Below are 56,868 nucleotides of genomic sequence, written 5' to 3' on the forward strand. Positions count from 1 at the left end.
GATCACATCGTGGCCCTGATTGGCCGCTTCGATACCGCCCTCGATGCCGCGCCACGACATCACCGTGGCCTCTTCGGGCAGACCGCCCTCCAGGATTTCGTCCCAGCCGATCAGACGCCGGTGTTTGGCCACCAGATATTTTTCCAGCCGTTTGATCAGGTAACTCTGCATCCCGGCTTCGTCCTTGACGCCCAATTCGCGGATCCGCTCCTGCACGCGGGCCGACGCTTTCCACTGGTCTTTCACCGCCTCGTCGCCGCCGACGTGAACATAAGCGCCTGGGAACAGCGCGACCACTTCGCCCAAGACATTCTCAAGGAAAACGAAAGTGCTTTCCTCTGCGTTGAAGAGATTGGTGTTGACGCCCCATTCGTTGGAAACTACCAGCGGCGTGTCCAGCACGCCCAGCTGCGGATAAGCGGTGATCGCCGCGGTGGCGTGGCCGGGCACGTCGATTTCCGGCACCACGGTAATCTGCAGCGCCGCCGCATAGCGCACCACGTCACGAATCTGTTCCTGCGTGTAGTAACCGCAATAGGGTTTCGGCTTACCCGCGGCATCAAGACCGCCATCTCCTGCGGGAATACGGCAACCGCCGACCTCGGTTAACTTCGGGTATTGCTTGATCTCGATACGCCAGCCCTGATCGTCGGTCAGGTGCCAGTGGAAGGTATTGAGTTTGTGCAACGCCATCGCATCGAGCATCTGCTTGATTTCAGCGACGCTTTGGAAATGGCGCGCAGAGTCGAGCATCAGCCCGCGCCAAGCGAAACGCGGCGTGTCGTCGATGCGCAGCGCCGGTACAGGCAGCGACCGGGCATCGCCGGGCCGCAGCAGTTGCCATAGCGTCACCGCGCCATAGAACAACCCGCGCGGATCGCGCGCGGATACGATCGCGCGCTGCGGATCGATGTCCAGCGTATAGCTTTCTGATGCCGTGCCGATCGCCTTCGGATCGATGCGGAAGTGGATCGCGCCTTTATTGGCGCCTGTTGCGTCGCGTACTTTCAGCTTCAAGCCATGGCTGTTGGCGACGAAGCCGGCGAACTGCTGCGCAGCGGCGCGCGCCTGCGGATCCAGCGGCATGACCTGCGTGGCCGAATCCACCACAAAGCTGCCGTCGTTAATCTGCATTGATGCGGGCGCGGGAATCAACATTGGATCCGATGGCATGCCGGTCGCGGCCATCGCGCCGAACGGGCCTATGGCCAACAGCAGTATTGTTCCCAACGCAACAGGTCGCAGGCAATCGGAAATCGTCATCATTTCATCCTCGCAATAGTGTCGATCCTAACCGACAGTCGTGGGAGCGGCGTGCCGCCGCGAGCTCTGGCTCCTGGCTTCTGGCCGCAAGAAGCAAAAGCTCGCGGCGGGACGCCGCTCCCACGGGTGTTTCGACATTCGGATCAATCGTTGGCGGTCGTCATCCCGAAAAAAAATCGGGCCCGGACAAGTCCAGGCCCGTGAGGGAAACACAGCAATCGGTATTGCGTCGCTTAGAACTTGAAACGCATGTTCAGGTAGTACTGACGGCCGTTTTCGTAGATCGAACGCGGACGGTCGCGGTTCTCGGCGTAGTACTTGGTCTTGGGGTTGTTGAGGTTCATCAGGTCCAGGGTGAAGGACAGATTCTCGTTGATCTTGTAACCCAGCGAAGCCGAGACGTTGTCGATTTCGTCCTGATAGAACGCCGAAGCACGATCCAGACCGCTGTAGAACTCCGAGCGGTAGGTGTAGTTAACGCGCGCGTTGAACGTGTCGTTCTCGAAGTAGGCGCCCACGTTGTAGGTGTTCTTCGAGGTGCCCAGCATGGCCGTACCATCGTCGGTGTCGCCATCGGCGTAGGTGTAGTTGGCGAACGCGCCGAAGTTTTCACCAATAGGAGCTTCCCAGGCCAGCTCGAGGCCCTTCACCTTGGCGCCGGAACTGACCGGCACGGTTAGGTCATAGTCGATGAACGCGCCATTGGGGTTGTTGGAATCGATGGTGAAATAGGACTGGCGGTCGGTACCGAGGGCCACGTAGTTGTCGATGTTCATGTAGAACACGCCGACCGAGAACAGCGAACGCTCGGCGTAGTACCACTCGAAAGTGGCGTCCGCGTTGGTAGAGAGGATCGGTTCCAGGTTCGGGTTGCCGCCCGAACCCGTACCCACGCCGCCGACAGCCGCAGGCGGGCTGAGCGAAACCGCACCCGCCAGCGCCGAGAAGTCCGGACGCGTCAGCGTCCGCGAAGCGGCCAGACGCAGCACCATGTCGTCGTTGAGGTTGTACTTGAAGTTCGCGCTCGGCAGCCAGTCGTTGTAGGTGTTCTGGGTGCGCACGGTCTTGAATGCGCCGAACAGCGAAGTGGTGATCGCGTCGGGATCGGTAGGGTCTGCGTTGACGTAGTTCTTGACGTCTTCTTCGGTACGCACGTAACGCAGACCGACATTGCCGCTCCACTTTTCGCCGGAGAAGTTCAGCTGTGCGTAGGCGGCGGTGCTGCGCTCTTCCAGGCCATAGGCGCCCGGGAAGTAGAAGCGCGCTTCCTTGTCACGATTGGTAAACGCATTGAGCGCGGCCAGTTGCTCCGGTGTGTGGTACCAGATATCGCGCGGGAAATTGCCGCCCAGGCCGTCGCCGAAGTCACCCGGGTAGTTCTGGAAGCCGCTCGGCCAGTTGGCCGCATCGAAGGGAGAAGACGAACCGACCGGGCAGGAGGTATCCACCACGCCGTTGACGAGGCAGGCCGGGCCTTGCGCGGTGACCTGGTCGAGGTTGCGCTCGTGCTTGGCGCTACGGACACCGAAATCCAGCGAGCTCAGCGTGCTGTTGCTGTCGAAAAGGAGCTCGCCATCGATCTTGGCCCAGTCTTCCTTGTCGACTACGTCGATATCCTGGAATCCGAAGATCCAGTCCAGGCGATAGTCGACATTGGCTACGCCCGGCGCGCCGGTAACCGCGTTGCCCAGATGCCAGTCGGCCGCGCCTACGCCATGCATCGCCCAGCCGGCACCACTGTTGAGGCCGACGTCCCATTCCGCCACGTCCTGCACGGGGCTTTCGCCGTGGCCTTCGGAAGTGCCGGCCTGGCCGGAGAAAGTCAGGTTATCGCTGACCGTCCACTTGCCGTCGACGCTGAAGAACTCGGTGCTGGATTTGGCGCCGGGGCGAGAAATCTCATCGTAGATGCCGAATGCATTGCTCGGAGCGGCGCCCGGCGTCGGCGCGAACTCGGCGGCGACAAGCGTGTTGTTGCGAACGACGTAGCCGGCCAACGGTACCTGACCGTTATTGCCGGCGGTACCGTTGATGATGCGCGAACCCCACAGCATGTAGTTGCGGTTGTAGTTGTCGGCCTTCATGTCCGAGCGGAAGTAGTTCGCCTCGATTTCCACCGAATCGCTGGGCTTGAACTGCATGGTGACCATGCCGCCGGTGCGCTTGCGCTCCTGTTCGAACAAGGCCGAGCCGATCAGGGTCGGGAAGTAAACACCCACGAGGTCCGGATGCGCTGTGCCCGCCGCGGTGCCTGCGCCGATGGTGTCGTAACCCAGCAGCTCCTGGCCGTCGCGGCGCAGGTGACGTTCTTCGCTGAAAGCTTGGACGGACAGGCCGAAGCTGCCATCGGCATTCTTCCAGTTGCCAAGCACGGAAATCTGCGGGTCCGTGTTGCCGGGAAGTTCAGCATATACCGCGCCCACCGAACCGAAAATGCTGAAGCCTTCCTCGAAGTTGAGCGGGTTGCGAGTGATGATGTCGATGCTGCCGACAGCGCCGCCTTCAACTATCTTGGCTTCCGAAGATTTACGTACCACGACCTTGTCCACGAGCTCGGCGGGCAGCAGCGAGTAGCTGACGCTGCGGCCGACGGTGCCGGTCTGGTTGAGCACGAACCAATCGCCGGTGCCGATATTGTGGCCATCGATCAGGGTCTGGGTGAGGCTGGGACTGGTGCCGCGCATCGAGACGCGGTCGTTTTCGTCGAACGCGCCTTCGTTGGCGCTGGCGGCGCTGATGTTGACGCCGGGTACGCGGGCCAGGGAGTCGGCGACGTTCTTGTCGGGCATCTTGCCGATGTCTTCGGAAGTGATGACTTCGACGCGGGAGTTCTCCTCGCGCTTAGCGTCCAGCGACTTCTCGATGCTGCCACGGATACCCACGACGACGACCGTGTCGAGGTCCGTCGCTTCCTGGGTGGACGTGGTGCTCGTCGTTTCCTGCGCGTGCAACTGCGCAGCGAAGCTGAGGCTCGCCACGATCGCAGCCGAAAGGATTGATTTCTTACAGTTCATGATGCTTCCCCATCGCTGGTTGAGTTGTGGCAACGAAGACCGCTGCCGTGCCTATGCCTGTTGTTGCTGATCGTTTGCTGTTGGACCGCGCCTGCCCCAAGCAGGTGGCCCGTGGTCGCTCCGACGACTTTTCTCCTACCCACCCTCACATTGGCCGAGATACCAGTTCGCGGCGCCGATGACGCCGAGTTGTCCGTGCTCGACCAACCGCACGGGTATACGTTCCAGCGCCGCACGCATCGGTCCCTTGTTGAGGAACCGTTCGACGAAGCTGCTGTTCAAAAGGAATTCGCGGATCTGCGGCAGGATGCCGCCGGCCAGGTAGACGCCGCCCTGCACGCCGTAAAGCAATGCCATGTCGCCGACCGCGCTGCCCAGCAAGCCGCAGAAAATCTCCAGACTCTCGCGGGCCAAGGCGTCGCTGCCGGCGATCGCGGCGGCGGTGATCTCGCCAGGAGTCTTGTATTCGTTGCGCGAACCGCGCAGCGCGCACAAGGCGGTATGCAGGTTCATCAGGCCGGGACCGGAAAGGGCGTATTCGACCGGCACGTGGGTGCGATGTTTCAGCATCTCGGCCAGCAGCGCCATCTCGATGGTGTTGCCGGCAGTCAGCGCGGCCTGGCCGGCTTCGGTCGCGAGCACCACGGCACGCTTGCCGGTGGGAATCCACACCGCTGCGCCCAAGCCGGTGCCGGGGCCCAATACCAGTGTGGGTCCGACGACCGGGGCGATTTCCGGGCCGGTGAGGCGCAGCACTTCGCTGGCATCTACATAAGCGGCGGCATGAGCCACGGCCTCGAAGTCGTTGACCAGGCGGAATTCGCGGAAGCCCAGGCGTTCGCGTATTTCCTGCGGCGACAGGCGCCAGGGCAGATTGGCGGTGATGACCGTGCCGTCTTCCAACGGATAGCCAGCGCTGGCGATCACTCCGCGGCTGACGGTCTCGCCTTCGAGGGTACCGAGGAAATCCTCGATGATTTCGGCCAGTCCCGGATATTGGGCGCAGACGTATTTGCGGTACTGAAGCACGACGACCGGGTGGGCGGGATCGTCGCTGCCCTGCACCAGCCCGATACGTACGTGGGTCCCGCCCACGTCGGCGGCGATGAACCGCTCATGCAGCGTGTCCAGGGGGCTTACCGGCATTGGATTGGCGTTTGCGACCACACATCTCCCCATGTCTTCGCGAGCCGCGGCGCAATAATCCGCAGGGCCATTGCGCCGGAGTGTGGGAGTGCTCTGACAACGTTGTCAACAGTCGGTCATGAAGAACTGGCAAGGCGACCCAGAATGGTTACATCGGTATCGATGTCAGTAACAATTCTGACCAATTCGGCGCATTTTCGAATATTAATGTTCATATTCATGCACATATGGCTGTCCTCCATACGGCCTTCTTGCTGCAGCGCAAGAAACGTCGGACCAGGATTTAGCGCTCTCTCTGGCTGCGACGTGCCTTCAAAGTGGCCCCGGAGAGAAAAGTATGACAACGTTATTCCCAGCTAGAGCCGCAGATCTACTCCGGCGTCGCTTATCCACCGGCGTCGTTGCGGCCACCGTCCCCAGGGAGTCCATCGTCATGACCGCAGTACCCGCCAACGCCGCTGCCGCCGCCAACCGGCACGTCGGCTCCATCGCCATCATCGGCGTGCTGTTCTTCATCATCGGATTCTTTACCTGGATCAATGGACCGCTGATTTTGTTCGCGAAGGTCGCCTTCGATGTGAGCGATGCTTATGCGTTCCTCATCCCGAGCGCGTTCTACATTTCATACTTCTGCCTAGCTTTGCCCGCGTCGGTGATCCTGAAGGCAACAGGCATGAAGAAAGGAATCGCGTTGAGTCTGCTGGTAATGGCAATTGGCGCGGCCATCTTCGGTCAGTTCACAACCGGTCGCTCCTACGCCGGAGCAGTCAGCGGAATCTTCATTCTTGGCGGTGGCTTGGCGCTGTTGCAGACCGCCATCAACCCTTACATCAGCATCCTTGGCCCGATCGAAGGCGCGGCACGTCGGATAGCGATCATGGGGATATGCAACAAGGTAGCAGGCGCGCTAGCGACATACGGACTAGCGCGAGCAGTGCTGCACGGCATGGAAAATATTTCCGTGCAAATTGAAAGCGCGTTGCCGGCGGAAAAAACGGAACTCCTGAACGAATTCGCCGGCCGCATCCACGGGCCCTATATGGCAATGGCTGGCGTGTTGGCTGTGCTGGCGATCGCGATCCTGTATTCCTCACTTCCCGAGCTGAAGGCCGAAGACGTCAACTCGTCCCCGGAATCGGTCGACGAGCAGCGCAACAGCATTTTTTCGTTCCCGCACGTTTGGCTTGGGGCGCTATGCATATTCGTTTACGTGGGTGCTGAAGTCATGGCCGGGGATGCGATCGGCATTTACGGCAAAAACCTCGGTCTCTCGCTCGACTATGCCAAGTATTTTACGATTGGCACCCTCGTTTGCATGCTGATCGGCTACATCGTCGGCTTGCTGCTGATCCCGAAGTACGTTTCCCAGGAACGTTACCTTTCGGTTTCGGCAATATTGGGAATTGCCTTCTCGTTCGCCGCCATGTTCACAGACGGCTACCTTTCCGTGGCTTTCGTGGCGGCGCTCGGCTTTGCGAATGCCATCATGTGGCCAGCCATATTTCCCTTGGCCATCAAGGGGCTGGGGAAATTCACCGAGAAAGGATCGGCGCTGCTGATCATGGGCATCGCGGGCGGTGCGGTGGTTCCTCAGCTCTTTGCGCATTTCAAGGAGCAGTTCAACTTCCAGGTAGTCTTCGCCGTGCTGATGGTGGCGTGTTATGCCTACGTTCTGTTCTTTGCCCGGCGTGGGCACCGTATCGGCATGAAATAGTGCGACTCTTACCGCCCAGCGTTGGCTTCGCCAAGCGAGTCTCCCTATGAACCAACCGAACACCCGGCGACCCACCATCAAGGATGTCGCCGAGCGCGCCAAGGTCTCGTTGAAGACCGTCTCGCGCGTCATCAACAACGAGCCTTCGGTGATGCAGGGCACGCGCGCGCGCGTGCTGCATGCCATCGCCGAACTGGATTACGAACCCGACCAGTCCGCGCGCAACCTGCGCAGCGGCACGCCGTTCGTAGTCGGCCTGATCTACGACAATCCCAATCCGTACCACATCATCGGCATGCAGAACGGCGTGCTGGCCGCGTGCCGCGAAACCGGCTTCGGCCTGCAGATCCATCCCTGCGATTCCACCTCGCCGCTGCTGGCCGAGGAGCTGTCCGAACTGGTGCAGCGTTCGCGCCTGGCCGGCCTGGTGCTGACTGCGCCCATGTCCGAAAGCATGGAGCTGGTGCATGCGCTGGCCGCGCGCGGGGTGAAGCTGGTGCGCATCATCGCCGCGACCGAAGACCCCAACGACGGCTATCCCTGCGTCTACGTGGACGACCATGACGCGGCTTACGAGATCACCGAACACCTAATCCAGCTCGGCCACCAGCGCATCGGCTTCCTGTGGGGCGGGCTAGCGCACCGTTCCAGCATCGAACGCTACAACGGTTACGAAAAGGCGCTGAAGGATTACGGCATCACCCTGGACAAGCACCTGATCGTGCCCGGCGACTACACCTTCGACGACGGTTTCCGCGGTGCGCGACGCCTGCTCGCCTTGCGCGAACCGCCGACCGCGATCTTCGGTTCCAACGACGAAATCGCCGCCGGCGTGCTGGCCGCCGCCAAATCGGCGGGCATGAACGTGCCCTACGACTTGTCCATTGCCGGTTTCGAGGACAGTCCCTTTTCCAAACAGTCCTGGCCCGCGCTGACCACCGCCAAACAAGCCACCGAAGACATCGCCCGGCAGGCCGCGCGCCTGCTGATCGCAGGGCTACGCCACGACGCCTACGACGACAACCCCACGCCGTTGCACAACCAGGGCTTCGTGCCGCAACTGGTGGTGCGCGGCTCCACCGCGCCGGTACGCCCGCGCAACGATTGAAGCCAAACCATTCGCATGAGCACCGCATCCATCAACGACATCCGTTTGCCCGACCCCCACGACACCCTGATGTACGCCGAAGCCGCACAGACCGCCGAGGTGGTCGCCACGCAGTTCGCGCGCAACGCGTCGGTCATCGCCACGCTGGCCGAAGATCTGCGCCGCAACCCGCCGCCGTTTGTGGCGACCTGCGCGCGCGGCAGTTCCGATCATGCGGCCACCTATGCGAAATACCTGTTCGAAACGCAGCTGGGCATCGTCACCGCGTCGGTCTCACCCTCGGTCGGCTCGGTCTATGAAGCGAAACAGAAACTGGAAGGCGCGCTGTATCTGGTCATCTCGCAATCGGGCAAAAGCCCGGACCTGTTGCGCAACGCCGAAGCCGCGCGCGAAGCCGGCGCACGCGTGATCGCATTGGTGAATGTGGAGGATTCCCCGCTGGCGCAACTCGCGCATACGGTCGTGCCGCTGCATGCGGGACCCGAACGCAGCGTCGCCGCGACCAAAAGCTATCTGTCGTCGCTATCGGCCATCCTGCAACTGGCCGCGAACTGGAAAAACCAGGCGCCGCTGCTCGACGCGCTGGACACATTGCCCGACGATCTGCGCGCCGCCTGGCAGGCAGACTGGTCGCCGCTGACCGAAGGTCTGGTCGATGCGCATAACTTGTTCGTGCTCGGCCGTGGGCTCGGCCTGGCGGCGGCGCAGGAGGCCGCGCTCAAGTTCAAGGAAACCTGCGGACTGCACGCCGAAGCCTACAGTTCGGCGGAAGTGAAGCACGGGCCGATGGCGCTGGTGGGACCAGGCTTCCCCGTGCTCTGTTTCGCGCAACCGGATGAAACCGAGGCTGGAATGCTGACCTTGGCCAAGGAATTCCGCGCACGCGGCGCCGAGGTCTGGGTATCGTCGGCGCACGGCGAGCTGCCGCTGGTGAAGGCAACGCATCCGGCCTGCGCGCCGCTGCTGACTATCCAGAGCTTCTATCGCGCCATCAATGCATTGGCGTTGCGTCGCGGGCACAATCCCGATGTGCCGCCGCATCTGAACAAGGTCACCGAGACGGTATGAACGGCATTCCGACCAACAGCAGTCTGGCCCTGGTCAATGGCCGTGTCCTCACCGATCGCGGGATCGAGGAGGGCGTCGCGGTGTTGATGGAAGCGGGAAGCATCGCCGCGGTCATTCCCGAGCACGAGGCATTGCAGCGCGCGGACGATGCGCACGACCTGCAGGGCGCGATCCTGCTGCCGGGCTTCATCGATTGCCAGGTCAACGGCGGCGGCGGCGTGCTGTTCAACAATTCCCCGGATCCGGAATCGCTGCGGCGTATCGGCGCGGCGCACCGAAAGTTCGGCACTACCGGTTTCCTGCCTACCCTGATCAGCGACGATGCCGACAGGATGCGCGAGGCGATCGCCGCCACGCGCGCGGCGATCGCGCAGGGCGTGCCTGGTGTGCTGGGCATCCATCTGGAAGGCCCTTACCTGGCGCCTGCGCGCAAGGGCACCCACGACGCCAGCAAGTTCCGCGTGCCGGATGCGCAGGAGATCGAATTCGCCGCCGCCCTGGACAACGGCATAACCCTGATCACGCTCGCGCCCGAGCGAGTGGGCGCGGAAACAGTGCGGACGTTCGTGAATCGCGGGGCCATCGTCTGCGCCGGCCATACCGCCGCCAATTACGACGAAACCCGCGCCGGCATCGACGCGGGAATCAGCGGTTTCACCCATCTGTTCAATGCGATGTCGCCGCTGACCGGCCGCGAACCCGGCGCGGTCGGCGCGGCGATGGAAGACGCGCACTGTTGGTGCGGCGTCATCGTCGACGGACATCACGTGCATCCGGCGAGCCTGCGTGTGGCGCTGGCGGCCAAGCCGCGCGGCAAGATCTTTCTGGTCACCGATGCAATGCCGCCCGTGGGTGCGGACGATCCCAGCTACGAACTGTACGGCGAGACGATCACCGCGCGCGACGGCGTGGTGCGCAATGCGGCCGGCACGTTGGCCGGTTCGGCGCTGGACATGGCTACCGCGGTGCGCAACAGCATCTCCCTGCTCGGGGTATCGCTGGAAGAGGCCGCGCGCATGGCTTCGACCTATCCTGCCGAATTCCTTGGCATCGGCGATCGTTACGGACATATCGCGCCGGGCTATCGCGCCGATCTGGTGGCGCTGGACGATTCGTTGCAGGTGGTCGCCACCTGGATCAACGGCAGGCGATGAAGGCGAACACGCCGCAGCGCTTCGATTCCGTCGATGCGCTGCGCGGAATCACGGTCGCGGCGATGCTGTTGGTCAATAACCCGGGCGATTGGGGTCACGTGTACGCGCCGCTGCTGCATTCGGAATGGAACGGCTGCACGCCGACCGACCTGGTGTTTCCGTTCTTCCTCTTCATCGTCGGCGTGTCGATCGCGCTGGGCATCGTGCCTCGCGTGGAAGCAGGCGCCGACATGGCATCGCTGCGCCGTGTGGTGATGCTGCGCGCGGCGAAGATCATCTGTTTGGGTTTGCTGCTGCACCTATTGGCGTTCTGGCTGCTGGACAAACCCTGGTTTCGGCCATGGGGCGTGCTGCAGCGCATCGGCCTATGTTTCGCGGCAGCCGGGATGCTGGTGACCCTGACCCGTGCGAAGGCCCAATGGACGATCGTCGCCGTTCTGCTGGTGGGCTATTGGGCGTTGCTCGCGGCGGGTGGTTCGTTCGCGCCCTGGGACAATCTGGCCAGTCGCGTCGATGCCGCCCTGCTGGGGCCGATGGCCTATCAGTTCGATCCGGCTAGCGGACATGGCCACGATCCGGAAGGCTTATTGAGCACACTGCCTGCCATCGCCACCACGCTGTTGGGAGTGCGTGCGGGCCAATGGCTGCGCGATGGGGATACGAAGGGACTGCTGCTGGCCGCAGCGATCGCGCTGCTGGCGGGGTTCGTGTGGTCGCAGTGGTTTCCATTCAACAAAAACCTTTGGACCTCTTCATATGTGCTGTGGACGGCGGGCTGGGCCATGCTGGCGCTGGTCCTCTGCCATGCGCTGATCGATGAAAGGAAATGGCCTGCGCTAGGCCGCCGTTTCGGAGTGAACGCTATCGCCGCCTACGTCGGGTCGGCGGCGATGGTCTATGCGTTCGCAGGGGTTGGAAGGTGGGAGCCGATCTATCGCGTCGGCTTCAGTGGTTGGATGACGCCGCGCTTCGGGCCGTACCTGCCGTCGCTGGCTTTCGCTCTCGCATTCGTAGCCCTGTGGTGGGGCGTGGTTCGCTGGATGGACCGCCGCCAGTGGTATCTCAAGCTCTAAGGTCTCTCCAATCTCTTCTGCTTCAGATCACAGCTTTCTCCACTGCATTGGAGTAGAAAGGCAGGGCATCCCTCGGTGTGAGTCCCGTCATGAATCCGTCTTCGTGCCTGCTTGCCTGTTGCCTGTTGCTGTTGACCGCGTGCGATTTGCCCGGAGCTACCGAGGAAAGCAAACGCTCGGCGCAGAAGGCGCCCGAACGTCCTGCAAGCCGGCTCGTGGCCTCGCGGCGTGTCGTGCCGGCGAATCGGCCGGTCGGCGTGCAAGCCAGCGCCGTCGCGCAGGCCGCTGGGCAACCCCCTTCGATGGGAGGCGTGCTGCCAGCCCGGCAGATCCCCAACCCGGCCTTTAAAAGCACCGAAGTCGCGCGCTTCGACCAACCCTGGGCGATGACCTTCCTGCCCGATGGGCGTCTGTTGGTCACCGAGAAACCGGGCAAATTGCGCTTGATCGATGTCGCCACCAAACAGATCGGCGAGATCATCGGAGTGCCCGCCGTTGCCTATGGTGGCCAAGGCGGTCTTGGCGATGTGGTGCTGCATCCGCAATTCGCCAGCAATCGCCTGGTCTATCTGAGCTATGCCGAATCGGGGACCGGCGGACGCGGTGCCGCAGTGGCGCGCGCGACCTTGAATCTGGATGCCAGCGGCAACAACGGCAGCCTGTCCAACCTGCAGGTGTTGTGGCGGCAGATCAAGGTTAGCGGCGAGAATCACTACAGTCATCGCATCGCTTTCGATCGCGACGGCAAGCTGTGGATCAGTTCGGGCGAACGCCAGAAGGGTGCGCCAGCACAGGATCTGCAATCCAATCTGGGCAAGATCCTACGCCTCAATGCGGATGGTTCGACGCCTGCGGACAATCCTTTCGTCAACGAGGGCGGCGTTGCCACGCAGGTGTGGTCATTGGGCCATCGCAATGTGCTGGGCATCGTTTTCAATACGCAGGGCCAGTTGTGGACGCACGAAATGGGTCCTATGGGCGGCGACGAACTCAACCTGATCGAACGCGGTTCCAACTATGGATGGCCTATCGTTTCCAATGGCAGCAACTACGACGGCAGCGACATTCCCGACCATTCCACGCGGCCGGAATTCAATGCGCCCGAGGCCTGGTGGACACCGGTGATCGCACCGGCGGGTTTTATCATCTACACCGGCGACCTGTTCCCCTATTTCCGCGGCAACGGTTTCATCGGCGGCTTGGCTTCGACGGCACTAATCCGCATCCAGTTCGATGGCGACACGGGCAAGGAAGTGTCGCGCTACCCGATGGGCCAGCGTATCCGCGAAGTGGAGCAGGGTCCGGACGGCGCGATCTGGCTGCTTGAAGATGGTTCGAACGTGCGCTTGTTGAAGCTGACGCCGACTTGATCGCCTAGCGCGTCGGCACACACTGCGATCAGAGGTCGATTACGGCTTCCACGCTCACGTAACGGTAGGCATAGCGGTCGGTGCCGGTTTCGTTGAGCACCGGAGTGTCCTTGTATCCCGCACTGGCGCGCAGCCACGCTTTCTTCCAATGCGGAGTGTCCACGCCGACTTCCAGCATGCGCGCATTGCTCCAGCCCTCGCTGTCGCTGCGCTGGCGGCCGAAGCCTGCTGCCGCACGCCATTGGTAGCCATGGTAGCGGCGCCGAAGCGCGACTACGCCCAGGACTTCCCCGTACCATTCCGGGGAGTAATAGTCCCCTTCGCGGGCTTCGCTGTTGCGGAAGTAGCGGCTGCGCAACTGCACGCTGATGCCCTGTTCGGGCAAGGCCGCGAAGATCAGATTGCCGCGCAGGTGCGTACGCAGATTGTTTCCGGAACCGAAATCCTGCAGGCCGACCAGGCCGGTGGCCGTCCAACGCTCGCCCATCGGCAGATCCACCGCCGCGCCGGCGAAAGTCTGCACCAGGCCGCGTTCGGCACCCTCGCGGGTCTCCAGAACTTCGCGCTCCAGGAAGAACTCTTTGCGACGGGCGTCTTCGCTATGCAGCGAAGCGCTGCCCAGCAGCGCGTCGCCGTTGGTGCCGACGTCCACTTTCCATCGCCACAGCTCGCTGCCGCCCGCGGCGCGGACATACAGGCGTTCTTCGCTCTGCGACCAGCCGTCGCCGGCGAAGCGCGCGCGTTCCACCTTCATCCCCAACCAGCGATCGTCGCTGTAGCGACGCAAGTCCCACCCCAGCCCGTATTTCTGCGTCTCGTTGCCGTCGGCGTCGGAGGACAGCCACAGCTCCGGTCGCAGCGCTTGTTTCGGCGACGGTTCTTCGCCGGCGATCGCCATGCCCGACAGCGCCATCAACAGCGCGAAAGCCAATGGGCCGCGCTTCATTTCGTGCCCCAGGTCTTGCGCAGGCGCAACAGTTCGGCGGCATAGCCCAGCACGCATACCGGTTGCAGCAGCATGGTGTAGCCGATCGAATAGAACAGGAAACCGCCGACGTTGCGCCGCACCTGCAGATCCTGTCGTTTGAACATGCGGGTCTGCACGCTGAAGATGACGACGTTCCACAGCATGGCCAGCGGCAGCACCAGCAGCGTCATCAGGCCTGCAATCCAGAAGTAGCCGAACAGCGCCAGCACCAAGCCGGGCAGGAACGCCAGCGTGTAAACCAGGTCTAGCGGCAGGAACAGCAGGTTCCACCAGATGAAGAGCGTGCTCATGCGTGGCGCGAACAGCAGGCGGCCATGCCGCGCGAAGGCTTCCATCAGCCCGCGCGACCAACGCTGGCGCTGGCGTGCGAATTGCCCGACCCCGGCAGGTACCTTGGTGAACAGGCAGGCGTCCTCGCAATAGCCGATGCGCGCGCCGGTGGCCAGCAGCGCCCACGACACCACGATGTCTTCGCCGACGCACTCGGGCCAACCGCCGACGTCTGCCAGCGCCTGCCGTTCGTACAACGAGAACGCGCCTTGCGCCACCAGCGTGCCGTGATACATGCTTTGCATGCGCTTCACCGCGGCGATACCGTGGAAATAATCCCATTCCTGCGCGCGGGTCAGCCAGTTGTCGCGCGAATTGCGGACCAGCACCGCGCCGGCGACCGCCACCGTACCGACGGGATCGGAGAGGTAGCGCTGCACGATCTTGCGCAGCGCGTCGGTGCGCAGATAGGAATCGCCATCGACGGTCAGCACCAGCCCCTGTCGGGTCTCGGCGAAGCCGCGATTCAACGCCGCCGATTTGCCGCGGTTACGCGGCTGCGCCAGTACGCGGATCCGCATGCCCGGGCGCGAGAGCCGACCGGCGGCCGCCTGCGCGATGGCCAGGCTATCGTCGGTGGAGCCGTCGTCGATCACCACCACCTCGACCTGGCCAACGTAGTCCTGCAGCGAGAGGCTGAGCAGGGTGTCGTCGATGTTCTCGGCTTCGTTGTAGCAGGCCACCAACACGCACAGATCCGGATACACGGCGAACTCGCGCCGCGAGGGACGGCGATCGCTGAGGATCGAGCCGATCAGAAAGGCATTCATGAAACCGGGCACATAGGCGATGAAGGCGATCACCATCAGCGCCACGGCGAATCCGGTGACCTGCGACAGCTCGCCCAGCCACGACTGCGACAACCACACGCTGAAAGCCATCCAGGCCGCGGCCAGGGTCAGGACCAGGGTGAATTTGAGTCGCAACGGCACGTACAGACCGCGACGCGACGCCAATACGGGTGCCGCCGAAGAGAGTTGCTCGCCGGTCAGTTCGGGAAGAGGGTCGGCCGATGGGCCTGCCGGTGCTGTCGAATCGAGGTTGTACATGCCAAGTGTCCAGGTGCCACGGAGTGGCCGCACTGGAGTAGCCGCAATTATCGTGCCAAATGTGAGATCCCTCACCTGTTCGTCTGGCGAGTCCGGATAAGGCAATGAAATGGCCGCATATGGCGCACTACGTCACATTTTTACCGGCCTGTCTGGCCGGCCGGCTCGGCGTCAGCTTTCGGAACGCCGGGCGTGCTGGATGGCCAGCAGGCGCGCCTTCTTCAGCGCCAGTCCGATCTCGGGCCCGGCAGGAGTCCCCTCGGCCAGGTCGCGGGCATTCACCGCCCCCGCGGCGGCGTGCAAGCGCTGCAGTTCGCGACCTTGCGGATAGTCGTGCTCGCTGCTGCCCAGGCGGCCGCGTTTGTCGGCTTCGCATACCCGGGCTAGCTGGGCGATGCGCTCCGGTTTGCGGAAGGCATCGCAACGGGTCAGCAGCTCCAGCACGGTCGCGTCGCGCAGCTCGTCCAGCCGGTGCACGTTGAGGTGCTCACGGCAGGCCATGATTGCCAGCTCGCGATGCGCGGCCGGCACCTTGAGGCGTTCGCACAACGCTTTCAGCGGGGCCAAGCCGGCGTGTTCGTGGCCGATGTGTTTCGGCAACGCCTCCGTCGGCGTCAGCGCCTTGCCCAGGTCGTGGGTCAACGCGGCGAAGCCGATTACGTCATCGCCAAGTGCCAGCCGCGCGGCCATGTCACTGACCAGTTCCTGATGCAGGCCGGTGTCTATTTCCGGATGAAACTCGGCCCGCTGCGGCACGCCGTACAGCGCGTCTATTTCCGGCAATATTTGGCCCAATGCGCCGCACTCGCGCAAGGTGCGCAGGAAAGCCGAGGGGGTGGACGAACGCAATGCGCGTACCAGTTCCTGCCAGACGCGCTCGGGCACCAGCTCGCCCAGCTCGCCGCCCTTCGACATCCCCTGCATCAGCGCCAGCGTCTCCGGCGCGATCTTGAAGCCAAGGTCCGCGAAGCGCGCCATGAAACGCGCGGCACGAAGCACGCGCAGCGGATCCTCGACGAAGGCCGGTCCCGCATGCCGCAACAGGCGCGCTTCGATGTCGCGCACGCCGCCCAGCGGATCGGACAGGTTGCCGTCTTCGTCCTCTGCGATCGCATTGATGGTGAAGTCGCGACGCGCCAGATCGTCCTCCAGCGTTACCGACGGATCGGCGTCTACCACGAAACCGCGGTAACCGCGCCCGCTCTTGCGTTCGGTGCGGGCCAGCGCGTATTCCTCGCCGGTGCGTGGATGCAGGAACACGGGGAAATCGCGGCCGACCGGCTTGAATCCCTGCGCCAGCATTTCCTCCTGGGTGCTGCCGACCACGACATGATCGCGGTCGCCGGGCTCCAGGCCCAGCAATCTGTCGCGTATCGCGCCGCCGACTAGGTAGGTTTTCATGGGGGAAGATGATGCCTTGGTTTCCCTTCTCCCATCGGGAGAAGGGGACAACCAAACTCAGCTCTTCGGCACCTGCGCCGTCGGACAGGTAAAGGATTTGCGTTTGGCGTCGACGCGGCCGAGCATGCGGTCGGTCACCGGCAAGGCTTTGCCGTTCAATCGCCAGTCGTAGATCACGCTGAAGGCCAGCACGCGCGCCACGTACTCGCGGGTTTCCTTGTAACTGATGGTCTCGATCCAGAAATCCGGATCGTAGTTGGGGCGTTGCGACTGCCAGCGAGCGGTGGGGGCCGGGCCGGCGTTGTAGGCGGCAATGGCCACGTACGGCGTACCGTATTTGTTTTCCATCTGTCGCAGGTAGGCGGTGCCCAGCATGATGTTGGTGTCCGAGTCGTACAGGCTGGCCGCACCGCCCCAGGGCAGGCCCAGGCTCTTGGCCGTGGCCGCTCCGGTGGTCGGCAGGACCTGCATCAGGCCCATGGCGTTCGCACCCGAACGGGCATTGGGGTTGAACACGCTTTCGGCGCGGATTTCGGCCGCCACCCAGGCCGGGTCGATGGCGTTCTTGGCCGCTTCGCGCTTGATCGTTTCGCCGTGGTGGAGTGGGAAGCGCAGTTCGTAGAGACGCTGTTCCTCCGGCCGGCTTTGACCAGCAACACTGCCCAGCGAGAAAACCGCGCGGTCGAACCAGCCGTTGTCGCGGGCCACTTCTACCGCGAGGCGGCGCTGGGTGTCGTCGAAACGCGCCAGGGCGCTGTTCCATTCGCTGGTGGCCCAACCGGGGCGCTCCAGTTTCCACAACTCCATCGCGCGGACGATTGCCGGGTCTCGAGCGACCGCGGCGCGCGCGGCTGCGTCGTCGTTGGGAATCCAGGCGCACAGCGCGTAACCCTGATCGATGCGGTCGGCAGCCATGAAACCGTGGAAGGTCGCCGACTTGGCGGCTTCGCGGAACAGGCGCTGGGCTTCGGCCTTGTCGCCGGCCTTTTCCGCCAAACGCGCTTCGAAATAGCGCCAGCGCGAATCCTCGCGCTGGTTTTTCGGCATCTTGCGTATCGCCGCCAGCGCCGCGCGCCAGTCACCGCGCGCCATGGCTTCGCGCGCGCGCCATTCGTGCAGCTTCTCGTCGTAGACGGCTTCGGGCACGGCGTTCAAGCGGCGCGCGGAATCGGGTTCGTAGGACGCCACCGTCCACAACGCCGCTTCGTACAGCACCTTGCCGCGTTCGGTTTCGCTCATGCCCAGTGCCGCCGCGTACTGCGGCAACTGCACTTCCGCGCTGGCTGGCGAAGACTTGGCCAGACGCATCAGACCGTACATCGCCATCTTGCGGCTGCGTTCGGTTTTCGGCCAACCGAGCGCGCGCGTATGCACGGTGTCCAGGAACGCGGCGTAGTCGTTGGTCAGGGCGGCATCGGCCGCTGGTAGTCCGCGCGCTGCGCTGCGCATCACGGCGGGTTGTTGTTCGGCGGCGGCCTTGTCGATGCGCTCCCAGCGCAGCGCGGGCGGCAATCCGCCGTTTGCGCCTAGTAGGGCGAACACGGGGTCGCAGCTGTCCGGCAGGGCCTTGCCGGTGCTGGTCCATATCTTCTGTGCATCCAACGTCCATTGCGCATCGGCCTTGCCCAGGGCCTGGCGCGCATTGAGTTCAGCGCACTGCAGGCCGACGTTGGAAGTCGGTTTCCATACCGCACGCAGCGTGGGCCAGTCCTGTCGCCGCGACAGCGCCGGAAGCCATAGGGCACGGAAAGCGTCGGCCACAGCCTGACCGTCGTAGCGCTTGAGGAAGGATTGCGCCTGCGTGGTGGACAGAGTGTCGATGTCGCGTTTGAGATCGGCGAACTCGACCCAGCCGTAGAGCGGATGTGCGGTAAGCCTCGGGGAATACTGGGAGGCGTCGAAGCTGCCGTTTTCCGCCGCTTGCAACGCCGCCTGGATTTGCGGACGTTGCGCGTCCAGGTTTTGCGCTTGCGCGGCGCGGAACGGCAATAGGCCGCAGGCGGCAGCGAGTACGATAGCGAAACTCGATCTTGTCATGGCCGAAATACTAAAGGATGGCGGATGAATCGCATGACCCGCCGCACGGGCGCGTGAACTGCGCATCACATTAGGTTGGAGAGAACGTGTTCGAAGGAATCTGGATGTTCCCCTTGCTGGGCGCGGTAGCCGGCGTACTGGCGGGTTTGCTCGGCGTCGGCGGCGGATTGGTGCTGGTCGGTGCGTTGGCCTGGTTGTTGCCCTTGTACGGCATTCCCAAAGAAGCGGCGATGCATGCGGCCCTGGCCAGCTCGCTGGCCAGCATCGTATTGACCGCCGCCTCGTCCGCGTACGCTCACCACGGCCGTGGCAGCGTGCTGTGGCCCACGGTGAAATGGATGGTGCCGGGTTTGTTGCTGGGCGGATGGTTGGGCAGCGGCATCGCCGTGAAGCTGGACGATCAGGTGCTGCGCTGGGTGGTGGCCGGTTATTGCTTGCTGGCCGCAATGCAGTTGCTATTCGGCAAGACCCGTGTCGGCGCCGAGGGCGTAATGGCGCCGCCGCCGACCGGTTTGCCTATGACCGCAGCAGGCACCGGTATCGGTGCGGTGTCGGCGGTAGTCGGCATCGGTGGCGGCAGCATGACCGTGCCTTTATTGGTGTGGCGCGGGATCGCGCCCGTGCGCGCGGTTGGCACTTCTAGTGCCTGCGGAGTGGCGATAGGCCTGGCCAGCGCGGTGGGGTATGCACTGCACGCGCCAACAGGCGCGTTACCCGAATACTCGGTGGGCTATGTCTATCTGCCGGCCGCTATCGGGGTCGCAGTGGCCTCGGTGCTGTCGGCGCCTTATGGCATGCGCCTGGCGCACCGGATCAGTGGTTTGGCCTTGAAGCGGGTATTCGCCTTGTTCCTGATAACGGTTGCAGTCACCTTATTGATGTGAATATGAACCGAAAGAAGAATTACATTCAGCCAAATCTCACATCATTCGCTTGCCGATTTTTACGATTCGTTTACAAACTGGCGCCAAGCCGTTCTGGTGCAGGGACTGGACGGTCTTACCTCAATAACTCTGGAGAGAGACCATGAAACCGCGCCATCGATCCTTGGCAATCGCCATCCATCTCAGTTTGCTCTTGACTCTGCCCGGCGTCGCCGCCGCGCAGGAGGAGGCCAAGACGCTGGATACCGTCACCGTCACCGGTAGCCGTATCAAGCAGACCGACATCGTCACCGCCCAGCCCGTGTTCGTCATGGACCGGAAGAAGATCGAAGCCACGGGCGCACGCAGCGTAGGCGACCTGCTGCAGCAGCTCAGCTCCAGCGGCAAGGCGCTCAACGCCAAGTTCAACTCCTCGGGCAACTTCGGCTATCCCGCCGACGGCGGCGGCATCGGCGCCGGTTCGGCGCAGGTGGACCTGCGCAACCTGGGCTCGCAGCGCGTGCTGGTGCTGGTCGACGGTATCCGCTGGGTCAACGAGTCCTCCGCCTCCGGCGTGAGCGGCAGCGCAGACCTAAACACTATTCCACTGGCCATCGTCGAGCGCATCGAAGTGCTGGAAGACGGCGCCTCGGCCATCTACGGTTCCGATGCCATCGGCGGTGTGGTCAATATCATCACCCGCAAGGATTTCGAAGGCGTGGAAATCTACGCCAACGGCGGCAAGTTCGAAGAAGGCGGCGACACCAAGGAAGCGGCGATCACCATCGGCGGCAAGGCCGACCGGTTCTCCGGCGTTTTCTCCGCCAGTTATTACGAACAGGACCCAATCAGTGCTTCCAAGTGGATGCAGGCGGCCGAAGCCGCTACTCCCGGCGGTGGCGTGGGTTCGGGCAGCTCGGCCACGCCGCAGGGCCGCTTCACGTTCTGCGATCCGGCGCGTCCGGCAGGTTCGTACGGCTCCTGTTCGGCCGACGAAGCGTTCTTCTACGACATCACCCTCAACGACGGCACCACCACACCGGTCTGGAACCCTGCCGATCCTTCCACTGGCACCTACCACGACTGGAGCGGCGCGGATCGCTTCAACTTCGCGCCCTACCAGCTGCTGTTGACGCCCAGCAAGCGCAAGGCGCTGTTCGGCGCTGTCAATTTCGACATCACCGATAACACCCGCATCCACGCGAAGATGCTCTACAACAACCGCCAATCTACTAATCAGGCGGCGCCGGAGCCGATTTTCGTCGGTCCCTACGCGGGTACGGGCGGCATCGCCGACACCATCATGATTTCGGCGGCCAACCCGTACAACCCGTTCGGTATCGACCTGATCCCGGGGCAGAATTTCGGCTGGATCACCAAGCGTCCGCTGGAAGTGGGTCCGCGCATCTTCCACCAAGATGTCGACACCTATTATTTCAACCTCGGCATGGATGGCGTGTTCAACCTCGGCGACCGTGGGTTCACCTGGGATGCCAACTATGTGCATACCGAGAACAAGGCTTCGCAGGTATTCCTCAACGGCTACAACGTGGCCAAGCTGAAGCTGGCGCTGGGCGACCCGGCCGTATGCGCTGCCGTCCCGGGGTGCGTACCGCTCGATCTGTTCGGTGGCCAGAGCCGGCCGATGACGCAGGCGATGATCGACTACATCCGCACGCGCCAGATCGACACCAGCAAGCAGACTCTGGATCTGTATTCGGCCAACGTCAGCGGCGATCTGTTCCAGATCGGCGATCGCACCGCCGGTTTCGCGGCGGGCGTGGAGCATCGCCGCTACAAGGGCGAGTTCAATCCGGACCCGTTGCGCCAGAGCGGCGAATCGCAGGATTCGTTCGCAGCCCCGGTATCGGCCGACTACGACGTCAGTGAAATCTACGGCGAGTTCAACTTCCCGGTGCTGGCCAGCCTGGACCTGAGTGCCGCGCTGCGCTATTCGGATTACTCGACCTTCGGCGGCGAATCGACCGGCAAAATGGGTTTCCGTTGGCAACCGATCGATGATCTGGTGATCCGCGGCACGTACTCCAAGGGTTTCCGCGCGCCCAACCTGGGCGAGCTGTATGGCCTGACCCAGTTCGGCGCGACGCTGGTCGATCCTTGCGGTCCGACCGGCGGCACGGGACCTGCATCCCAATATGTCGCCGGATGCGCCGCGCAAGGCGTGCCTGCAGGATTCGAGCAGGCCAATACCCAGATAACCACCTTTACCGGCGGCAATCCGGATCTTTCGCCCGAGAAATCCGACAGCTATACGTTCGGCGCGGTCTACAGCCCGAGCTGGGCGGAAGACCTGTCGTGGTCGAGCAAACTGGACTTCGAAGTCAGTTACTACCACCACAAGATCAAGGACGCGATCCAGGCCCGCGATCTGCAAGCGCTGCTCAATGCCTGCCTGAGCACGGGCGGCGGTACCGATGCAGCGTTGTGCTCGCCATTCACGCGTGCGGCCAGCGGCAACCTCAATCCGCCGCAGAACTTCCTCGACAACCTGGCCACCATCGAAACCGATGGCATCGACATCAAGGCCAACTGGGTCGGTCCGGAGATGGGCTGGGGCCGCCTGACCGCGGCGCTGCAGGCCACCACGGTGCTGGATTACAAGGCCGTGGATATCGACGGCAACCGTTCGCAGCGGGAAGTTGGCGTGGAAGTCAGCGATAGCGCGATCCCGGATTGGCAGACCAATCTGCAATTCGGCTGGAGCAACAAGAGCTGGGAAGCCAACTGGAACGTGCGCTACATCAGTGCGGTGACCGAAAATTGCGGCAATGCGGTCATCACGCCCTCCACGGGCTGCGCCACCGCCGCCGACCACCACAAGCTCAGCGCCACGACCTACCACGACGTGCAGTTGGGTTGGAAACCGATGGAAGGCTTGAAGCTGACCCTGGGCGTCAACAACCTGTTCTCCAAGGAAGCGCCGGTGTGCACCACCTGTTCGTTGAACGGCTACGACGCCGGTACCTACGACCTGCCGTGGCGTTTCACCTACCTCAGCGCCACCTACAAGTTCTGAGGTTATCTTCAACGGCGCAGGAAAAAGGCCGGCATCTCGCCGGCCTTTTTTTATTCATTTCAATGCGATTTGCGGCACGTCGATGCTCATCGCCAAGGCCAGATGATCGGAGAACGCGGCGGGAATCGCACGCGCATCGGCGAATTCCAAGCGCTCGCTGACCAATATGTGGTCGATGGCACGCATCGGCCGCCAACTGGGGAAGGTAGGCACGCAGAAGGAAGGCGGACGCAGGTGGGTTCGGCTGTACAGCAGATCCATTTCCGGCCGGTCCGGCAGGCAGTTGAAATCGCCCATCAGCACCGCATGCGGGTGGTCGGCCAGCAGTTCGGCGATGAACGCCAGTTGCGAGCGTCTTGAATTCGCACCCAGCGACAGATGCGCTACCGCGATTACCAGGCCTTCGTCGCCATCGCCGAAACGCGCCATCAGCACGCCGCGTCCGCCGATGCGGCCGGGCAGGGCGTGGTCGCTGACTTCCACCGGTTCCAACTTGCTCAGCAGGCCGTTGGCGCTGGACGCCACGCGGCCGACATTGCGGTTGGGCTGATGGCTCCAGTAATCGAAGCCGCCTTGTTCGGCCAGGTAGTGGGTCTGGTTGGTGAACCCCGAGCGCAGGCTGCCGGGATCGGCTTCCTGCAGGCCGACGATATCGTGTTCGCCGGCCATCTTCGCGATCGAATCCAGGCTCACCCGCTTGTTGCCGTAAGGCATCGCATGCGACCAGCTGCGGGTCACGTAGTCGCTGTAGCGACGCGTGCTGGAGCCGGCCTGGATGTTGGCGCTGAGCAGCCTAAGGCGACGTGTGTCCGCTGCAGTCATGGGGGGTGACCGGACTGCTACTTCGCCGCACCGCTTTGCGCCGCGCGTTCCATGGCGATCAGGTGGTCGGTGATGCGGACCATGTCGTCCCAGTTGCGGCCCTTGACCAGGTACTTGCCGTTGACGACCAAAGAAGGCGTGCCTTCGATCTTGCTGCGCAGAGCGAACTGGTTGGCCTTGTTGATCTTGCCGGCGATGGCGAAGCTCTTCATGGTGTTGAGGAACTGCTCGGCGCTGACGCCGTACGCGGTGTAGAACGCCGCCACCTTGGCCTCATCGGGCTTGTCGCCTTCGGCCGGGATGCTGTGCTTGACGTGGATCGCCTCGTACACCGCCGAATGGGTTTTTTCTTCCAAGCCCAGCGATTCGGCCGCGTAGAACGCTTTGGCGTAGGGCACGAAGTCCGGACGGAACTGCGCCGGCACGTAGACCACGCGCACATCGGCAGGCTGCTTGGCCTTCCAGTTGCGCAAGGTAGGATCGAAAGCGTAACAGGCCGGGCAGATGTAGTTGAACATCTCGACCACTTCGATCTTCCCCTCCAGCGGCTGCCAAGGCTGGCCGCCGGAGATTTCCACATAGTCGGTGCCGACTACGGGCGCCGGACCCTGCGGCGCGACGACCGGGTTGTTGTTCGGCGCCTCGGGCGCTGCGGGCGTGGCCGCTTCGGCGGGTGCGGCGGCGGCGGGCTGAGCCTCGGTAGCGGCGGGTGCGGCCGGGGTGGCTGCCACGGGCGCTTCGGGAGCCTCGGTCTTGGAACAGGCGGCCAGCATGGGCAACAGTATCGACAGCATCAAGGCATGGCGGATTTTCATGATCTGGACCTTAGGAATTGATGGAAAAAGTGAATCAGTAGTGTCGCTCACTTCAATGCCGCGCGCCGTTGCGCGATCAGATACTCGGCAGTGCGAAGCATCGGGCCGTAGCCGCGTTGATCTACCGAGACCAAGTATCTGCCGTCGATCACCAGCGAAGGCGTGCCTTCGATCCTGGAGCGCACCGCGAACTGCCGCGAGCGGTTGATACTGGCGCCCACGGCAAAGCCTTGCATGGTGCTGGTGAAGGTTTTGGGATCCACGCCGAATTGTGCGTAGAACGAACCAATCTGTTCCGGCGTAGCTGTCGGGCTCAGACTGTGCTGTTGGTGCAGCGCGCTGAACACGGCCTCGTGGCTCTGCTCCAGTACTCCCAAGGTCTCGGCTGCATAGAAAGCCTGCGCATAAGTCACCCAGGGGCCTCCCAGTGAAGCGGGGACCAGGGAAATCTTTACGTCGGCCGGCAGTTTGTTTTTCCAGGCTACAAACAGCGGTTCGAAATTGGCGCAGTGCGAGCAGATGTAACCGAACACCTCGGCCACTTCCACCTGTCCGTTAAGCGGCGCGTAGGGTTGGCCATTGGCTAGCTCCACATAGTCCACACCCGCCGTTGGGATCGGCCCTTCCCAGGCAGGAGGTACCACTGCGAACGGAGTCGCGGTTCTGCTAGCCGATGCTGAGGACGCGCTTGCGGTTGTCTTGTCGGCAGGGCCCGCAGTCGTCGCATCGGCGGGCGCCTTTTGCGGGTCGCAGGCGGCAAGCATCGGCAGCACGACCAACAGCAACAGCACAATGCGGGACTTCATTGGGTGAGCTCCAGAGGCAGGTCCTTCGGGACGGCGATTACTTACCGGCGCGTTCTTTCGCCACCAGGTAATCGGTAACACGCAAAGTCTCTTCAGGATTGCGCGCGGTCACCCGATATTTGCCGTTAACGATGATCGTCGGCGTACCTTCCACGCCGGAGGCCAGCGCGAATTCCTTGGACCGTTCCAGCAGCAGATCGGTCGCGGGGCTTTCCATGACCGCCACGAAGGCTTTGGGATCTGCGCCGTAGCCTTTGTAGAACGCGGCGATTTCCTGCGCCGACGCGTTCTGGATCGGCAGGGCGCCATCTTCATGCAAGGCTTTGAACACCGCGTCATGGGTCTTGCTCAGAACGCCGGCTTTCGCCGCGGCGTAGTAGGCGCGCGCGTAAGGCGTCCATATGCCGCCGAACGCCGCCGGGACCGGGGTGAAACGTACCCAGGAAGGCTGCTTCTTGTGCCAGGCGTTGAGCATCGGCTGGAAGTGCGCGCAGTGGATGCAGGTGTAGCCGAACACTTCGACCACCTCCACCTTGCCCTTGAGCGGCGCGTACGGCTTGCCCTCCGGGATGGACACGTAGTCGACGCCGGCGACCGGGTCTGCAGCGAATGCGAGCAGCGGCATCAGCGCCAGCAACAGAACGGCAAAACGCGATTTCATCGTTGGTACTCCTGGCGCAAAAAGAAACGCCGGCCATGATTGGGCCGGCGCGATGAACAAGAGCTGTGATCCTCGGACCGCGCTGGGCGCGCGAAGTTCACGATTTTTGTGGGGTCGGCTCGGCAGCTGGTGCGGGTGCCGCTGCCGGGACTGCGGGCGCGGCCGCCGGCGCGCCGCTTGCGGCAGCATCGTCGGCGTGATCGTGCAGGCCCTGCAAGTAGGTGGCCAGCGCCTGGATTTCCTGGTCGGTCAGCTGTTTGGTGACCTGGGCCATGATGTTGAACAGCGCCGGATCCTTTTCGGTAGTGGTGCCGGCACGGTATTCCTGCAGGCGCCGCGCCTCGTAATCCTGGCGTTGGCCGCCCAGATGCGGATAGGCCGGACCGGGATTGCCGGCGCCGCTGGGACCGTGGCAAGCCATGCATGCCGGAATGCCGCGGGAAGCGTCGCCGCCGCGATACAGCTGCTGCCCCACTTCGTAGAACTTCATGTCCTTGTAGGCGCCATCGGCGATCACCGTGTCGTCGGCCAGGCCGGCGCCGGATTTCTGGGTGGCGAAATACGCGCCGATGTCGCGCATGTCCTGCGGGGTGAGGTCCTTCACGAACGGGACCATCGCCACCGCCGTGCCGGTGCGCTGGCCGCTGGCGATCAGGGCGATCTGGTGGGCCACGTAGCGCTCGCTCTGGCCGGCGATGCGCGGGTATTGCGGGTCGCTGGAGTTGCCGTCGGCGCCATGGCAGGCCGCGCAGGCAGAGGCTTTGGTCTGGCCGGCCTTGGCATCGCCCCAGGTGGTCTTGCTGAGGTCGATCTCCAGCGGCGCGGTGACCACAGGCGCGTTGTCCGGCAGCGGAGCGACGGTGGTCTGGGCGAATGCGACCGCACCCACGGCCGCAATGGCCAGTCCGGCAAGTCCAAAAACGCGAGCGTGGCGCATGCTAAAGCTCCGGGGGGATATCGAAAAGCGGCCGAAAAAGCGGCGCCGTACGGCAGCCGCGAAACAGGGGAATTATCGTCGCGGCAGGCCTTGCGGGTCAATGAAAGCGGCCGTCGCGGCCAATCCGCGGCCCTCGAGCGCCCCCTGCGATGCCGATTCCAGCCGTGGCGTGCCATCCTAGTCGCATGTTCAATCCCCTAGAAAAAGCCAAATATTTGCTGGCGGCGCATATTCCCAGCCAGCTTCCCCCCGATATCGGCCACGAGGTCGCCTTCGCCGGCCGTTCCAATGCCGGCAAGTCCACCGCGCTCAATGCCTTGACCCGGCAGAACGCGCTGGCGCGGGTCTCCAAGACCCCGGGCCGCACCCAGCAGCTGGTGTTCTTCGAAATCGAACCAGACAAATACCTGGTCGATCTGCCCGGCTACGGCTACGCCAAGGTCCCGCATGAGCTGAAGGATCATTGGCAGGCCTTCCTGGATCGCTACTTCCGCAGTCGCGAGGCGCTCAAGGGCCTAGTGGTGGTGATGGACATCCGCCACCCGCTGAAGGACTACGACCGGCACATGTTGAGTTACGCGGTGGAGCGCGGCATTCCCGCGCATGCGCTGCTCACCAAGGCCGACAAGCTGGGCCGCGGCCAGCAGGCGAACTCGCTGCAGGCGGTGAAGAAGGAACTGTTCTCCCTGTTCGGCGATACCGTCAGCGTGCAGACCTTCTCCGGCGAGTCGAAGCAGGGCGTGGACGAGGCGCGCGCGGTGGTGAACGGATGGTTGGGATTCCCGCAGGCCTAGGACTTCGTTCCGCAGTTATCCTCTGCGGTTTTCCGAGAGACACCTCACGATGCGGCTCTTCCTTCTCTTGTTCTGGATCTGTGCGGGGCTGCCCGCGCACGCCGCATCTGCAGCCGACGCAACCGACGCAACCGACGCAACCGACGCAACCGACCGCCGCATCGCCGTCACCATCGACGACCTGCCATGGGCGCGGCTGGACGGGATCATCCCGCTTGACCTGCAGGCGCGCCATGAACGGCTGATCGCGGCATTGAAACAGGCGGCCGTGCCCGTTGTCGGTTTCGTCAACGAGAACAAGCTGGAGGTCGACGGCAAGGTCGATCCCCAGCGCGTGGCGATGCTGAAGGACTGGCTCGACGCCGGTTACGAACTGGGCAACCACACCTATTCGCATGCCGATATCAACGAGGTGGGAGTTGCCGCTTTCGAGAAGGAAATCCTCGATGGCGAGCGCCAGCTACGACCGTTGCTGGCCGAACGCGGGCAGGTGCCGCGTTGGTTTCGGCATCCCTACCTCCGCGCCGGCCGTACCACGGAAGAAAAAGCGAAAGTAGCCTCCTTTCTGCAAGCGCACAGCTATCGTATTGCACCAGTTACCGTCGACAACGGCGAATGGGTGTGGGCGTTCGCCTATGCCAACGTGATGAATGCGCAGCCGGATTCGCCCGAGCGGGAAGACTTGCTCTCGCGCCTGCGCCTGGGCTACGTGCCGTACATGCTCAACAAACTGGACTACTACGAAGCGCAATCCATCCAGCTGCTGGGCTATGCGTTGCCGCAGGTTTGGCTGATGCATGCCAACGAACTCAATGCGGATTGTTTCGCGACACTGGTCGAGGCCACGCGTCGTCGTGGCTATCGCTTCGTCAGCCTGGAAGAGGCCTTGCGCGACCCTGCGTATTCGCATGCGGACGGGTACGAAGGGCGTTATGGCCCGAGCTGGCTGCACCGCTGGGCGATGGCGGAGAAGAAACCGAAAGAGTTCTATGCCGGGGAACCCGTCGTACCGAAGTGGGTGATGGACTTGGCCGACGTGGAGTCGGAGTAGGCCGGGGCTACGCGTCGTTCTCCAGTCGCGGATCCATCCATCCGCGCAGCGCATCCACGCCCGTGTTGATCGCTACGATCAGCGCGCCCACCACCAGCACCACGCCCAGCACCAGGGTGTAGTCGCGGTTCAAGGCGCCTTGCACGAAATAACGTCCCATACCGGGGATGCCGAACACCTGTTCCACCACCGCAGAGCCGGTCACCACATTGATCAGCGCCGGCGACAGCCACGCCACCACCGGCAGCAACGCGGGTTTCAATGCGTGCGAGAACAACAGGCGCGTCTCCGAGAATCCGCGCGCGCGCGCCGCGCGCAGATAGTCGGCGGAAAGGGTTTCCAGCATCGAGACGCGAGTCAGGCGCGCGCAATAGGCGATGTTGGGCAGGGCCAGTGCGATCACCGGCAGCACCAGATTCTTCCATTCGCCCCAGCCGCCGGCCGGCAGCCAGTGCAGGGTCACCGCGAACAGCAACACAAGCAGCGGCGCGGCGACGAACTTCGGGATCGCCAGCCCCAGTCCGGCCAGCAGCATCAGGCCGCGATCGATCCACTGGCCCGCCCGCAGCGCCGCGAAAACGCCCAGTGGAATTCCAAGCGCCAACGCCAGCAACAGAGCAAGGCCGCCGTTGAGTGCGGACACCGGCAAGGCCTGAGCGATAAGCTGGTTGATGGTGTAATCCGGATATTGGAAAGAGGGACCCAGATCGCCGCGCAGCACATCGCCCAGCCAGGCGCCGTATTGCGCGATAAGGGGTTGGTCCAGCCGGTATTGCGCGGCTAGCGCGGCCCGTACTTCCGGCGGCGCGGATTTTTCGGTGTCGAACGGGCCGCCGGGCGCGGCACGCAGCAGGACGAAGCACAGGGTCGCCAGCAGCCACAAAGTTATGAAAGCCTCGAGCAAGCGGGAGAGGAGACGCTTCACAAAATCATCTCGTCATCCCGGCGAAGGTCGGGATCCAACCTGCGGTCGCTGCCATGTGCTCGCGGTCGGATCAATGCAGCGTTGGGATGGATCTCGGTCTCGCTGCGCCAGAAGGCGCAGTTCGGTGCCGGGATGACGATATCTGAGGGGTCGGGGTTCGAGCGCGTCATGTTTTATTTCTGCGTCGTTACGCACTACACGCGCACATCGAACAAGTTGCCGATCAAGTACGAAGCCGCCATCGCCATCGCTCCCCAGAAGCCCACGCGCAACGCCCCGCGCACCAATAGCGCTCCGCCCGCATAGGCGGCCAAAGCGCCGGAGATGAAAAGGCTGATCAGCGTGACCGCGATAGTCACCACGCTCACGTATTGGTCCGAAGTCAGCAGCACCGCCGCGAGCGGCACCAGCGCGCCCACAGTGAACGCCGCCGCCGAAGCCATGGCCGCCTGCACCGGACGCGCGCGCAAAGTATCGGTGATGCCCAGCTCATCGCGTGCGTGCGCGCCCAGGGCGTCGTGCGCGGTCAGTTGCTCGGCGACTTGCTGCGCAAGCGCGTGAGTCAGCCCGCGACGAACATAGATGTGCGCAAGCTCGGCCAGTTCGGTGTGCGGATCCTCGGCCAGCTCCTGTTTTTCCTGCAGCAAATCGGCCTTTTCCGTATCCGCCTGCGACTGCACCGAAACGTATTCGCCCGCGGCCATGGACATGGCGCCAGCCACCAGCCCAGCCACGCCGCTCATCAGTACGGTGGTGTGGCTTGCGCCGCTCGCGGCCACGCCCACCACCAGTCCGGCCACGGAAACGATGCCGTCGTTGGCGCCCAGCACCGCCGCGCGCAGCCAGCCGGCTCGATTGGAGCGGTGCACTTCCCGGTGTCTGGCGCGCATGCGTGCTCCGCTTCCCTCAGTCGCGCCAGCGTAACCAGCGCGAGGCATGGCGGTCGAGCGGATTCGGTTCGAAGCCGAGCACTTCCGGCCTGACCAGATGTTTGGAGGTATAGAAGTACAGCGGTATCGTCGCTTGGTCGTTCAGAAGCTTCTGCTCCGCCGCGTGCAACCAGGCATTGCGTGCGGTCTCGGTCTTCGCTGCATCGGCCTTGGTCAGTCGTTCGCGGAAGGCCGCTTGGTCGTAGCCGGTCCAGTTGAGCGGCCCGTCGTTGCCGAACGCGGCCAGGAAGTTGCGCGCATCCACCACATCGCCCACCCAGCCGCCACGGAACACCTGAGTGATCACCCGTTGCTTGCGGTTCTGCACGAACACCTTCCATTCCTCGTTGCGCAGCCGCACTTGGATGCCGAGTACGTCGCGCCACATCGACGCTACCGCCAACGCCATGCGCCGGTGCGGCGTAGAAGTGTTGTAGCGGAACTCCAGCACCAGCGGTCGGTCGGTCGAATAGCCGGCGGCGCGATACAGCGCCTTAGCGCGCGCCTCCCGTTGCGCCTGGGTGGCGTTCGCCCACGTAGTCCGGGCGCCGGTATACCCGGGAATTCCGGAGGGCACCAATCCATACGCAGGTTGCTCGCCCAAGCCGGTGACGTAACGAGTGAGCTTGTCGCGATCCACCGCCAGCGACAGCGCCTCGCGCAGGGCGGGATTGTTCCTGAAAGGCGGCTTGGAAAGATTCATCCCCAGCCAGAAGGCGCCCAGATAGGGAGAAATGCGCAACTGGCCTCCGAAACGTTTCCGCAATACGTCCAGCGGTTGCGGCGGCACCGTCTCGGTGAAGTGCAGATCGCCGGCGGCGAAACGCTGCAGTTCGGCCGACGCATCTTCGGTTACCTGGAATCGCACGCGCTGGATCGACACGTTGGCCGCATCGTGGAATCGCGCGTTGCGCTCCAGGGTCAGGTTGGCCTGCGGCGTCCATGCGAGCAACCGATAGGCGCCGTTGCCGACTAGCCGGCCAGGAAGCGTGTGTTGCGCGCCGTATTTCTCCACCGCTGGCAAGTAGATCGGAAACGCGATGGGCAGTGTCAGTAGCGCAGGCAAGGCCGCGCTGCGGCTCAGGGTGAATACGACCCGACGCGCATCGGGCGCTGCCACGCCCAGGGCTTCGGGCGCGAGCTTGCCGGCCTGCACGGCCTGCGCGTTGCTAAGCGCGTCGAACAACTCGGCGAAGGGCGCCGCCGTCTTCGGCGCGAAGGCACGACGGAAACTCGCCACCACCTGTGGTGCATCCAGCGGTTCGCCATTCGACCAGCGCAAGCCTTCGCGCAAGTGGAAAGTCCAGGTGCGGCCGTCGGCCGACACCTCCCAGCGTTCGGCGATGCCCGGAATCAACCTTCCTGCGGAGTCCTCGGTCACCAGCCCTTCGTAGAGGTCGCGAAGCACGTTGCCGCAAGAGACTTCCTGGCAACGGTGCGCATCGAGCGTGCTGGGTTCGGGTCCGTTGCCGCGCTCCAGCTGAGCGTGCTCCAGCTGAGCGCGCTCCGGTTGGTGCTCCAGTTGAAGCGGCGAAGCGGCCTGCGCTACGGCATTGGCGGAACACAGAAGCAACAGGGCGGCAACGATCAGGCGCATCGGCTCAGGATATAGTGCGGACCTTGCGATGTCAGGGCAACGGCCCAACATTACCTAGTCTCCGACGCAGAGTATCCGCCCTTGTCCAGTCCCAGCCATGTTGCGGGTACGCCGATCACCGACCGCAGCCAACTGGTCGACTACATCGCCTCGGGCGAAAAGCCGAAGTCGCAATGGCGCATCGGCACCGAGCACGAGAAGTTCGGTTTTCAGCTCGATGATCTGCGCCCGCCCGGCTTCGAAGGCGAGCGCGGTATCGAAGCATTGTTGAAGGGGCTGACCCGCTTCGGTTGGGAACCGGTGGAAGAGCACGGCAAAGTCATCGCGCTGTTACGCGACGGCGCCTCGGTCACCCTGGAACCGGCCGGTCAGCTGGAACTGTCCGGCGGCATGCTGGAGAACATCCACCAGACCTGCAGCGAAGTCGGCACCCATCTGAAGGAAGTGAAGACCGTCGCCGACGAACTGCAGCTCGGTTTCCTGGGCATGGGCTTCCAGCCTAAGTGGACGCGCGATGAGATGCCGTGGATGCCCAAGGGCCGCTACCAGATCATGCGCAACTACATGCCCAAGGTCGGCAAGCTGGGCCTGGACATGATGAAACGCACCTGCACCGTGCAGGTCAATCTGGATTTCTCCAGCGAGGCGGACATGGTGAAGAAATTCCGCGTGTCGCTGGCGCTGCAACCCATCGCCACTGCGCTGTTCGCCGATTCGCCGTTCACCGAAGGCAAACCCAACGGCTATCAGAGCTACCGCTCGCACATCTGGACCGACACCGATCCGGACCGCACCGGCATGCTCGACTTCGTGTTCGAAGACGGCTTCGGCTACGAACGCTACGTCGATTACCTGCTCGATGTGCCCATGTACTTCAGCTACCGCAACGGCGAGTACATAGATTGCTCCGGTCAGAGCTTCCGCGATTTCTTAGCCGGCAAGCTGCCCGCGTTGCCGGGCGCGCGGCCCACCATGACCGACTGGTCCGACCACATGACTACCGCGTTCCCGGAAGTGCGCATGAAGAAATTCCTGGAGATGCGCGGCGCCGATGGCGGTCCTTGGGGAAGGTTGTGCGCATTGCCCGCGTTCTGGGTCGGCCTGCTGTACGACCAGACCGCGCTGGATGCGGCGTGGGACCTGGTCAAGGATTTCAGCTTGGAAGAGCGCAACGCCTTGCGCGATGGCGTGCCGAAGCATGCGCTGAAACTTCCGTTCCGCGGCGGTACGTTGCGTGATCTGGCCATGGCTGCGCTGAAGATCTCCGCGCACGGCCTGCAGCGCCGCGCCGTGCTCAACAGCAAGGGCAGCGACGAAACCGGCTTCCTCGATCCGTTAATCGAATTCGCCGAGGCCAACGAAACCCCGGCCGAGCGCAAACTGGCCCTGTTCCATGGCCAATGGAACGGCGACATAGACCGCGTGTTCCGCGAGTTCGCCTACTAAGCAGCCGTCGTAGGGGCGACGTAAGTCGCAAAGAGAATTTCATAGGAAAGACCCTTCGCGACTTACGTCGCTCCTACCCGCTCCTACCGCCCTACCCGCATCCAGCGCCCGGGAGTCGCCTTGGGGCTAAAATGCTCCGGTCGCATTCCTGGAGTTCCCCCGATGAAATCACGTGCCGCCGTCGCTTTCGCCGCAGGCGAACCCCTGCAGATCGTCGAGATCGACGTGGAATCGCCGCGCGCCGGCGAAGTGCTGGTGCGCATCACCCATACCGGCGTCTGCCACACCGATGCCTTCACCCTGAGCGGCGACGATCCGGAGGGCATCTTCCCCTCGGTGCTGGGCCATGAAGGCGGTGGCATCGTCGAAGCCATCGGCGAGGGCGTCACCAGCGTCAAGGTGGGCGACCATGTCATTCCGCTGTACACGGCCGAATGCCGCAAGTGCAAGTTCTGCCTATCCGGCAAGACCAACCTATGCCAGGCGGTGCGCGCCACTCAGGGCAAGGGCTTGATGCCGGACGGCACTTCGCGCTTCTCCTACAACGGTCAGCCGATCTTCCACTACATGGGCTGCAGCACTTTCAGCGAGTACACCGTAGTCAACGAGATCTCGCTGGCGGTGGTGAATCCCGAAGCGCCGCTGGAGAAGGTCTGTCTGCTCGGTTGCGGCGTCACCACCGGGATTGGGGCGGTGCACAACACGGCCAAGGTGAAGGCAGGCGATAGCGTCGCGGTGTTTGGGCTCGGTGGGATCGGCCTGGCGGTCATTCAGGGCGCGGTGCAGGCGAAAGCCGGGCGGATCGTGGCGATCGATACCAATCCTGGCAAGTTCGAGCTCGCCAAGGCGATGGGCGCTACCGACACGCTGAACCCGAAGGACTACGACAAGCCGATCCAAGACGTCATCGTCGAACTGACCGACGGCGGCGTGGATTTCAGTTTCGAATGCATCGGCAACGTCAACGTCATGCGTTCAGCGCTGGAGTGCTGCCACAAGGGCTGGGGCGAGAGCGTCATCATCGGCGTGGCTGGCGCGGGACAGGAGATCAGCACGCGTCCGTTCCAGCTGGTGACCGGCCGCGTGTGGCGCGGCAGCGCTTTCGGCGGAGTGAAGGGACGAACGCAGTTGCCGGGCATGGTCGAGCAGTCGATGCGCGGCGAGATCGACCTGGATCCCTTCATCACCCACAACCTGCCGCTTGACCAGATCAACGAAGCGTTCGATCTGATGCACGAAGGCAAGTCGATCCGCACGGTCATCCATTTCTGACAGAGCTCGCAACAGGGGCGTCGCGCGGACGCTCCGCGCCTTCTTGTAGTCGGTGGTATCCGGACCGGAGGGTCACCATGAGCACAGTTACGATTCATCCCTCAGTAGATAAGGGCATCAAGGCGGGCGACGACGATTTCGCAGGAGGCACGTTGGCCTGCCATTGCGCGCAGGACCAGGTCACCGTCAAGGTGGACGCGCAAACCGCCCACAACCATGCCTGCGGTTGCAGCAAATGCTGGAAGCCGAAGGGCGCCACGTTCTCGGTCGTCGCCGTGGTGCCGCGGGACAAGGTGGCCGTCACCGCCAATGCGCAGAAGCTGAAGGTCGTCGACGATAAGGCGACGATCCAGCGCCATGCCTGTAGCGGTTGCGGCGTGCATATGTTCGGCCGCATCGAGAACCCAGAGCACGCCTTCCACGGTCTGGACTTCATCCATACCGAGTTGTCGCCGCAAACCGGCTGGTCGGCGCCGGGTTTTGCGGCGTTCGTGTCCTCGATTATCGAAACGGGTACCCCGCCGGCGCAGATGGCCGCCGTGCGTGCGCGCCTGCGCGAACTAGGCCTGGAGCCCTACGACTGCCTTTCGCCGGCCCTCATGGACGCCCTTTCCACCCAAGTAGCCAAGTTGCGCGGCGTGCTGGCTTCGTGAAACCGCGCAAGCGCTCAACCGGTTCCTTCTTCCCGGGAGGAAGGAACCACCGGAAAACACATGACTCTTGAACGCATAGAACACCGCGCCTGCTTCGGCGGCTGGCAGGACGTTTATCGGCACCGTTCCGTAGCGCTCGGCTGCGAAATGAACTTCGCCGTCTACCTGCCGCCGCAGTCCCAGACGCAAAAACTTCCGGTGCTGTATTGGCTCTCCGGCCTGACCTGCACCGAGCAGAACTTCATCACCAAGGCCGGGGCGCAGCGCTATGCCGCAGAGCATGGCCTGATCCTGGTCGCACCCGACACCAGCCCGCGCGGCGAGGACGTCGCCGATGCGGACGGTTACGACCTGGGCAAGGGTGCGGGCTTCTACGTCAACGCCATGCAGGCGCCCTGGTCCAAGCATTACCGGATGTACGACTATGTCGTCTCCGAACTGCCGGCTTTGATCGAGGCGAATTTCCCGACGACCGATGCACGTGCCATCAGCGGACATTCGATGGGCGGCCACGGCGCGCTGATCGCGGCGTTGAAGAATCCCGGTCGCTATCGCAGCGTGTCGGCATTTTCGCCGATCGTGGCGCCTACCCGGGTGCCGTGGGGCGAAAAGGCGTTCACCGCCTACCTCGGCGAAGATCGCGAAGCCTGGAAAGCATGGGATGCCGCCGCCCTGGTCGCCGGTGCATCCGAACGCCTGCCATTGTTGGTGGATCAGGGCGATGCCGATGAATTCTTGGCCGTCCAATTGAAGCCTGAGTTGTTACAGGCTGCCTGCGCGGCCGTGGATCATCCACTCGAACTGCGCCTGCAGTCCGGCTACGACCACAGCTACTACTTTATCGGAAGCTTCATCGGTGAACATATCGCCCACCACGCGAAGGCCCTGAAAACCTGATTCGAAGTGGTAGGAGCGACGCGAGTCGCGAAGCTAATGAAGGTGAAAGGCCGAGAGCTTCGCGACTCGCGTCGCTCCTACAGGTTCCTACGCGGGCGCGAGGCTGAAGTCGGTGTAGGCGAAACGTTCGTCGCGCAACACGGTCTCCCCACGCGCGACGGCCAGTGGATGCGAGAACATCGGCCCTGCATGCACGCAGGTGTGGAACTCGCCGTTCTCGCCGCAGGGATCCACCTCCGCCGGCAACGCGTCCAGCAACGCCGCATCGAAATCGCGTCCGGCGAAGTCGGCGGACAGTTGTTGGGTATCCACGCAACAGATCGCCGCCTGCAATCCGCCCGCCTGCATCTCCCGCGCCAGCACTGCGGTATCGCTGCCGAACAAGGGCGTCAGCACCCGCCAGCCCAGCGACGCGCACATCGCCACGCGGTAATCGCGGATGTCCTGCAGGAACAGATCGCCGAAGGCGATGGACAACGCACGCGGCCAGCGCTCGCGCGCGGACCGGAGCGCGGAGGCGAACGCCGCTTCGTAAACCGTGTTGTCGCAGGCCGGCGGAATCATCGCTTCGATCAGCGGCAGTCCGGCGGCGATAGCCTGCGCATGCAGGATTTCCCGGCGGATTCCCTGCATGGAAACGCGTTCGTAGCCGGCGGTGACCGTGGTTATCAGTCCCGCCACCGGCACGCCGGACTGCCGCAGGCGATGCAAGGCCCAGGCCGCATCCTTGCCGCCGCTCCAGGACAACAACACCGCCTCGACCGTCATCGCGCTTCAACCGTCATCGCGCAGGCACCCGGTCAGGCGGAAGAAACGTCGCGCAGCTCCCACGCATTGCCGGCGAGCAGGCGCAGGCGATGCTTGAACACGCTGCCGGGGATCGAGGTCACCGCGATCAGATCGATCTGCAAGTCGTGCTGTTCGCCGGTTACCGTCGCCGCTGGGTCGCTGGCGCCCAGGCCGGCATCGACCGAATCCGGATCCGGCTGCGCGGCGCGCCAGCGCTGGAAGAATACGTCGCTGCGCAGCGCATCCTGCAGTTGCGCGGCGAATTCGTCGGCGCCGTGCGCAGTGAAACTGAAACCGGCATCGTTGCCGCGCGCTTTCCCGGGATTCTTGAGGCTGATGTAGTAACGGATCGGCATGCGGCGGCTATCCTCGTAGGGTCGCCATCAGCCTAGCCGTTGCGCGTTAGCCAGGCGTTACGAGACGCTGAAGGTATGCGGTTCGGCGGCGAAGCCGACCACCACCGCACCCTTGCCCACGTTGACCATACCGGTCAGGCTCATCACGCTTTCGAAGACTTCCACGTTGTTGTTGGCGCAGATGTCGCGCAACCGGTCGTAGCCGGGCAACGCGCGCATCTCGCCGAGTTCGCCGCCGTAGCTCAGGCAGACGGTGGGCGTCAGCAGGCCGGCGATGACGCGGTTGCCAGCGAACTTGAACATCTGCTCGACCGCGTTCTCGAATCCCTTGATCTTGGCCACCGGCTCGGTCTTGCCGGCATGGCCATGCAGCACCGGCTTAATGTCCAGCGCACTGCCCAGCGCCACGCTGAGCAAGCCTACGCTGCGGTCGCCCTTGGTGCGCGCGCGGGCACGCAGGTAGTAGAGGTCGCGCGGGATCATGTAGCCGTGGCTGTTGGAGGCCAGGTATTCCAGTTTGGTGCGCATGTGCTGCACGTTGGCGCCGGCGGCGCGCATGCGTACCGCTTCCACCGCGGTGACGCCCTGCGCGGCGAACAGGGTCTGGGTATCGATCACGCGCAGCGCGAATGGCGAGTTGTGGCCCGCCGCCTGGCGCACCGGCTTGTAGTCGTTGAGGATGGCGAAGCTGGCCTGCATCGCGTTCTCGTGGATCGGGCTGCGCGTCTTGGTGATGGTCATGCAGTAGACGTGGTCGTAGTCGATCACCAGCCGGCTCAGGAACAGGTCGCGGATCTGGTTGACCGTGAACGGGGTCGTCTCCGCTTCGTGGCCGCGTTCAGCCACGTGTGCGTGCAGGAAGCTCAGGGTGGCTTCCTCGTCGCGGTGATCGGCCAGCACCGCATCGCCGATGCGCACGGTGATGGGCAGCAGCACGATATCGTTCTGTTGAATGAAGTCCTGCGGCAAATCGCAGGCGGAGTCCACCACTATCCCAATGCGCATGAAGCCCCTCCCGGCATGCATCGCAAACAAGCCCGGCAACGTAGCGCAAATCTGCAACCTGCTGCGCTGCAGAAGTGTGAGCTTCTGCACATTATCGCGTTCTGGCTGTTCCAGACACCCGCTGCCCTGAGCAAAAAGGCGGGGCGTCTTGCCCAGGCCCGTAATTGTGGCTTTCACGGCATTCAATCGTACATAAAATGTGATGTAAGTCACATTTATATGTGCGTAAAGCTTGTTAATGGTTGTGCTTGAGATCGACACTGGTGCCGGACAAGTAAGGGGCGAGATGAGCAAGCGGTGGCTGCTGGGGATGGCATGGTGCATGGCAGCGCTTTGCTCTGCCCAGGCCGAAGAGGGAGGCATCGTGCGCATCGATCCTCTCGCCGCCGATGCCGGCCTTGCCTCCGAACAGCATGCGGGCATCTTCGCCGAACGCGATTTCATCGCCGATCCCCATAAGCCTTCGGTCATCGGCAACGGCCAATGGCGATTGCAGCCCGTCGCGGGAATCGACCAGCCATTGTTGCTCGTCTACCACCCGTACAGCGCGCGCGTCAGCGTGCAGGGTCCTGGCCTGGCCGCACCGGTCGTGCAGACCCTGTTCGATCAAGATCTGGATCCGCAGTACTCGCGGCATGCGTTGGTGTTTCCGCTGCACGGCGACGGTGCAGTCACCATCAACGTGGAAGGTGCGCGTTATCCCTTGCAGGTGGCCGTGGTTCCACGCACCCGGCATATCGCCTACGACCTGACCCAGGTGCGGATCCTGCTGCTAGCGGTAGGGGTGCTGGTGGGCGTTTCGCTAACCGTGCTGTTGTTCTGGGCGATGCTGCGGGAGCGGGTGTATCTGTTGTACTCAGCGACCATGGCGCTGCAGATGCTGTTTCTGCTCTGCTCGTATGGGGAGGCCTACGCTTTGCCGGGGTTGCGCGCACTGGCGGTGTTCGGCGCGCCGGGCATCTGGTTCATCGCCACGGTGTCGACCATGGCCGCGGTATGGATGTTGCAGGACTACGCCGGCCTGCGGCTGCGTGTGCCGCGGCTGAGCCGGGCCATGCGCTGGGCGGGAATCTACATTCCCGCGGTGCTGCTGCTGTTGCTGATATCGCCCTGGCCCGCGCGCAAGGAATGGTTTCCGAACATGGGCAATGCCCTGTTCCTGCTCACCAACCTGCTGGCGATCATCGCCCTGTACAAAGCCTGGCGTGGGGGTGGGCGGCATGCGGGCTTCATCCTGATCGCTTGGGTTCCGCTGGTGTTCTTCAGCACCGCGCGCGCAGTGCAACTGAGCATGGGCATTCCCGTCGAACCGTGGCTGCAATACGGCTTGCCGCTGGTGCTCGCTTTCACCGCGGTGGTGCTGGCGCTCGGACTGGCGGATCGCATGCTCACCTTCCGCCGCGAACGCGATACCGCCCAGCAACATGCCGAACGCGATTGGCTGACCGGCGTGCTCAATCGCGGCGGTATCGAACATCGTTTGGATTGGGCAGTGCTCAATACGCGCCGTGAAGGCCTGCCGCTGTCGCTGCTGTTTCTGGACTTGGATAATTTCAAGCAGGTCAACGATCGTTTCGGTCACGCTTCAGGCGATGCCTGCCTGCGCGCGGTGGTAAGGCTGGTGAGCGAAGAGTTGCAGTACGGAGACCATCTGGGACGTTTGGGCGGCGAGGAGTTCGTGTTGGGCTTGCCTGGCGCCGACAGCGCGCGCGCCATCGCCATGGCCGAGCACCTGCGCCTGAAAATACAGGCTCAATGCCAGGAAGTGGAAGGCGTGCCGGTTGCAGTCACCGTGAGCATCGGCGTCACCCAGTGCAACGCGGCCGATACGGTGGCGACCCTGATCAAACGCGCCGACAGGGCGATGTACATCGCCAAGCATGGCGGACGCAATCGCGTGGCCACCTTGGAAGCTGCGGCAGTCTGAGCTTGGCTCGGCAGCTGCTCACGACCGTATGTTGGCGCGTGCGCGGTGAAGCTGCTTTGCCCCCTTTGAGAAGGGGGCAACGGGGGATTTGCTCTTGATCTTGCTTTGGCGCCAAGAGCAAATCCCCCTCGATCCCCCTTTTTCAAAGGGGGAGGCAAAAGCGCGATGAAGGTGATGGATCAGGGCGAATACGCACGCGGCAACGCTCCGGCCGCGCGCAGATAGCGATCACGCAGTTCGGTCTGGCGCGAGCGCATGGGGATGGCGCGCCCGCCCAGCCACAACTGGCTCGCGACGTTGGCTACGTCCAGCGGATCGCCAGTCCAAAGCACCAGATCGGCCAGTTTGCCCGGTGCGATCGTGCCCAGCTTGTCGTCCACGCCCAGCACCCGCGCCGGCACCCGGGTCAGGCCTTGCAGCCCCGCTTCCCATGGCAGGCCATTGGCCACCGCATTGCCCGCGTATTGACGGATCTTGCGCGCATTGTGCGAGGCGTCGCCGAACTGCGCGAAGCTCACTTCCACGCCGGCCGCGTGCAGACGTGCGGCGTTCTCCAAGGTCGCTCCGATCTGGTCGAAGTCGCCGGGGAGGTCGGCCAGCGCATCGACGAAGACGGGCACTTTCGCCGCAGCGATCTGTCCGGCGAGTTTCCAGGCCTCGACTCCGCTGGCGATGGCGATGCGCACGTTCTCGCGTTGCGCCCAGCGCAGCAGCTGGCGGATATCGGCCGCCCGGTTCACGTTGACCACGATGCGTCCGTTGCCCGCCAGGTAGCGGGCCAGCACCGCGCGGCCGGTAGGCGTCAGCAGCGCGTGCGGCGAATCGGCGGGGATACGGCCACGCGCTTCGCCGACCATCTGGTCCAGCAGCATCCACTGCGCCGCCCGCGAACTGCCGCTTTTGCCCAGCACATCGCTACCCAGTTTCACGAACAGCACGCGCGGTCCGATCGGATCGGCGCCGCCATCCAAACGCACGACACCGCCCTGTCCGGCGATGAAGGAACCGCCCGTATTGGCACCGAGTAGGGTGAATCCCAATCCTTCCATGCGAGCCACCGGGATCAGTACCGATTCCGGGTTGTAGGCAAGAGTCACGTCGAACTCGGGCCGCATCGGCTGGTCAGTGGCCAGGGTCACTGCACTGTCGACCGTTTCGGCTTCGCCCGACACTTCCTCGATGCCGATCTCGGTGATGCCGCCGAAGAAAGCGGGAGTCAGCGGTTTGCCGTTGGCTTCGACCACGCCGACCGAAGCAGGCGCCTGCAGGTCGACGCCCACCGCACGGATAACGCCGCCTTGCACCAGTACGTCGGCGTTCTGCAGCGTGCCGTGGGCGCCAGCGGTATGCACGGTGGCATGGCGGATGAGGAGATCTTGGGCGAAAGAATTGCTTGCGCATAGCAAGGCGAGGACCGAAACCGAAAACAACCTTGTCGTCATCCCAGCGAACGCTGGGATCCATCTTGATCTTGCTGTTGCCGTTGCGTTGAATCCCGCGCCTAAAGTCAAAATGGATCCCAGCGTTCGCTGGGATGACGGCGAGGAAAGCGTCTGCGGGGATGACGACTTGAACATTGTCGACGCGCTCATTTCGCACCTCCCATCGCCGCATCCTCCTGTCCCAGCATGAAATCCGATTTCGGCTGTCGCGCCGGATCGTTGCGGTCGTAGACGCGCGCGCCGTCGATGTAAACCTGTTCCGCATGCGCGTACACGCTGAAGGGGTTCTGGTTCCACACCACCACATCGGCCATCTTGCCGGGTTCCAAAGTGCCGGTCCGCTCAAGGATGCCCATGGCCTTGGCGGGGTTCTGCGTTATCCAACGGATCGCGCGTTCCGGTGGAATCTCGATACCCACCCGCTGCGCATTGGCGATCACCTTCGCCGCTTCCTGGTTGAGGCGCTGGATGCCTTCATCGGAATCCGAATGCACGATGGCGCAGCTGTTGGCGGGGCGGTCGACCAGCGCGATGTTTTCCTGGATGCCGTCGAAGGCTTCCATCTTGAAGCCCCACCAGTCCGCCCATAGCGCGCCGCATACGCCTTCGGCAGCCAGACGATCGGCGATCTTGTAAGCCTCCACGCCATGATGGAACGCGGCGATCTTGAAGCCGAACTCCTTGGCCAGATCCAGCATCGTGGCCATCTCGTCGGCGCGATAGCAGTGGATATGCACGCGAATATCGCCCTCGATAGCGCCGGCCAGCGTGTCCAGCTTCAAGTCGCGCTTGCCGCCCGTGTCGCCGGAACTGTCCTCGTTGCCATTGCCCGAAGCGCGTTCCCACCAGCGCTTCTTCTTCGGCTGTTGCTTGGTGTTGTTTTTCTTCAGGTATTCGCTGGCGTCGATGAAGGCGGCGCGATAGCCGGCGATATTGCCCATGCGCGTGGAAGGTCCGCCCTTCTGGCCATAGACGCGCTTGGGGTTCTCGCCGCACGCCATTTTCAAACCCCAGGGCGCATCGGGAAATTTCATCGCCTGATAGGTCGTGGCAGGCACGTTCTTCAGGGTCACGCCGCGTCCGCCGACCAGATTGGCGGAGCCGGGCAGGATCTGCAGCGAAGTGATGCCGCCTGCGAGTGCGGTTTGGAAACCAGGGTCCTGCGGCCAGATGGAATGCTCGGCCCACACGTTCGCGGTGACCGGCGCGGTGGCCTCGTTGCCGTCGCTGTGCGCGCTCATGCCGGGGCTGGGATACACGCCCAGATGGGAATGCACATCGATGATACCGGGCGTGACCCAGCGTCCCCTGCCGTCGACCCGGGTCGCATCCGCGGGCGCAGTCAATCCGCGGCCCACCGACACCACCTTGCCGTCGGTCAGCAGCACGTCGGTATCGTCCAGGCGTTCGCCGGTGCCGGTTAGCACGGTGGCATGCTCGATCAGCACCGGACCGGAGGCGATGCTGCGGTAGGTGCTGGGGTAAGGATCCTGGGTGAAGCGGGACTTGGCAGTGGCGATGCCGATGTTCCCGCACACGGAAACTAAGCCGATCACGGCCAACAGAACGAAGCGCATGGTGATTCCCCGGAAATTCTGATTGAAGCTGGCCGATCGAAAGCTATCCGACCGAAAGCTGGCAGTACGAAACCTAACCGGCCGGCTCGCGCTTGCCAAGTGCTATACCGCAGGCCCATGCCACAATTGGCGGGACTAACGAGAACAGAGAGAGTGCGATGAAAGACAAGACCGAGATCGTTGATAACTGGCTGCCACGCTACACCGGCGTGCCCCTGGACCAGTTCGGCGAACATGTCCTGCTGACCAATTTCGGCGGCTACCTGCATGCGTTCTCCGCATTGACCGGCGCGCCGGTGGTGGGCCTGGACCGGCCGATGGCCAGCGCCACCTTCGACGGCATCACCATGATCAACTTCGGCATGGGCAGCCCCAACGCGGCGACGATGATGGATCTGTTGTCGGCGATCATGCCCAAGGCGGTGCTGTTCCTGGGCAAGTGCGGTGGTCTGAAGCGTAAGAACCAGCTCGGCGATCTGGTCCTGCCGATCGCGGCGATCCGCGGCGAAGGCACCAGCAACGATTATCTGTTGCCGGAAGTGCCCGCGCTGCCAGCTTTCGCCCTGCAGCGCGCGGTGTCCACCATGATCCGCGACCTCGGCCACGACTATTGGACCGGCACGGTCTACACCACCAACCGCCGGGTGTGGGAACACGACGTCGAGTTCAAGGAATATCTGCGCAAGGTGCGCTGCATGGCTATCGACATGGAAACGGCCACCATCTTCGCTGCTGGTTTCGCCAACCGCATTCCGTGCGGCGCCTTATTGCTGGTTTCGGACCAGCCGATGATTCCAGAAGGCGTGAAGACAGAGGCTTCCGATGCGCGCGTCAGCGCGGACTTCGTGAACCGTCACATCAATATCGGAATCGAGGCCTTGAAGCTGATCCGCCGGCACGGCAAGTCGGTGCGACACCTGCGCTTCGACGAGTAAAATAAGGATCGACAACCAACAAAGGAGAAAACCGAATGGATTATCGTATTGCCGCCGTCGTTCCGGCTCTGTTGCTGGCCGCTTCCGCGGCGATGGCTCAGGAGTTCAAGGCACGTCCGGCGGATGCCCCTCAGGTTGATCGACCTAAAATTTTCTCCGCCAATGGGTTGGCGTTCAAATACCCAGGCAACTGGAGCGAAATCAGCCACGAGCAAGTCGACGGGAGCAGCTGCTACAGCGCTTACCTGGAGGCCGACAAAGCCGAATTCGAAGTGCTTAACCTGGATGCCCACGTCATCGCCTGCCAAAACGCAGATGCGCCGGTCCCACGGGAATATGTCGACCATCTCGTCGCCGCCACGCAGACGGACGATGGTGGCGAGTACGATCAGACCGAGGTCCTTTCGCGCGAATACGGCAAGCACAAGCTGCTTGCGGCGCATTATCAAGACAAGGTCGAGAAGGTGGGACCTTTATACGGCCAGCATCTGGTGATGATCGGGAGCGCGGCCTGCGGCGAGGAATGGACCTGCTATGCCTATACGCAAAACCTGCAGGCCAACGAATCCATGGCGGGCAAGGCATTCGCCCTGATCCTGGATACGATCAATTACACGCCGACGAATGAGTGACTGGATGCAGCCGCGCACTTTGCTGGATTTCTGGCGCACCGCCGGTGCCGAGAAATGGTTCACGCGCGACGCCATCTTCGACGCTGCCTTCGCTGACCGGTTCCGCGATGCGCATTTCGCCGCGGCGCGCTGCGAATTGGACAGCTGGATGGACAACGCGGAAGGAGCGCTGGCGCTGACCTTGTTGCTGGACCAGTTTCCGCGCAATTGTTTCCGTGGCAGCGCGCATTCCTATGCGACGGACGGGCTGGCGCGGCACTATGCGCAACGCGCGATCGATGCGGGTTTCGATCTTCAGGTGGACGCCGCGCTACGGTCGTTCTTCTATCTGCCGTTCGAGCATTCGGAAGCGATGGCCGACCAGGACTACGCGATGGAGTTGTTCGGCGGGATCGGCGACGACGAGTTGATGAAGTATGCGGTGCTGCACCGTGACCTGATCGCGCGTTTCGGCCGCTTCCCGCACCGCAATGCGGCGCTGGGACGCGAATCGACGCAGGAAGAGCTGAACTATCTAGCCAGTGGTGGGTTCAGCGGCTAGCTGCTTTCCTTCTCCCTCCGGGAGAAGGTGGCGCGAAGCGACGGATGAGGGAATGGACTTTCAGGTCGAAGCAAACTTGTACTAGCGTGTATTTTCCATTCCCTCATCCGCCCTGCGGGCACCTTCTCCCAGGGGGGGAGAAGGAAAAGCCGATCAATACTTCGCCAAGCCCGAATCCATCTCGTCCGCCCAAGCATTGGTGCCGCCGACGACGTTGTAGACATTGGAGAAACCCAGCGCGCGGAATTCTTCCGCGGCCTGCTGGCTGCGGCCGCCGCTACGGCACAGGAAGGCGATGGCCGTGTCTTTCGGCAAGGCTTCGAGTTCGGCGCGGTCATTGCCATCGAAGGTCTCGAACGGCAACTTCACTGCCGCGATCGCACGCTCTTCGGCAGGGCGCACATCCACCAGCAGAACTTCGCCGGCTGCCACGCGTACCTCGGCTTCGGCGGGTGAGAGGGTCTGCACCGGCTTGGGCGCGTTGGGGTTGTCGATGGCCAGACCCTTGCCGCGGATATCGTCCACCCAGTCGATGGTGATGCCGTCGGCGCGGCGCGCGCTGGCCAGGTCGAACTGGATGCGCACGCCGTTGGATTCGGCGGCGATAGCGTTGGCGTCGAACTGCGCCAGTTGGAAATTAGGCTGGAACTGCGCATTGATCGAAAGCGACAGGGCGCCGCCCGGGCCGGCGTCGGCCGCCGCGTTCGACAACATTTCGGCGGCGGCCGGGGTGACGGTGATCTTCGGCGGCGTGCGGTCCGGCGCAGCCACGCCGAGCAACGAAGCCAGTTCGCCGGAGTTGCTCATCTGCTCGATGATGTCGCTGCCCCCGACCAACTCGCCGTCGATGTACAGCTGCGGGATGGTCGGCCAGTCGCCGTAAGCCTTGATGCCTTCGCGAATGTCTTGGTCGGCCAGCACGTTCACGTGCGCGTAGTCGACGCCGAGCGTGGACAGCGCGCCCACCGCCTTGGCGGAGAATCCGCACTGCGGCATGCTCGGCTGGCCTTTCATGAACAGCACGACGCGTTTGGACTGCAGCAGGGATTCGATACGGGAACGCAGGGCGGGGTCGAGGGACATTGGGGGGATACCTGCTTTTGGGCTTTCGGACTTTCGGAATCGGTAATTTTACGCTGCATGGCATGATTGCGGCATGACCGCATCCGAAACACTGAATAGCGCATTGCACCGCGTCCCGCGTCAGCCGCATGCGTGGATCTGGCTGGCGCTGGCCTTGCATCTGGGCGTGATCCTGGTCTGGTGGCGGTGGGGTTGGGCGATCGGACTGATGAGCCTGTTCGCGACCCACATGCTGTTCCTGTGGGGAACCATGCGACCGCAATCGCGGCTGTTCAGCCCCGTGCTCAGCCGTTTGCCGACAGAGAAAAATGTGGTCTGGCTGACGGTGGACGATGGGCCGTCTCACGAAACCCTGGCCTTGTTGGACCTGCTGGACCGCTATGGCGCCAAGGCTACTTTCTTCCTGGTGGCCGACCGCGCCGCGGCACAACCCGATCTCACCCGCGAAATCCTGCATCGCGGCCACGGCATCGGCAACCACAGCCGCTCGCACCCGCAAGCCTGGTTCTGGGCATTGGGACCGCGGCGCATGGCCGCGGAAATAGATCAGGCGCAAGCGACCTTGCGCGAGATCACCGGGCAGCCGCCACGCTGGTTCCGCGCGGTGGTCGGCATGGCCAATCCCTTCGTCTCCGCTTCATTGAAGAAGAACGGACTGGCGCGGGTGGCGTGGAGCGCGCGCGGATTCGACGGTGTGCGCGGCGAGCCCGATGAAGTGGTGAAACGCATCGTCGGCCAGCTTCAGCCCGGCGCCATCGTCCTGCTGCACGAAGGCGCTGCGCACGGCCACAACTTGGCGATCATCGAAGGCGTGCTGGAGGCGATGCGCGAACGCGGCTACGCCACCGTGCTGCCGGAGAATCTGTAGCCCCGACCTACGGCTTGCTGGCGACGATCAGCCAGTTGTTGAAAGGCGTGTTGCCGTACAACGGAGAAAAGGCGGTCTCCAGTCCCGCTGCATCGAACTGCGCGCGCAGTGCCTCGGCGTCCGGATAGCACCTGGGGTGGAATTGCATCCAGCCGATCAGATTGGCCAGGCGGTCGGTGACGCGGCTGGTCCTGCCACGCCTGCTGTCGTCGCCCAGGGCGGTGCGGATAACCAGTCGCGCTCCTGGAACGAGCATCTCCATCGCATTGGCGATCAGTCGTCGCTGATCGTCGGCGGTGAGGTACTGCAGCACGTCCAGGATCGCAACGCTGCCGCGGTGCTTGGGTGTCCCCTTGGCCAGATCTATCAGTTCGAACTTGGCATCGACCAGTGCATTCCTTTCGGCCACGCTCTGCGCGCGCGCGATCTTGGCGGCGTCGTTGTCGACGCCGCGATAGTCCATCGTTTGTCCGTCGAGCCGCAAGGCATGCGCCAGCAGACCCAGGCCGCAACCCAGATCCAACACCGGGGCCTCGCTGCCGCGCAGAGCCTGCAACACTCCGGGGTACAACGGATCGCTGCCCAGCTTGGCGCGGGTGTAGTAATAGTCCCAGCGATTGCCCAGCGGGTGCCGGGGCAGGTAAGCGCGGGCGATACGCGCGGCGGTGACGCTATCGAAGGGTCGAGTAGAGGAATGAGTCATCCCGCAGCCTCCATGGCGCGCACGACCGGAAGCGCCAGCCGCATCCATTCGTTATACATCGTGGCGGAGGGATGAAGTCCGTCTTCGGCCAACATCCTCGGCTCCGCGCCGTGCGCGCGACTCACCGGAGTGATGTCGACGAAGGCCACTCCGCGTGCGCTGCAAACCTGTCGCGCGGCCGCATTGAACGCGTCGATCTCGATGGCGATCCGTTCCGGGTCGCGCGCGGCCTCGTGTGCGAACGGGGTGATACCCCAGTCAGGGATCGACAGTACCAAGACCCGTTCGCGCCGCCATTGCGCGAAACCGATCGCGCGTTCCAGCAGGCCGGCGAACTGCACGCGGTATTCGTCCACGCTGCGTCCGCGGTACTGGTTGTTGACGCCGATCAGCAGACTGACCAGGTCGTATTCGGCCAGCGGATGCACGGCATCGATGGCCGCGTCCAGTTCGTCGGTAGTCCAGCCGGTCTGCGCGATGATGCGCGGGTCGGTCAGGGGCATGCCATCGTCGCGCAATGCGCGCGCCAGCTGCACGGGCCAGCGGCCAGATTCCGGCACGCCTTCGCCGATGGTGTAGGAATCGCCGAGGGCGAGGTAGCGCAACTCGGTGGCAGAGGCGCTAGTCTTGGTACGGAAGATTTCAGCCATTCTTGTCGTCATCCCAGCGAAAGCTGGGATCCATTTTGACTTTGTTTTTGATCGTCGCGCGAACAGCTAAGAGCAAAATCAAAATGGATCCCAGCTTTCGCTGGGATGACGAACAAGGCAATCACGCCGCAGCAGGCCGCGACTTCGCCTTGCTTGCGGTAATGGGTACCACCTTCGTCACCGCCTCGGCGCGACGCGCGAGCACGCGGTCTATGCGCGCGAACACTTCACGCATCGTGTCGGCTTCCGGCAACAGGGTCACGCGGAAATGGTTGCGGTAGGGCACGTTGAAGCTGGAGCCCGGCACCACCAGCACGCCTTCGGTTTCCATCAGTTCCAGGGCGAAATCGTGGTCGTCGAAACCCTTGGCCGCAGCGCCGATCACGGCCGGGAACGCATACAGCGCGCCGGCGGGCGCGACCAGTTCGAGATGATCGCTGGCCTCGCAGGCTTCGATCACCGCACGGCGAGTTTCGTACAGGCGTCCGCCCGGCGCGCACAGCGCCGAGATGGTGTCAGGACCGTTGACCGCGGCTTCCACCGCGTATTGCCCCGGCACGTTGGCGCACAGGCGTAACGCGCCCAGCAGGTCCATCGCGTGGTGGAAGTTGCCGACCGCCTCGCCGTCGCCCGACAGCACCGCCCAACCCACGCGCCAGCCGCAGGCGCGGTGCACCTTGCTCAGACCGCTGAAGGTCAGGCAGGGCACGTCGCCGGCCAGCGGCGCGACTGCTTGGAATTTCGCCTCGTCGTACAACACCTGGTCGTAGATCTCATCGACCATCAACAGTAGCTTGTGCTTGGCGGCGATGGCGACGATGCGTTCCAGCAGCTCGCGCGGATAGGTCGCGCCGGTGGGATTGTTGGGGTTGATCAACACGATGGCGCGGGTGCGCGAAGACACCAGCGTTTCGATCTCCGCCGGGTCGGGCAGGAAGTCGTTCTGCGGGTCGCAACGGTAATACACCGGGCGGCCGTCGTTGAGGATGGTGGCGGCCGACCACAGCGGATAGTCGGGGGAAGGCACCAGCACTTCGTCGCCGGGATTGAGCAGCGCGCGCAGCGACAGGTCGATCAGTTCGCTGACGCCGTTGCCCATGAACACGCGGTCCGGATGCGCATTCGGCGTACCGCGGCGCTGGTAGGCGGCAGCGACCGCTTCGCGCGCGGCCGGAAGGCCTTGCTGATGGGTGTAGGGATCGGTGTGGTCGATGTCGCCGGTGATCGCATGCTGCAGATGTTCCGGCGCGCGGAAACCGAAGGCACCGGGATTGCCGATATTCAACTTGATCAGCTTGCGACCCTGGGCTTCCAGGTCGCGGGCGCGCCGTGCCAGTTCGCCGCGGATTTCATAACGGACCTCGGACAGGCGCTCGCGGGTCGCGAGCGGTTTGATCGGCGGAGTGGACATCGGGGCGGTCTGGCGGCGGAAAGTACTAAATCTTAGCGGAATTGCCGCAAATCGCGGTGAACCAATCCCATTGTGGGAGCGCCGTCCCGGCGCGAGCTCTCTATACGGGCCACAACCAGGAGTCCGGGAGCCAAGCTCGCGCCGGGACGGCGCTCCCACGGCAGTGGGCGGTGGCCGACAGCGGGCACGCCTACAATGCGTTCATGCCCGGCACCCCCATCGATTTCCCCTCCCTGCGCCAGATCGGCTGGCCCTATCCCGGCCTGCCGGAAGATCCAGCCTGGGCCGCAGCCTTCGCAGCCCATCCGAAGGCCAAACCGGCGCGGGTCAGTGAGCAGCATCGGTCGGGGTATGTGGTCGCCGACGGGCCGGAAGCGGCACTCAAGGCCGAATCGCTGCCGGAATGGCAGAAACCCCGGTTTCCTTCCCACGAGCGCGCCGCGGTCGGCGACTGGGTGCTGATGGAAGGCAAGAAGATCGTCGCCTTGCTGCCAAGGCATACCTCGATCAAGCGCGGCGCGGCGGGCGAGCACTACCACCAGCAGGTGATCGCGGCCAACGTGGACACGGTGTTCATCGTTTGTGGACTGGACGACGACTTCAACCCCCGACGGATCGAACGCTATCTGATGCTGGTCGGCGGCGGCGGTGCCGAGCCAGTGGTAGTGCTGACCAAGGCCGACCAGACCGACTACGCGCCCGACGCGGTCGCGACCCTGGCCGAACTGGCGGCGCAGGACATCACCGTGTGCGCGGTCAACGCCAAGGATCCGCATAGCGTGGCCTCGCTGCACGGCTGGCTGGGCGCGGGCAAGACGGCGGTGCTGGTGGGTTCTTCCGGTGCGGGAAAATCGACCCTCACCAACACGCTGCTGGGTATCGACAAGATGAAGACGGCGGCGGTGCGGGAGAACGATTCGCGCGGGCGCCACACCACCACTCATCGCGCGCTGATTCCTCTTCCGTCAGGCGCGTGTCTGATCGACACGCCAGGTATGCGCGAGCTGAAGCCGACCGGTGAGGAAGAGCTTTCCGAAAGCGGGTTTGCCGACATCGAGGCGTTGGCCGAGCAGTGCAAGTTCCGCGATTGTTCGCACCAGACCGAACCGGGATGCGCGGTGCGCGTGGCGATCGAGCGGGGCGATATCGATGAGGAACGGTTCATCAATTATCTGAAGTTGCGCGATGAGGTGGCGGCGGCGGCGGATAAGTTGGCGGCGCGGTTGGCGCAGAAATCGGAGGCGCGGGTGCAAGGGAAGGCGTTGCACAAGCGGTTGGATGAGAAATACGGGAAGCGTTGAAGATAACTGGAGATAGAGAGCTATCAGAATTAACCCTTCCCCTGTTTACGGGGGAAGGTGCCGAAGGCGGATGGGGGCGCTCTTGGCGCCATCTATCAGAGCAGAGCAAAAGCGTTTCGCGCTTTGCGCGAGTCACTTTTCTTTGAACGGCAAAGAAAAGTAACCAAAAGAAAGCCGCCCTACGGTGCGCCCGACGATGAAGCTGTCGGGTCCGCAAGCGCAGCGGGAATTTTTGGAAGGCACATCCATGTGCCGTCCAAAAACGGCGCACATCGTGTGCGCCGCCCCTTCGGGGTTTGCCCACTGCGCTTGCCGCACCTCACGGGGTTGTTGACAAACAACAGCAACGCACAAGCAAGGCAGCTGACATGACCGATCTGATTCCCGATATCGCCTACCACGCTGCGCTCGATGCGCGCATGGTCAGGGCCGTGCGGGGGATCAGGTTGCTGAGTCTGGCCAGTTGGCCGGCGGCAGCGCAGGCGCCGTTTTTGGAGAGTTACGCGCGCGGGCAGCCGGTGTTGCCGGAGATCGACTACCCGAAGCTGGATTTCGCCGAAGCGCGAGGCGAGCTCGCTCAGATCGCCGTCGCCGCCGATGCTTCGCATCCCTTGGGCGTCTATCTGCGCGAATCGGCGCAGAGTTGGGATACCGCGGCGCAGTTGTTGGAATCGCTAGGTTCGCCCGCGGTCACCACCCATTCCATCGCGCTGTTCGGCCAGCCTGACGAAGCCTTGCCCGGCGACGGGCCGACCGCGCGCGAGGCGGCGCGGCATTTCATCGATATCGCCAACGATCTGGATCACGAATTGCTGGCGCCGGAAGAGCAGATTCCGGTGTCCGCCACCGCATTGCAGCTGCAACTGCAGGGCGATCTGGACGATTTCTTCGGCAGCCGAATAATCGTCGTGGAGCTGGATCCAGACCTGATCGCTAAGGCCGCTGCCGGGGCCACCCGCATCCGTCTGCGCCAAGGAGCCGCGTTCAGCGATTACGATCGCCGCCAACTGCTGCAGCACGAAGCGCTGGTGCATTCGCTGACGGCCTTGAACGGGCGCGAACAGATCCATCTGCCCAGCCTGGCTCTGTCCTCGCCGCGCGTCACCGCCACCCAGGAAGGCCTGGCCACCTTCGCCGAACAGATCACCGGCAGCATCGACATCGAGCGCATGAAACGGATCAGTCTGCGCATCGAAGCGGTGGCGATGGCGTTGGACGGCGCCGACTTCATCCAGGTGTTCGGCTATTTCATCCAGGCGGGACAGAACCCCACCGAAAGTTTTTCCTCGGCGCAACGCGTGTTCCGTGGCGTGCCCACCGGCGGCGGCGCGGCGTTCACCAAAGACACGGTGTATCTGCGCGGCCTGGTGGGCGTGCATACCTTCTTCCGCCGTTCGTTGCAGCAGGATCGGCTGCGTCTGTGCCGCCGTCTGTTCGCAGGCAAGATGACCCTGGGCGACGTGAAGGCATTCGAGCCGCTGTTCGACAGCGGCGTACTGGCACTGCCGCGATGGCTGCCGCACTGGGTCAGCCGCGCCAACGGACTGGCGGGCGTGTTGGCTTTCTCGCTGTTCGCCAACCGCATTCGTCTGGATCGGATATCGGAAGCGGAGGAAGGAAACTAGACCTCCGGTGCGGCTTTTCGGTCAGAAATCGATTTGCACGCGTCCCACTAAGGCGCGGGTGCGGTCGAGGGTGAGGTCCTGCAAACGGTCGCGATTGCGGCTGTCTATCCAGTTCAACATCAGCCGCAGATGCGGTCGCGGATACCAGTTCACGCCGGCGGTCAGCGAACTCACTTGCACGTCGCGCAGCAGCGGTTCGCCGTCGGGCCGCTGGCGGCCGGAGATAGTGTCGTAACGCAACGCCAGTTCCCAAGCGCCGGCGCGGCCCTGCGGATTGATGCGGCCGAAGCGGCCGGCCTTGGCGTCGTAGGGGCGCACTTCGCCGGTCAGCATCCAGGCGACCTGCGCATAACCGGTGGAGAGCCGCGCTTCCTGTTCGCCATCGTCGAAACGCGCGCCTCCGGCTTCGCCCTGGAACGTCCAGGGGCCCTTCACGCCTGCTAGTTCCACTGAGTATTTGTCCACCCGCGTATCGCGACCTTGGCTGAAATCGGCCAGCGTTACCCGGCTATTGTCGGAAAAAATCCCGGCCGGACGCGGGCGGATACGCAGCGTGGATGCACCGTCGCCGCCGGGATGATCGTAGTCTTCGTGCGCCAGCGACAGGCCCAGATGCAGCACCTTGCCTTCCTCGCGCCACGGGGCATAAGTGCCGCGTGCGCCGAAAGCCAAGCCTTGGGTCTGCCAAACATCGATGCTTTCCAGACTGTAGACGCTGCCGCCGAGGGTGTAGCCATCGCGCGCCGAGAGCCAAGCCGCACCCAGGCGGTAGGTGGGGGCCAGGTTCTGGACCAGATAGCTCCGTTCGATGAAGGTCATGTGGTTGGAACTGGTGCGGTCGTCCAGGCTGAAATATTGCTTGAACTGGCCGACGGTCAACGTGCCGGGCGCGAACTTCTTGGTGACGTACACATCCTTGGCCAGCACTTCATCGCCGGAGAAATCGGCTTCCAGTTTGTAGTTCAGGCCGTAGAATTTGCCGGAAACATCCAGCCACAGCGCGCGCAGGTCCGAATCGTTTGCGTTGGGCGTGCCGCGCGTATCGTTGTCGAAATCCGCGATGTCCCAATGCAGGCGGCCGCCGAACTTGGCGGTGACGTTGTCTTCCGTATCCGCGTCGGCGGCCTGCGCATTGGTTGCGCAGGCGAGCAGCAATAGGGTGGGAAGCAGGCGGGTGCGTGGCGAGGTCATCGGGTGCGATCCGGCGGTGGTCGATGGTCCGCACGATGGCAGCGGTGGCGTGCTGTACCAATAGCGCATTGGTATTAGCAACGGTTTTTCCTTCTCCCACCGGGAGAAGGTGGCGCGCAGCGACGGATGAGGGAGGGAGAATGACTTGCCAGGGAAGGTCCATTACAAGCTGATTTGCCATGCCCTCATCCGCCCTTCGGGCACCTTCTCCCGGTGGGAGAAGGGACGCAACCGCCTGCTGCACAGCCGCATCGCAAGGCCGCCGTCCATGCCAGACTTAAAACATGACCACCACCAAGATCCTGGTAGCCGACGACCACCCGCTGTTTCGCGCGGCGGTGCTGCACGCTTTGCAGGGAGCGGTGGAAAATCTTTCGACGGTGGAGGCTTCCAGCGCCTCCACGCTGACCGCGCTGCTGGCCGAGCATCCGGATCTGCAACTGGTGCTGCTGGACCTGACCATGCCCGGCGCGCGCGGATTCTCGTCGCTGGTCTATCTGCGCGGCGAGCGGCCGGAACTTCCGGTGATCGTGATTTCCTCCAACGACCACCCCCCGGTGATCCGTCGCGCGCAGCAGTTCGGCGCCGCCGGTTTCATTCCCAAGTCCTCGCCAGTGGAAACCATCCGCACCGCGGTGCGAACGGTGCTCGAAGGCGGCACCTGGTTCCCGCCGATCACAGCCGAGCGCTCGGAATCCGACGCGCGTCTGGCGGCGCGGCTGGCGCAGCTAACCCCGCAGCAATTCCGCGTGCTGCTGTGCATCGCCGACGGTTTGTTGAACAAGCAGATCGCCTATGAGTTGGGCCTGGCGGAAAACACGGTGAAAGTCCATGTGACCGCCATTCTCAAGAAACTCGAATGCAATAGCCGCACGCAGGCGGCGGTGCTGGTGAAGGCGCTGGAGCAGGAAGGCGGAATCGATCCTTAGCCGCTGAACGGATCGGGAGATCTCAGGCTTGCTCGCGCATCAGCCTCTGCATGATCAGCGCACGCAGCGCGGCCGGACGGACCGGCTTGGGCAAGAAGCCCCAGCCCTGCTGCCGGGCGATGGCGCGCACGCGGTCGTCCTGTTCGGCGGTCACCAGGATCACGATGGGTTCGCTGCCCCAGCGTTCCACCAATTGCGGATACAGCTCGGGGCCGGTGATGTTGCCCAGGCGCATGTCCAGCAACAACAGGCGCGGCGCCGCGCCGGGTTGTGCAGCCGCTAATGCTTCGCTTGCACCCGCTGCGACCTCCACCTGACAGGACCAGCGTTGCAGCAGCATGCGGCTGGCCTCGCAGACGCGTGGATCGTCGTCGACGCACCAAACCGTGCAGTCGCGCAGGTCCTGATCGTCCTCGGCCGCAGCTGCCTCGATGATCGGCGCGGCGACCGCACTGCGATCTCCCCACGGCACCAGGATGCTGAAGCAGCTGCCGCGCCCCACGCTCGAACGCAGGCCCACGCGATGCCCCAGCAGGCGCGCGATGCGTTCCACGATGGCCAACCCCAGGCCGGCGCCGCGATCGTCGGCCATGCCGTCGTCCAGGCGCCGGAATTCTTCGAAGATTTCCTTCTGGCGGGCCTCGGGAATGCCCAGGCCGGTGTCGTGCACTTCGATGCGCAATCCGCCTTCCGCGCGCCGGCAGCCCAGCACGATGCGGCCCTTGGGCGTGTAGCGCAGCGCATTGGACAGGAAGTTCTGCAGGATGCGCCGTAGTAGCGCTTCGTCGCTGCGCACCACGGCGCGCGTGCGCACCCAGTCCAGGCGCAATCCGCGCGCGTGGGCGAGCATGCCGAACTCGCGCGCCAATGTTTCCAGCAGCGGCGCGAGCGCGAAATCCCGCACGCGGGTTTCCAACGCGCCCGATTCCAGTCGGGAAATATCCAGCAGGCTGTTGAGGATGGCGTCCTGCGCAGCCAGCGCATCCTCCACGTTGTCGGCCAGTCCTTGCGCCTGCGGTTCCTGCAATTTGTCGCGCAGCGCGGAAACGAACATGCGCGCGGCGTTCAGCGGTTGCAGCAGGTCGTGGACCGCGGCGGCGACGAAACGGGTCTTGGAGCGGTTGGCGTCTTCCGCTTCGCTCTTGGCGACGGCCAGATCGCGGGTGCGTTCGTCGATACGGTGCTCCAGCGCGTCGGCGAGCGAACGTAGCTCGCGCGCCGCCTGCTTGTAGGCGGTGATGTCGGCGTAGCTGGTGACGAAGCCGCCGTCGGGGAGCGGATTGCCGCGGATCTCGATCACCGTTCCGTCGCTGCGTTCGCGTTCATGCATGTGCGGCTTGCCCGAACGCAGGTGGTCCAGCCGGCGCGCGATGGCTTGCTCGACCGGACCTGGTCCCAGCAACCCGCGGCGCGCGTTGTAACGGAAGACATCCTCGATCGGCAGCCCGACCTGGATGAAGCCGGCGGGAAATTTGAACAGGTCGATGTAGCGGCGGTTCCAGGCCACCAGGCGCAGACCGGCGTCGATCACCGACACCCCCTGCGGTAGATGTTGCAGGCTGGGGCTTTCGCCGTAGTCGGCGCCGCCGGCGGCCTGCACCAGACCGTCCTGGGCGGTGCGCAGTTCGATCGCGTGCTGCTCGACCAGCTGCTGCAGCTCTATCCGGCCGCGTTCGCGCACAC

At 63.6% G+C, this 56,868-nt stretch carries 49 protein-coding genes (2 of these 49 cut by a window edge); 22 read left to right on the plus strand and 27 right to left on the minus strand.

Going from position 1 to position 56,868, the window contains the following annotated elements; translation table 11 throughout:
• The 3 genes from AC1DTQ_RS07440 to AC1DTQ_RS07450 all read right to left on the minus strand — a co-directional run.
• Positions 1-1,263: the 5' portion of a family 20 glycosylhydrolase gene (locus AC1DTQ_RS07440; protein ID WP_477848874.1), read on the minus strand. The gene continues 1,047 nt to the left of window position 1, outside the view; the window shows 1,263 of its 2,310 coding nt (coding positions 1-1,263); its start codon is at positions 1,261-1,263; the stop codon falls past the left edge of the window.
• Between the two features lie 233 nt (positions 1,264-1,496).
• Entirely contained in the window at positions 1,497-4,277 is a 2,781-nt protein-coding gene (locus AC1DTQ_RS07445; RefSeq protein ID WP_477848875.1) for a TonB-dependent receptor, read from the minus strand.
• A gap of 135 nt (positions 4,278-4,412) precedes the next feature.
• On the minus strand, positions 4,413-5,423 hold the full coding sequence (locus tag AC1DTQ_RS07450; RefSeq protein WP_477848876.1) for a glucokinase family protein: 1,011 nt from the start codon (positions 5,421-5,423) through the stop codon (positions 4,413-4,415).
• 433 nt (positions 5,424-5,856) lie between these two features.
• On the opposite strand from AC1DTQ_RS07450, the gene AC1DTQ_RS07455 reads away from it, so the two are divergent.
• From AC1DTQ_RS07455 to AC1DTQ_RS07480, 6 genes are all read left to right on the plus strand, one after another.
• Positions 5,857-7,137 carry a sugar MFS transporter gene (locus AC1DTQ_RS07455; protein WP_477848877.1) on the plus strand — a complete coding sequence of 427 codons (1,281 nt, stop codon included), beginning with the start codon at positions 5,857-5,859 and terminating at the stop codon, positions 7,135-7,137.
• Between the two features lie 46 nt (positions 7,138-7,183).
• A complete protein-coding gene (locus AC1DTQ_RS07460; protein ID WP_477848878.1) occupies positions 7,184-8,245 on the plus strand; it encodes a LacI family DNA-binding transcriptional regulator in 1,062 nt (353 codons plus the stop codon).
• 15 nt (positions 8,246-8,260) lie between these two features.
• A complete protein-coding gene (locus AC1DTQ_RS07465) occupies positions 8,261-9,313 on the plus strand; it encodes an SIS domain-containing protein (RefSeq protein ID WP_477848879.1) in 1,053 nt (350 codons plus the stop codon).
• Positions 9,310-10,467 (plus strand): N-acetylglucosamine-6-phosphate deacetylase, encoded by a 1,158-nt coding sequence (gene nagA, locus AC1DTQ_RS07470; RefSeq protein ID WP_477848880.1) that lies wholly within the window; start codon positions 9,310-9,312, stop codon positions 10,465-10,467. The genes AC1DTQ_RS07465 and nagA overlap by 4 nt, the downstream gene beginning before the upstream one ends.
• A complete protein-coding gene (locus AC1DTQ_RS07475; RefSeq protein ID WP_477848881.1) occupies positions 10,464-11,540 on the plus strand; it encodes an acyltransferase family protein in 1,077 nt (358 codons plus the stop codon). The genes nagA and AC1DTQ_RS07475 overlap by 4 nt, the downstream gene beginning before the upstream one ends.
• Positions 11,541-11,773: 233 nt before the next feature.
• A complete protein-coding gene (locus AC1DTQ_RS07480) occupies positions 11,774-12,910 on the plus strand; it encodes a PQQ-dependent sugar dehydrogenase (RefSeq protein WP_477849157.1) in 1,137 nt (378 codons plus the stop codon).
• A 28-nt stretch (positions 12,911-12,938) separates the two neighbouring features.
• On the opposite strand, the gene AC1DTQ_RS07485 is transcribed toward AC1DTQ_RS07480, so the two are convergent.
• The 4 genes from AC1DTQ_RS07485 to AC1DTQ_RS07500 form a co-directional block, all read right to left on the minus strand.
• Positions 12,939-13,856 carry a hypothetical protein gene (locus AC1DTQ_RS07485; protein WP_477848882.1) on the minus strand — a complete coding sequence of 306 codons (918 nt, stop codon included), beginning with the start codon at positions 13,854-13,856 and terminating at the stop codon, positions 12,939-12,941.
• Positions 13,853-15,277 carry a glycosyltransferase family 2 protein gene (locus AC1DTQ_RS07490; protein ID WP_477848883.1) on the minus strand — a complete coding sequence of 475 codons (1,425 nt, stop codon included), beginning with the start codon at positions 15,275-15,277 and terminating at the stop codon, positions 13,853-13,855. Before AC1DTQ_RS07490 ends, AC1DTQ_RS07485 begins: the two co-directional genes overlap by 4 nt.
• Positions 15,278-15,448: 171 nt before the next feature.
• Positions 15,449-16,678 (minus strand): multifunctional CCA addition/repair protein, encoded by a 1,230-nt coding sequence (locus AC1DTQ_RS07495; RefSeq protein WP_477848884.1) that lies wholly within the window; start codon positions 16,676-16,678, stop codon positions 15,449-15,451.
• Positions 16,679-16,735: 57 nt separating this feature from the next.
• The gene (locus tag AC1DTQ_RS07500) at positions 16,736-18,715 is read right to left on the minus strand and encodes a transglycosylase SLT domain-containing protein (protein WP_477848885.1); all 1,980 of its coding nucleotides are present in this window, start codon (positions 18,713-18,715) and stop codon (positions 16,736-16,738) included.
• An 86-nt stretch (positions 18,716-18,801) separates the two neighbouring features.
• Between AC1DTQ_RS07500 and AC1DTQ_RS07505 the strand changes: the two genes are divergently transcribed.
• Both AC1DTQ_RS07505 and AC1DTQ_RS07510 read left to right on the plus strand, forming a co-directional pair.
• Positions 18,802-19,599, plus strand: a complete 798-nt coding sequence (locus AC1DTQ_RS07505; RefSeq protein ID WP_477848886.1) for a sulfite exporter TauE/SafE family protein — start codon at positions 18,802-18,804, stop codon at positions 19,597-19,599.
• 142 nt (positions 19,600-19,741) lie between these two features.
• Positions 19,742-22,615: a TonB-dependent receptor plug domain-containing protein gene (locus tag AC1DTQ_RS07510; RefSeq protein ID WP_477848887.1), complete on the plus strand. Its 2,874-nt coding sequence runs from the start codon at positions 19,742-19,744 to the stop codon at positions 22,613-22,615.
• A 54-nt stretch (positions 22,616-22,669) separates the two neighbouring features.
• On the opposite strand, the gene AC1DTQ_RS07515 is transcribed toward AC1DTQ_RS07510, so the two are convergent.
• The 5 genes from AC1DTQ_RS07515 to AC1DTQ_RS07535 all read right to left on the minus strand — a co-directional run bounded on the left by AC1DTQ_RS07515 (position 22,670) and on the right by AC1DTQ_RS07535 (position 26,656).
• Entirely contained in the window at positions 22,670-23,437 is a 768-nt protein-coding gene (locus AC1DTQ_RS07515) for an endonuclease/exonuclease/phosphatase family protein (RefSeq protein ID WP_477848888.1), read from the minus strand.
• A 17-nt stretch (positions 23,438-23,454) separates the two neighbouring features.
• The gene (locus tag AC1DTQ_RS07520) at positions 23,455-24,252 is read right to left on the minus strand and encodes a thiol:disulfide interchange protein DsbA/DsbL (protein ID WP_477848889.1); all 798 of its coding nucleotides are present in this window, start codon (positions 24,250-24,252) and stop codon (positions 23,455-23,457) included.
• Positions 24,253-24,299: 47 nt separating this feature from the next.
• A complete protein-coding gene (locus AC1DTQ_RS07525) occupies positions 24,300-25,058 on the minus strand; it encodes a thiol:disulfide interchange protein DsbA/DsbL (protein ID WP_477848890.1) in 759 nt (252 codons plus the stop codon).
• A gap of 37 nt (positions 25,059-25,095) precedes the next feature.
• Entirely contained in the window at positions 25,096-25,719 is a 624-nt protein-coding gene (locus tag AC1DTQ_RS07530; protein WP_477848891.1) for a thiol:disulfide interchange protein DsbA/DsbL, read from the minus strand.
• A gap of 97 nt (positions 25,720-25,816) precedes the next feature.
• Positions 25,817-26,656, minus strand: a complete 840-nt coding sequence (locus AC1DTQ_RS07535) for a c-type cytochrome (RefSeq protein WP_477848892.1) — start codon at positions 26,654-26,656, stop codon at positions 25,817-25,819.
• A gap of 185 nt (positions 26,657-26,841) precedes the next feature.
• Between AC1DTQ_RS07535 and yihA the strand changes: the two genes are divergently transcribed.
• Positions 26,842-27,450, plus strand: a complete 609-nt coding sequence (gene yihA / locus AC1DTQ_RS07540) for a ribosome biogenesis GTP-binding protein YihA/YsxC (RefSeq protein WP_310092517.1) — start codon at positions 26,842-26,844, stop codon at positions 27,448-27,450.
• Between the two features lie 49 nt (positions 27,451-27,499).
• Positions 27,500-28,501: a polysaccharide deacetylase family protein gene (locus AC1DTQ_RS07545; protein ID WP_477848893.1), complete on the plus strand. Its 1,002-nt coding sequence runs from the start codon at positions 27,500-27,502 to the stop codon at positions 28,499-28,501.
• Positions 28,502-28,508: 7 nt separating this feature from the next.
• Here the strand turns inward: AC1DTQ_RS07545 and AC1DTQ_RS07550 are convergent, their stop codons facing one another.
• Genes AC1DTQ_RS07550 through AC1DTQ_RS07565 form a run of 4 tightly spaced genes read right to left on the minus strand, consistent with a single transcriptional unit; the run spans position 28,509 to position 31,952 of the window.
• Positions 28,509-29,426 carry an ABC transporter permease subunit gene (locus AC1DTQ_RS07550; protein WP_477848894.1) on the minus strand — a complete coding sequence of 306 codons (918 nt, stop codon included), beginning with the start codon at positions 29,424-29,426 and terminating at the stop codon, positions 28,509-28,511.
• Complete coding sequence (locus AC1DTQ_RS07555) at positions 29,423-29,596, minus strand: hypothetical protein (RefSeq protein WP_477848895.1); 174 nt, start codon at positions 29,594-29,596, stop codon at positions 29,423-29,425. Before AC1DTQ_RS07555 ends, AC1DTQ_RS07550 begins: the two co-directional genes overlap by 4 nt.
• A gap of 24 nt (positions 29,597-29,620) precedes the next feature.
• The gene (locus AC1DTQ_RS07560) at positions 29,621-30,316 is read right to left on the minus strand and encodes a VIT1/CCC1 transporter family protein (RefSeq protein WP_477848896.1); all 696 of its coding nucleotides are present in this window, start codon (positions 30,314-30,316) and stop codon (positions 29,621-29,623) included.
• A 16-nt stretch (positions 30,317-30,332) separates the two neighbouring features.
• Positions 30,333-31,952 (minus strand): peptide ABC transporter substrate-binding protein, encoded by a 1,620-nt coding sequence (locus tag AC1DTQ_RS07565; RefSeq protein ID WP_477848897.1) that lies wholly within the window; start codon positions 31,950-31,952, stop codon positions 30,333-30,335.
• A gap of 81 nt (positions 31,953-32,033) precedes the next feature.
• Between AC1DTQ_RS07565 and AC1DTQ_RS07570 the strand changes: the two genes are divergently transcribed.
• The 4 genes from AC1DTQ_RS07570 to fghA all read left to right on the plus strand — a co-directional run bounded on the left by AC1DTQ_RS07570 (position 32,034) and on the right by fghA (position 36,220).
• On the plus strand, positions 32,034-33,398 hold the full coding sequence (locus tag AC1DTQ_RS07570) for a glutamate--cysteine ligase (RefSeq protein ID WP_477848898.1): 1,365 nt from the start codon (positions 32,034-32,036) through the stop codon (positions 33,396-33,398).
• A gap of 162 nt (positions 33,399-33,560) precedes the next feature.
• Complete coding sequence (locus AC1DTQ_RS07575; RefSeq protein ID WP_477848899.1) at positions 33,561-34,670, plus strand: S-(hydroxymethyl)glutathione dehydrogenase/class III alcohol dehydrogenase; 1,110 nt, start codon at positions 33,561-33,563, stop codon at positions 34,668-34,670.
• A 77-nt stretch (positions 34,671-34,747) separates the two neighbouring features.
• Positions 34,748-35,323 (plus strand): S-(hydroxymethyl)glutathione synthase, encoded by a 576-nt coding sequence (gene gfa, locus AC1DTQ_RS07580; RefSeq protein ID WP_477848900.1) that lies wholly within the window; start codon positions 34,748-34,750, stop codon positions 35,321-35,323.
• A gap of 60 nt (positions 35,324-35,383) precedes the next feature.
• Complete coding sequence (fghA, locus tag AC1DTQ_RS07585; RefSeq protein ID WP_477848901.1) at positions 35,384-36,220, plus strand: S-formylglutathione hydrolase; 837 nt, start codon at positions 35,384-35,386, stop codon at positions 36,218-36,220.
• Between the two features lie 87 nt (positions 36,221-36,307).
• On the opposite strand, the gene AC1DTQ_RS07590 is transcribed toward fghA, so the two are convergent.
• From AC1DTQ_RS07590 to AC1DTQ_RS07600, 3 genes are read right to left on the minus strand one after another with little or no spacing between them, the layout of a single operon-like run.
• Entirely contained in the window at positions 36,308-36,988 is a 681-nt protein-coding gene (locus AC1DTQ_RS07590) for a Dph6-related ATP pyrophosphatase (protein WP_477848902.1), read from the minus strand.
• A 32-nt stretch (positions 36,989-37,020) separates the two neighbouring features.
• On the minus strand, positions 37,021-37,365 hold the full coding sequence (locus AC1DTQ_RS07595) for a hypothetical protein (protein WP_477848903.1): 345 nt from the start codon (positions 37,363-37,365) through the stop codon (positions 37,021-37,023).
• Positions 37,366-37,422: 57 nt separating this feature from the next.
• A complete protein-coding gene (locus AC1DTQ_RS07600) occupies positions 37,423-38,370 on the minus strand; it encodes a DegV family protein (protein ID WP_310092495.1) in 948 nt (315 codons plus the stop codon).
• Positions 38,371-38,692: 322 nt separating this feature from the next.
• Between AC1DTQ_RS07600 and AC1DTQ_RS07605 the strand changes: the two genes are divergently transcribed.
• The gene (locus tag AC1DTQ_RS07605) at positions 38,693-40,297 is read left to right on the plus strand and encodes a sensor domain-containing diguanylate cyclase (RefSeq protein ID WP_477848904.1); all 1,605 of its coding nucleotides are present in this window, start codon (positions 38,693-38,695) and stop codon (positions 40,295-40,297) included.
• A gap of 179 nt (positions 40,298-40,476) precedes the next feature.
• Here AC1DTQ_RS07605 and AC1DTQ_RS07610 read toward each other — a convergent pair whose 3' ends face one another.
• Together AC1DTQ_RS07610 and AC1DTQ_RS07615 are read right to left on the minus strand one after the other, a co-directional pair.
• Positions 40,477-41,739, minus strand: coding sequence for an amidohydrolase family protein (locus AC1DTQ_RS07610; RefSeq protein ID WP_477848905.1), 1,263 nt, complete (start codon positions 41,737-41,739; stop codon positions 40,477-40,479).
• A 146-nt stretch (positions 41,740-41,885) separates the two neighbouring features.
• Positions 41,886-43,316: an amidohydrolase gene (locus AC1DTQ_RS07615; protein WP_477848906.1), complete on the minus strand. Its 1,431-nt coding sequence runs from the start codon at positions 43,314-43,316 to the stop codon at positions 41,886-41,888.
• 158 nt (positions 43,317-43,474) lie between these two features.
• Here AC1DTQ_RS07615 and AC1DTQ_RS07620 point away from each other — a divergent pair, with 158 nt between their 5' ends.
• Genes AC1DTQ_RS07620 through AC1DTQ_RS07630 form a run of 3 tightly spaced genes read left to right on the plus strand, consistent with a single transcriptional unit; the run spans position 43,475 to position 45,424 of the window.
• Positions 43,475-44,251, plus strand: a complete 777-nt coding sequence (locus tag AC1DTQ_RS07620; protein ID WP_477848907.1) for an AMP nucleosidase — start codon at positions 43,475-43,477, stop codon at positions 44,249-44,251.
• Positions 44,252-44,286: 35 nt separating this feature from the next.
• Positions 44,287-44,883: a hypothetical protein gene (locus AC1DTQ_RS07625; protein ID WP_477848908.1), complete on the plus strand. Its 597-nt coding sequence runs from the start codon at positions 44,287-44,289 to the stop codon at positions 44,881-44,883.
• Between the two features lie 4 nt (positions 44,884-44,887).
• Positions 44,888-45,424, plus strand: a complete 537-nt coding sequence (locus tag AC1DTQ_RS07630; RefSeq protein WP_477848909.1) for a DUF924 family protein — start codon at positions 44,888-44,890, stop codon at positions 45,422-45,424.
• Positions 45,425-45,577: 153 nt separating this feature from the next.
• Here the strand turns inward: AC1DTQ_RS07630 and grxD are convergent, their stop codons facing one another.
• Positions 45,578-46,507: a Grx4 family monothiol glutaredoxin gene (gene grxD / locus AC1DTQ_RS07635; RefSeq protein ID WP_477848910.1), complete on the minus strand. Its 930-nt coding sequence runs from the start codon at positions 46,505-46,507 to the stop codon at positions 45,578-45,580.
• A 73-nt stretch (positions 46,508-46,580) separates the two neighbouring features.
• Here grxD and AC1DTQ_RS07640 point away from each other — a divergent pair, with 73 nt between their 5' ends.
• Complete coding sequence (locus AC1DTQ_RS07640) at positions 46,581-47,375, plus strand: polysaccharide deacetylase family protein (protein ID WP_477848911.1); 795 nt, start codon at positions 46,581-46,583, stop codon at positions 47,373-47,375.
• Positions 47,376-47,382: 7 nt separating this feature from the next.
• On the opposite strand, the gene AC1DTQ_RS07645 is transcribed toward AC1DTQ_RS07640, so the two are convergent.
• From AC1DTQ_RS07645 to AC1DTQ_RS07655, 3 genes are all read right to left on the minus strand, one after another.
• Positions 47,383-48,078, minus strand: a complete 696-nt coding sequence (locus AC1DTQ_RS07645) for a methyltransferase domain-containing protein (RefSeq protein WP_477848912.1) — start codon at positions 48,076-48,078, stop codon at positions 47,383-47,385.
• Positions 48,075-48,728 carry an SGNH/GDSL hydrolase family protein gene (locus AC1DTQ_RS07650; protein WP_477848913.1) on the minus strand — a complete coding sequence of 218 codons (654 nt, stop codon included), beginning with the start codon at positions 48,726-48,728 and terminating at the stop codon, positions 48,075-48,077. Before AC1DTQ_RS07650 ends, AC1DTQ_RS07645 begins: the two co-directional genes overlap by 4 nt.
• A 121-nt stretch (positions 48,729-48,849) precedes the next feature.
• Complete coding sequence (locus tag AC1DTQ_RS07655) at positions 48,850-50,139, minus strand: pyridoxal phosphate-dependent aminotransferase (protein ID WP_477848914.1); 1,290 nt, start codon at positions 50,137-50,139, stop codon at positions 48,850-48,852.
• A gap of 203 nt (positions 50,140-50,342) precedes the next feature.
• Between AC1DTQ_RS07655 and rsgA the strand changes: the two genes are divergently transcribed.
• Positions 50,343-51,440 carry a ribosome small subunit-dependent GTPase A gene (gene rsgA / locus AC1DTQ_RS07660; RefSeq protein WP_477848915.1) on the plus strand — a complete coding sequence of 366 codons (1,098 nt, stop codon included), beginning with the start codon at positions 50,343-50,345 and terminating at the stop codon, positions 51,438-51,440.
• Between the two features lie 368 nt (positions 51,441-51,808).
• Positions 51,809-53,065 carry a flavohemoglobin expression-modulating QEGLA motif protein gene (locus AC1DTQ_RS07665; RefSeq protein ID WP_477848916.1) on the plus strand — a complete coding sequence of 419 codons (1,257 nt, stop codon included), beginning with the start codon at positions 51,809-51,811 and terminating at the stop codon, positions 53,063-53,065.
• A 21-nt stretch (positions 53,066-53,086) separates the two neighbouring features.
• Here AC1DTQ_RS07665 and AC1DTQ_RS07670 read toward each other — a convergent pair whose 3' ends face one another.
• Positions 53,087-54,256, minus strand: a complete 1,170-nt coding sequence (locus tag AC1DTQ_RS07670; RefSeq protein ID WP_477848917.1) for an OprO/OprP family phosphate-selective porin — start codon at positions 54,254-54,256, stop codon at positions 53,087-53,089.
• A 284-nt stretch (positions 54,257-54,540) separates the two neighbouring features.
• Here AC1DTQ_RS07670 and AC1DTQ_RS07675 point away from each other — a divergent pair, with 284 nt between their 5' ends.
• The gene (locus tag AC1DTQ_RS07675) at positions 54,541-55,185 is read left to right on the plus strand and encodes a response regulator (protein WP_477848918.1); all 645 of its coding nucleotides are present in this window, start codon (positions 54,541-54,543) and stop codon (positions 55,183-55,185) included.
• A gap of 22 nt (positions 55,186-55,207) precedes the next feature.
• Here the strand turns inward: AC1DTQ_RS07675 and AC1DTQ_RS07680 are convergent, their stop codons facing one another.
• On the minus strand, positions 55,208-56,868 hold the 3' portion of the coding sequence (locus AC1DTQ_RS07680; RefSeq protein ID WP_477848919.1) for a hybrid sensor histidine kinase/response regulator. Its footprint extends 979 nt past the window's final position; the window shows 1,661 of its 2,640 coding nt (coding positions 980-2,640); the start codon falls outside the window, past its right edge; it ends in the stop codon at positions 55,208-55,210.

The organism is Pseudoxanthomonas sp. P4_B2, from assembly GCF_056402315.1.

Bases quoted from the DNA above. Each gene is read 5' to 3' on its own strand.
- AC1DTQ_RS07565 (WP_477848897.1), bottom strand. From the start codon at position 31,952: ATGCGCCTGATCGTTGCCGCCCTGTTGCTTCTGTGTTCCGCCAATGCC.
- AC1DTQ_RS07590 (WP_477848902.1), bottom strand. From the start codon at position 36,988: ATGACGGTCGAGGCGGTGTTGTTGTCCTGGAGCGGCGGCAAGGATGCG.
- AC1DTQ_RS07495 (WP_477848884.1), bottom strand. From the start codon at position 16,678: ATGAAAACCTACCTAGTCGGCGGCGCGATACGCGACAGATTGCTGGGC.
- AC1DTQ_RS07555 (WP_477848895.1), bottom strand. From the start codon at position 29,596: ATGACGCGCTCGAACCCCGACCCCTCAGATATCGTCATCCCGGCACCG.
- AC1DTQ_RS07595 (WP_477848903.1), bottom strand. From the start codon at position 37,365: ATGCCGATCCGTTACTACATCAGCCTCAAGAATCCCGGGAAAGCGCGC.
- rsgA (WP_477848915.1), top strand. From the start codon at position 50,343: ATGCCCGGCACCCCCATCGATTTCCCCTCCCTGCGCCAGATCGGCTGG.
- AC1DTQ_RS07515 (WP_477848888.1), bottom strand. From the start codon at position 23,437: ATGACTGCAGCGGACACACGTCGCCTTAGGCTGCTCAGCGCCAACATC.
- AC1DTQ_RS07575 (WP_477848899.1), top strand. From the start codon at position 33,561: ATGAAATCACGTGCCGCCGTCGCTTTCGCCGCAGGCGAACCCCTGCAG.
- AC1DTQ_RS07600 (WP_310092495.1), bottom strand. From the start codon at position 38,370: ATGCGCATTGGGATAGTGGTGGACTCCGCCTGCGATTTGCCGCAGGAC.
- AC1DTQ_RS07510 (WP_477848887.1), top strand. From the start codon at position 19,742: ATGAAACCGCGCCATCGATCCTTGGCAATCGCCATCCATCTCAGTTTG.
- AC1DTQ_RS07675 (WP_477848918.1), top strand. From the start codon at position 54,541: ATGACCACCACCAAGATCCTGGTAGCCGACGACCACCCGCTGTTTCGC.
- AC1DTQ_RS07465 (WP_477848879.1), top strand. From the start codon at position 8,261: ATGAGCACCGCATCCATCAACGACATCCGTTTGCCCGACCCCCACGAC.
- AC1DTQ_RS07460 (WP_477848878.1), top strand. From the start codon at position 7,184: ATGAACCAACCGAACACCCGGCGACCCACCATCAAGGATGTCGCCGAG.
- AC1DTQ_RS07490 (WP_477848883.1), bottom strand. From the start codon at position 15,277: ATGTACAACCTCGATTCGACAGCACCGGCAGGCCCATCGGCCGACCCT.
- AC1DTQ_RS07655 (WP_477848914.1), bottom strand. From the start codon at position 50,139: ATGTCCACTCCGCCGATCAAACCGCTCGCGACCCGCGAGCGCCTGTCC.
- AC1DTQ_RS07670 (WP_477848917.1), bottom strand. From the start codon at position 54,256: ATGACCTCGCCACGCACCCGCCTGCTTCCCACCCTATTGCTGCTCGCC.
- AC1DTQ_RS07520 (WP_477848889.1), bottom strand. From the start codon at position 24,252: ATGAAAATCCGCCATGCCTTGATGCTGTCGATACTGTTGCCCATGCTG.
- gfa (WP_477848900.1), top strand. From the start codon at position 34,748: ATGAGCACAGTTACGATTCATCCCTCAGTAGATAAGGGCATCAAGGCG.
- AC1DTQ_RS07645 (WP_477848912.1), bottom strand. From the start codon at position 48,078: ATGACTCATTCCTCTACTCGACCCTTCGATAGCGTCACCGCCGCGCGT.
- AC1DTQ_RS07615 (WP_477848906.1), bottom strand. From the start codon at position 43,316: ATGCGCTTCGTTCTGTTGGCCGTGATCGGCTTAGTTTCCGTGTGCGGG.
- nagA (WP_477848880.1), top strand. From the start codon at position 9,310: ATGAACGGCATTCCGACCAACAGCAGTCTGGCCCTGGTCAATGGCCGT.
- AC1DTQ_RS07445 (WP_477848875.1), bottom strand. From the start codon at position 4,277: ATGAACTGTAAGAAATCAATCCTTTCGGCTGCGATCGTGGCGAGCCTC.
- AC1DTQ_RS07625 (WP_477848908.1), top strand. From the start codon at position 44,287: ATGGATTATCGTATTGCCGCCGTCGTTCCGGCTCTGTTGCTGGCCGCT.
- AC1DTQ_RS07640 (WP_477848911.1), top strand. From the start codon at position 46,581: ATGACCGCATCCGAAACACTGAATAGCGCATTGCACCGCGTCCCGCGT.
- AC1DTQ_RS07450 (WP_477848876.1), bottom strand. From the start codon at position 5,423: ATGCCGGTAAGCCCCCTGGACACGCTGCATGAGCGGTTCATCGCCGCC.
- fghA (WP_477848901.1), top strand. From the start codon at position 35,384: ATGACTCTTGAACGCATAGAACACCGCGCCTGCTTCGGCGGCTGGCAG.
- AC1DTQ_RS07545 (WP_477848893.1), top strand. From the start codon at position 27,500: ATGCGGCTCTTCCTTCTCTTGTTCTGGATCTGTGCGGGGCTGCCCGCG.
- AC1DTQ_RS07485 (WP_477848882.1), bottom strand. From the start codon at position 13,856: ATGAAGCGCGGCCCATTGGCTTTCGCGCTGTTGATGGCGCTGTCGGGC.
- AC1DTQ_RS07630 (WP_477848909.1), top strand. From the start codon at position 44,888: ATGCAGCCGCGCACTTTGCTGGATTTCTGGCGCACCGCCGGTGCCGAG.
- AC1DTQ_RS07455 (WP_477848877.1), top strand. From the start codon at position 5,857: ATGACCGCAGTACCCGCCAACGCCGCTGCCGCCGCCAACCGGCACGTC.
- AC1DTQ_RS07665 (WP_477848916.1), top strand. From the start codon at position 51,809: ATGACCGATCTGATTCCCGATATCGCCTACCACGCTGCGCTCGATGCG.
- AC1DTQ_RS07500 (WP_477848885.1), bottom strand. From the start codon at position 18,715: ATGACAAGATCGAGTTTCGCTATCGTACTCGCTGCCGCCTGCGGCCTA.
- AC1DTQ_RS07560 (WP_477848896.1), bottom strand. From the start codon at position 30,316: ATGCGCGCCAGACACCGGGAAGTGCACCGCTCCAATCGAGCCGGCTGG.
- AC1DTQ_RS07610 (WP_477848905.1), bottom strand. From the start codon at position 41,739: ATGACGACAAGGTTGTTTTCGGTTTCGGTCCTCGCCTTGCTATGCGCA.
- yihA (WP_310092517.1), top strand. From the start codon at position 26,842: ATGTTCAATCCCCTAGAAAAAGCCAAATATTTGCTGGCGGCGCATATT.
- AC1DTQ_RS07475 (WP_477848881.1), top strand. From the start codon at position 10,464: ATGAAGGCGAACACGCCGCAGCGCTTCGATTCCGTCGATGCGCTGCGC.
- AC1DTQ_RS07620 (WP_477848907.1), top strand. From the start codon at position 43,475: ATGAAAGACAAGACCGAGATCGTTGATAACTGGCTGCCACGCTACACC.
- AC1DTQ_RS07525 (WP_477848890.1), bottom strand. From the start codon at position 25,058: ATGAAGTCCCGCATTGTGCTGTTGCTGTTGGTCGTGCTGCCGATGCTT.
- AC1DTQ_RS07535 (WP_477848892.1), bottom strand. From the start codon at position 26,656: ATGCGCCACGCTCGCGTTTTTGGACTTGCCGGACTGGCCATTGCGGCC.
- AC1DTQ_RS07605 (WP_477848904.1), top strand. From the start codon at position 38,693: ATGGCAGCGCTTTGCTCTGCCCAGGCCGAAGAGGGAGGCATCGTGCGC.
- AC1DTQ_RS07530 (WP_477848891.1), bottom strand. From the start codon at position 25,719: ATGAAATCGCGTTTTGCCGTTCTGTTGCTGGCGCTGATGCCGCTGCTC.
- grxD (WP_477848910.1), bottom strand. From the start codon at position 46,507: ATGTCCCTCGACCCCGCCCTGCGTTCCCGTATCGAATCCCTGCTGCAG.
- AC1DTQ_RS07650 (WP_477848913.1), bottom strand. From the start codon at position 48,728: ATGGCTGAAATCTTCCGTACCAAGACTAGCGCCTCTGCCACCGAGTTG.